The organism is Pseudomonas sp. 1176_21, assembly GCF_052850635.1.
This window is the reverse complement of the sequence record NZ_VXCV01000002.1, coordinates 508,636-565,748: the sequence shown is the minus strand read 5'-3', so window position 1 is coordinate 565,748 and position 57,113 is coordinate 508,636. Positions and strand designations below refer to the sequence as shown.

At 62.6% G+C, this 57,113-nt stretch carries 54 protein-coding genes (2 of these 54 only partly in view); 39 read left to right on the top strand and 15 right to left on the bottom strand.

Annotation, left to right across the window (positions count from 1 at the left end; all coding sequences use genetic code 11):
* Positions 1–363: the 5' portion of an L-threonylcarbamoyladenylate synthase gene (locus FW760_RS07640; protein ID WP_043862251.1), read on the bottom strand. Its footprint begins 195 nt before the window's first position; only the first 363 of its 558 coding nucleotides appear in the window; it begins with the start codon at positions 361–363; its stop codon lies off the left edge, out of view.
* Positions 364–402: 39 nt separating this feature from the next.
* Positions 403–1,500, bottom strand: a complete 1,098-nt coding sequence (dprA, locus tag FW760_RS07635; RefSeq protein ID WP_116052447.1) for a DNA-processing protein DprA — start codon at positions 1,498–1,500, stop codon at positions 403–405.
* Positions 1,501–1,709: 209 nt separating this feature from the next.
* On the opposite strand from dprA, the gene def reads away from it, so the two are divergent.
* From def to FW760_RS07610, 5 genes are read left to right on the top strand one after another with little or no spacing between them, the layout of a single operon-like run.
* Entirely contained in the window at positions 1,710–2,216 is a 507-nt protein-coding gene (def, locus tag FW760_RS07630; protein ID WP_043862249.1) for a peptide deformylase, read from the top strand.
* A 57-nt stretch (positions 2,217–2,273) separates the two neighbouring features.
* Positions 2,274–3,206, top strand: coding sequence for a methionyl-tRNA formyltransferase (gene fmt / locus FW760_RS07625; RefSeq protein WP_446443715.1), 933 nt, complete (start codon positions 2,274–2,276; stop codon positions 3,204–3,206).
* Positions 3,203–4,516 carry a 16S rRNA (cytosine(967)-C(5))-methyltransferase RsmB gene (gene rsmB / locus FW760_RS07620; RefSeq protein WP_116052445.1) on the top strand — a complete coding sequence of 438 codons (1,314 nt, stop codon included), beginning with the start codon at positions 3,203–3,205 and terminating at the stop codon, positions 4,514–4,516. The genes fmt and rsmB overlap by 4 nt, the downstream gene beginning before the upstream one ends.
* Positions 4,517–4,535: 19 nt before the next feature.
* Complete coding sequence (trkA, locus tag FW760_RS07615) at positions 4,536–5,909, top strand: Trk system potassium transporter TrkA (RefSeq protein WP_043862246.1); 1,374 nt, start codon at positions 4,536–4,538, stop codon at positions 5,907–5,909.
* 12 nt (positions 5,910–5,921) lie between these two features.
* Complete coding sequence (locus FW760_RS07610) at positions 5,922–6,233, top strand: tetratricopeptide repeat protein (protein WP_043862245.1); 312 nt, start codon at positions 5,922–5,924, stop codon at positions 6,231–6,233.
* Between the two features lie 107 nt (positions 6,234–6,340).
* Here FW760_RS07610 and FW760_RS07605 read toward each other — a convergent pair whose 3' ends face one another.
* Positions 6,341–7,228, bottom strand: a complete 888-nt coding sequence (locus FW760_RS07605; RefSeq protein WP_116052444.1) for a lysophospholipid acyltransferase — start codon at positions 7,226–7,228, stop codon at positions 6,341–6,343.
* Positions 7,229–7,267: 39 nt separating this feature from the next.
* On the bottom strand, positions 7,268–7,819 hold the full coding sequence (locus tag FW760_RS07600) for a DNA-3-methyladenine glycosylase I (RefSeq protein WP_043862243.1): 552 nt from the start codon (positions 7,817–7,819) through the stop codon (positions 7,268–7,270).
* 81 nt (positions 7,820–7,900) lie between these two features.
* Between FW760_RS07600 and glyQ the strand changes: the two genes are divergently transcribed.
* Genes glyQ through FW760_RS07580 form a run of 4 tightly spaced genes read left to right on the top strand, consistent with a single transcriptional unit; the run spans position 7,901 to position 12,243 of the window.
* The gene (glyQ, locus tag FW760_RS07595) at positions 7,901–8,854 is read left to right on the top strand and encodes a glycine--tRNA ligase subunit alpha (RefSeq protein WP_043862242.1); all 954 of its coding nucleotides are present in this window, start codon (positions 7,901–7,903) and stop codon (positions 8,852–8,854) included.
* On the top strand, positions 8,851–10,905 hold the full coding sequence (glyS, locus tag FW760_RS07590; RefSeq protein WP_043862241.1) for a glycine--tRNA ligase subunit beta: 2,055 nt from the start codon (positions 8,851–8,853) through the stop codon (positions 10,903–10,905). The genes glyQ and glyS overlap by 4 nt, the downstream gene beginning before the upstream one ends.
* A 3-nt stretch (positions 10,906–10,908) precedes the next feature.
* Positions 10,909–11,451 (top strand): D-glycero-beta-D-manno-heptose 1,7-bisphosphate 7-phosphatase, encoded by a 543-nt coding sequence (gene gmhB / locus FW760_RS07585; protein ID WP_116052443.1) that lies wholly within the window; start codon positions 10,909–10,911, stop codon positions 11,449–11,451.
* A gap of 21 nt (positions 11,452–11,472) precedes the next feature.
* A complete protein-coding gene (locus tag FW760_RS07580) occupies positions 11,473–12,243 on the top strand; it encodes a lysophospholipid acyltransferase family protein (protein ID WP_116052442.1) in 771 nt (256 codons plus the stop codon).
* 179 nt (positions 12,244–12,422) lie between these two features.
* Here FW760_RS07580 and FW760_RS07575 read toward each other — a convergent pair whose 3' ends face one another.
* Positions 12,423–14,045 (bottom strand): MFS transporter, encoded by a 1,623-nt coding sequence (locus tag FW760_RS07575; RefSeq protein WP_043862238.1) that lies wholly within the window; start codon positions 14,043–14,045, stop codon positions 12,423–12,425.
* A 94-nt stretch (positions 14,046–14,139) separates the two neighbouring features.
* A complete protein-coding gene (locus FW760_RS07570) occupies positions 14,140–15,789 on the bottom strand; it encodes a GMC family oxidoreductase N-terminal domain-containing protein (protein WP_116052441.1) in 1,650 nt (549 codons plus the stop codon).
* Between the two features lie 136 nt (positions 15,790–15,925).
* Here FW760_RS07570 and FW760_RS07565 point away from each other — a divergent pair, with 136 nt between their 5' ends.
* The gene (locus FW760_RS07565; protein WP_116052440.1) at positions 15,926–16,813 is read left to right on the top strand and encodes a LysR family transcriptional regulator; all 888 of its coding nucleotides are present in this window, start codon (positions 15,926–15,928) and stop codon (positions 16,811–16,813) included.
* A gap of 7 nt (positions 16,814–16,820) precedes the next feature.
* On the opposite strand, the gene FW760_RS07560 is transcribed toward FW760_RS07565, so the two are convergent.
* Genes FW760_RS07560 through FW760_RS07550 form a run of 3 tightly spaced genes read right to left on the bottom strand, consistent with a single transcriptional unit; the run spans position 16,821 to position 19,837 of the window.
* Positions 16,821–17,639 (bottom strand): sulfite exporter TauE/SafE family protein, encoded by an 819-nt coding sequence (locus FW760_RS07560; RefSeq protein ID WP_100634897.1) that lies wholly within the window; start codon positions 17,637–17,639, stop codon positions 16,821–16,823.
* Positions 17,636–18,913 carry an NAD(P)/FAD-dependent oxidoreductase gene (locus FW760_RS07555; RefSeq protein ID WP_116052439.1) on the bottom strand — a complete coding sequence of 426 codons (1,278 nt, stop codon included), beginning with the start codon at positions 18,911–18,913 and terminating at the stop codon, positions 17,636–17,638. The genes FW760_RS07560 and FW760_RS07555 overlap by 4 nt, the downstream gene beginning before the upstream one ends.
* Positions 18,914–18,952: 39 nt before the next feature.
* A complete protein-coding gene (locus FW760_RS07550) occupies positions 18,953–19,837 on the bottom strand; it encodes an MBL fold metallo-hydrolase (RefSeq protein WP_116052438.1) in 885 nt (294 codons plus the stop codon).
* 252 nt (positions 19,838–20,089) lie between these two features.
* Between FW760_RS07550 and FW760_RS07545 the strand changes: the two genes are divergently transcribed.
* On the top strand, positions 20,090–21,400 hold the full coding sequence (locus FW760_RS07545; protein WP_078481299.1) for a sigma-54 interaction domain-containing protein: 1,311 nt from the start codon (positions 20,090–20,092) through the stop codon (positions 21,398–21,400).
* Between the two features lie 124 nt (positions 21,401–21,524).
* On the opposite strand, the gene gyrB is transcribed toward FW760_RS07545, so the two are convergent.
* The 4 genes from gyrB to dnaA are packed head-to-tail and all read right to left on the bottom strand — an operon-like array spanning position 21,525 to position 27,733.
* Positions 21,525–23,942: a DNA topoisomerase (ATP-hydrolyzing) subunit B gene (gyrB, locus tag FW760_RS07540; protein WP_054916057.1), complete on the bottom strand. Its 2,418-nt coding sequence runs from the start codon at positions 23,940–23,942 to the stop codon at positions 21,525–21,527.
* Between the two features lie 4 nt (positions 23,943–23,946).
* On the bottom strand, positions 23,947–25,050 hold the full coding sequence (gene recF / locus FW760_RS07535; RefSeq protein ID WP_043860678.1) for a DNA replication/repair protein RecF: 1,104 nt from the start codon (positions 25,048–25,050) through the stop codon (positions 23,947–23,949).
* Positions 25,051–25,069: 19 nt separating this feature from the next.
* A complete protein-coding gene (gene dnaN / locus FW760_RS07530; protein WP_446443714.1) occupies positions 25,070–26,173 on the bottom strand; it encodes a DNA polymerase III subunit beta in 1,104 nt (367 codons plus the stop codon).
* 42 nt (positions 26,174–26,215) lie between these two features.
* Positions 26,216–27,733, bottom strand: coding sequence for a chromosomal replication initiator protein DnaA (gene dnaA, locus FW760_RS07525; RefSeq protein WP_116052437.1), 1,518 nt, complete (start codon positions 27,731–27,733; stop codon positions 26,216–26,218).
* 603 nt (positions 27,734–28,336) lie between these two features.
* On the opposite strand from dnaA, the gene rpmH reads away from it, so the two are divergent.
* From rpmH to glmS, 21 genes are all read left to right on the top strand, one after another.
* Entirely contained in the window at positions 28,337–28,471 is a 135-nt protein-coding gene (gene rpmH, locus FW760_RS07520) for a 50S ribosomal protein L34 (protein ID WP_002551315.1), read from the top strand.
* A 13-nt stretch (positions 28,472–28,484) separates the two neighbouring features.
* Positions 28,485–28,889 (top strand): ribonuclease P protein component, encoded by a 405-nt coding sequence (gene rnpA, locus FW760_RS07515; RefSeq protein WP_196933215.1) that lies wholly within the window; start codon positions 28,485–28,487, stop codon positions 28,887–28,889.
* Entirely contained in the window at positions 28,882–29,130 is a 249-nt protein-coding gene (gene yidD, locus FW760_RS07510; protein ID WP_078481305.1) for a membrane protein insertion efficiency factor YidD, read from the top strand. The genes rnpA and yidD overlap by 8 nt, the downstream gene beginning before the upstream one ends.
* Positions 29,131–29,132: 2 nt before the next feature.
* Positions 29,133–30,815: a membrane protein insertase YidC gene (yidC, locus tag FW760_RS07505; protein ID WP_043860674.1), complete on the top strand. Its 1,683-nt coding sequence runs from the start codon at positions 29,133–29,135 to the stop codon at positions 30,813–30,815.
* Between the two features lie 83 nt (positions 30,816–30,898).
* The gene (mnmE, locus tag FW760_RS07500; RefSeq protein WP_043860673.1) at positions 30,899–32,269 is read left to right on the top strand and encodes a tRNA uridine-5-carboxymethylaminomethyl(34) synthesis GTPase MnmE; all 1,371 of its coding nucleotides are present in this window, start codon (positions 30,899–30,901) and stop codon (positions 32,267–32,269) included.
* A 514-nt stretch (positions 32,270–32,783) separates the two neighbouring features.
* The gene (gene mnmG / locus FW760_RS07495; RefSeq protein ID WP_054916064.1) at positions 32,784–34,676 is read left to right on the top strand and encodes a tRNA uridine-5-carboxymethylaminomethyl(34) synthesis enzyme MnmG; all 1,893 of its coding nucleotides are present in this window, start codon (positions 32,784–32,786) and stop codon (positions 34,674–34,676) included.
* Positions 34,673–35,323, top strand: coding sequence for a 16S rRNA (guanine(527)-N(7))-methyltransferase RsmG (rsmG, locus tag FW760_RS07490; protein WP_058541972.1), 651 nt, complete (start codon positions 34,673–34,675; stop codon positions 35,321–35,323). The genes mnmG and rsmG overlap by 4 nt, the downstream gene beginning before the upstream one ends.
* A gap of 18 nt (positions 35,324–35,341) precedes the next feature.
* Complete coding sequence (locus tag FW760_RS07485; RefSeq protein ID WP_043860671.1) at positions 35,342–36,136, top strand: ParA family protein; 795 nt, start codon at positions 35,342–35,344, stop codon at positions 36,134–36,136.
* 9 nt (positions 36,137–36,145) lie between these two features.
* Positions 36,146–37,018 (top strand): ParB/RepB/Spo0J family partition protein, encoded by an 873-nt coding sequence (locus FW760_RS07480; RefSeq protein ID WP_043860670.1) that lies wholly within the window; start codon positions 36,146–36,148, stop codon positions 37,016–37,018.
* A gap of 149 nt (positions 37,019–37,167) precedes the next feature.
* The gene (locus FW760_RS07475) at positions 37,168–37,575 is read left to right on the top strand and encodes a F0F1 ATP synthase subunit I (protein WP_043860669.1); all 408 of its coding nucleotides are present in this window, start codon (positions 37,168–37,170) and stop codon (positions 37,573–37,575) included.
* A 16-nt stretch (positions 37,576–37,591) separates the two neighbouring features.
* Positions 37,592–38,461 carry a F0F1 ATP synthase subunit A gene (gene atpB / locus FW760_RS07470; RefSeq protein WP_043860668.1) on the top strand — a complete coding sequence of 290 codons (870 nt, stop codon included), beginning with the start codon at positions 37,592–37,594 and terminating at the stop codon, positions 38,459–38,461.
* Between the two features lie 142 nt (positions 38,462–38,603).
* The gene (gene atpE, locus FW760_RS07465; protein WP_003097235.1) at positions 38,604–38,861 is read left to right on the top strand and encodes a F0F1 ATP synthase subunit C; all 258 of its coding nucleotides are present in this window, start codon (positions 38,604–38,606) and stop codon (positions 38,859–38,861) included.
* A 57-nt stretch (positions 38,862–38,918) separates the two neighbouring features.
* A complete protein-coding gene (locus FW760_RS07460) occupies positions 38,919–39,389 on the top strand; it encodes a F0F1 ATP synthase subunit B (RefSeq protein WP_043860667.1) in 471 nt (156 codons plus the stop codon).
* A 12-nt stretch (positions 39,390–39,401) separates the two neighbouring features.
* Positions 39,402–39,938, top strand: a complete 537-nt coding sequence (locus tag FW760_RS07455; RefSeq protein ID WP_043860666.1) for a F0F1 ATP synthase subunit delta — start codon at positions 39,402–39,404, stop codon at positions 39,936–39,938.
* Between the two features lie 21 nt (positions 39,939–39,959).
* Positions 39,960–41,504, top strand: coding sequence for a F0F1 ATP synthase subunit alpha (gene atpA / locus FW760_RS07450; RefSeq protein ID WP_043860665.1), 1,545 nt, complete (start codon positions 39,960–39,962; stop codon positions 41,502–41,504).
* Between the two features lie 50 nt (positions 41,505–41,554).
* Entirely contained in the window at positions 41,555–42,415 is an 861-nt protein-coding gene (atpG, locus tag FW760_RS07445; RefSeq protein ID WP_054916061.1) for a F0F1 ATP synthase subunit gamma, read from the top strand.
* A gap of 27 nt (positions 42,416–42,442) precedes the next feature.
* Complete coding sequence (atpD, locus tag FW760_RS07440) at positions 42,443–43,819, top strand: F0F1 ATP synthase subunit beta (RefSeq protein ID WP_043860663.1); 1,377 nt, start codon at positions 42,443–42,445, stop codon at positions 43,817–43,819.
* Between the two features lie 44 nt (positions 43,820–43,863).
* The gene (locus FW760_RS07435; RefSeq protein ID WP_043860662.1) at positions 43,864–44,283 is read left to right on the top strand and encodes a F0F1 ATP synthase subunit epsilon; all 420 of its coding nucleotides are present in this window, start codon (positions 43,864–43,866) and stop codon (positions 44,281–44,283) included.
* Between the two features lie 127 nt (positions 44,284–44,410).
* Positions 44,411–45,778, top strand: a complete 1,368-nt coding sequence (gene glmU, locus FW760_RS07430) for a bifunctional UDP-N-acetylglucosamine diphosphorylase/glucosamine-1-phosphate N-acetyltransferase GlmU (protein WP_054916062.1) — start codon at positions 44,411–44,413, stop codon at positions 45,776–45,778.
* Between the two features lie 191 nt (positions 45,779–45,969).
* On the top strand, positions 45,970–46,737 hold the full coding sequence (locus FW760_RS07425) for a DeoR/GlpR family DNA-binding transcription regulator (RefSeq protein ID WP_043860660.1): 768 nt from the start codon (positions 45,970–45,972) through the stop codon (positions 46,735–46,737).
* Between the two features lie 11 nt (positions 46,738–46,748).
* Complete coding sequence (gene glmS, locus FW760_RS07420; protein WP_043860659.1) at positions 46,749–48,584, top strand: glutamine--fructose-6-phosphate transaminase (isomerizing); 1,836 nt, start codon at positions 46,749–46,751, stop codon at positions 48,582–48,584.
* A gap of 97 nt (positions 48,585–48,681) precedes the next feature.
* Here glmS and FW760_RS07415 read toward each other — a convergent pair whose 3' ends face one another.
* The gene (locus FW760_RS07415) at positions 48,682–49,584 is read right to left on the bottom strand and encodes a LysR substrate-binding domain-containing protein (RefSeq protein ID WP_058541968.1); all 903 of its coding nucleotides are present in this window, start codon (positions 49,582–49,584) and stop codon (positions 48,682–48,684) included.
* A 108-nt stretch (positions 49,585–49,692) separates the two neighbouring features.
* Between FW760_RS07415 and FW760_RS07410 the strand changes: the two genes are divergently transcribed.
* Genes FW760_RS07410 through FW760_RS07395 form a run of 4 tightly spaced genes read left to right on the top strand, consistent with a single transcriptional unit; the run spans position 49,693 to position 52,862 of the window.
* Positions 49,693–50,355 (top strand): RraA family protein, encoded by a 663-nt coding sequence (locus FW760_RS07410; protein ID WP_116052435.1) that lies wholly within the window; start codon positions 49,693–49,695, stop codon positions 50,353–50,355.
* A 1-nt stretch (position 50,356) separates the two neighbouring features.
* Positions 50,357–51,022, top strand: a complete 666-nt coding sequence (locus FW760_RS07405) for an RraA family protein (protein WP_100634884.1) — start codon at positions 50,357–50,359, stop codon at positions 51,020–51,022.
* Positions 51,019–51,648, top strand: a complete 630-nt coding sequence (locus FW760_RS07400; protein WP_116052434.1) for an RraA family protein — start codon at positions 51,019–51,021, stop codon at positions 51,646–51,648. Before FW760_RS07405 ends, FW760_RS07400 begins: the two co-directional genes overlap by 4 nt.
* The gene (locus FW760_RS07395) at positions 51,645–52,862 is read left to right on the top strand and encodes a pyridoxal phosphate-dependent aminotransferase (RefSeq protein ID WP_100634880.1); all 1,218 of its coding nucleotides are present in this window, start codon (positions 51,645–51,647) and stop codon (positions 52,860–52,862) included. The genes FW760_RS07400 and FW760_RS07395 overlap by 4 nt, the downstream gene beginning before the upstream one ends.
* Before the next feature lie 140 nt (positions 52,863–53,002).
* Here FW760_RS07395 and FW760_RS07390 read toward each other — a convergent pair whose 3' ends face one another.
* The gene (locus FW760_RS07390) at positions 53,003–55,216 is read right to left on the bottom strand and encodes an LTA synthase family protein (protein ID WP_229589187.1); all 2,214 of its coding nucleotides are present in this window, start codon (positions 55,214–55,216) and stop codon (positions 53,003–53,005) included.
* Positions 55,217–55,392: 176 nt separating this feature from the next.
* Between FW760_RS07390 and hcnA the strand changes: the two genes are divergently transcribed.
* The 3 genes in view from hcnA to hcnC are tightly spaced (each overlapping or abutting the next) and all read left to right on the top strand, a layout consistent with a single transcriptional unit that may run on beyond the window.
* Positions 55,393–55,707, top strand: coding sequence for a cyanide-forming glycine dehydrogenase subunit HcnA (hcnA, locus tag FW760_RS07385; protein ID WP_043861504.1), 315 nt, complete (start codon positions 55,393–55,395; stop codon positions 55,705–55,707).
* Positions 55,704–57,107 carry a cyanide-forming glycine dehydrogenase subunit HcnB gene (gene hcnB, locus FW760_RS07380; RefSeq protein WP_446443713.1) on the top strand — a complete coding sequence of 468 codons (1,404 nt, stop codon included), beginning with the start codon at positions 55,704–55,706 and terminating at the stop codon, positions 57,105–57,107. Before hcnA ends, hcnB begins: the two co-directional genes overlap by 4 nt.
* On the top strand, positions 57,104–57,113 hold the beginning of the coding sequence (gene hcnC, locus FW760_RS07375; RefSeq protein WP_043861506.1) for a cyanide-forming glycine dehydrogenase subunit HcnC. 1,235 nt of this gene lie beyond the right edge of the window; only the first 10 of its 1,245 coding nucleotides appear in the window; it begins with the start codon at positions 57,104–57,106; its stop codon lies off the right edge, out of view. Before hcnB ends, hcnC begins: the two co-directional genes overlap by 4 nt.

Sequence of the window (57,113 nt, the reverse complement as noted above, 5' to 3'; positions counted from 1 at the left end):
GTCGCGCACCACCGGGTGGTCGCTGACCCGCAGCGCCACGGTGTCATGCACGCCGGTGATCCATTCCGGCAACATGCCCTGGTGCGGCACCAGCCAGGTATTGGGCCCCGGCCAGGTGCTGGCCATGCGGTCCAGCCACAGCTCGGGGAAGTCCTCGAACAAGAAGTCGAACTGGCGGATGTTGTCCGCAATCAGGATCAGCCCCTTGTTCACCGAGCGGGACTTAAGCGCCAGCAGGCGGTCCACCGCCTCCTCGTTCCACGGGTCACAGCCCAGGCCCCAGACCGCCTCGGTCGGATAGGCCAGTACCGCACCCGCCCGAATTTCCCGCGCGGCTTGTTGCACACGCCAACTGTTCACCATCGTTGTCACTCCGCGTTCAAAGGCTGGTACGCAGTGTACTTAGCCCGGCCGGGCAAACCAACGCCCCGCGTCACTGCACACACGCCCGTCCAGCTCCAGTTGGGTGAGCGTGGCCAGCACCTGGGGCAGGGCCTGACCGCTGGCCAGCGCCAACGCCTCGGTGGTGTGCGGCGCCGCCAGCAGCAACCCCAGCAGCGGGTGCACCACCGGCTCGGGGGCGGCCGACGGAAGGTTCTGCCAACCACGCAAACTTTCCAGAATCTGCTCTATGCTCTCCACCAGCATCGCGCCATCACGTATCAATTGATGGCAACCCCTGGCCCCCGGATGGTAGATGGAGCCAGGAATCGCGTACACCTCGCGCCCCTGTTCGACCGCCAGGCGCGCGGTGATCAGCGAACCGCTGGCCAGGCTGGCCTCCACCACCAGCACGCCGAGCGACAGCCCGCTGATGATGCGATTGCGCCGCGGGAAGTTGGCCGCCACCGGTCCGGCATCCAGCGGGAACTCCGAGACCACTGCGCTACCGCGCTCGGCCATGGCCTGCGCGAGAGCATGATGTCGCTGTGGATAAAGTTTTTGCAGGCCGGTGCCGAGCACGCCGATAGTGCGTCCGCCAGCATCCAATGCAGCCTGGTGAGCGGCACCGTCGACCCCCAGCGCCAGGCCGCTGGTAATCACGAAACCAGCCCGGGCCAGTTGCCTGGAAAACGCGGCCGCGGTGTCCAGGGCCGGGCGTGAAGCGCGCCGGCTGCCGACGATGGCGAGCTGCGGCTGCTCCAGAATCGTCGGATCGCCGGCAATGAACAGAAGGGGCGGGGCATCGCAAAGCTCGGCCAGCAAGCCAGGGTAGGTGGGGGCGTCCCACATCAGCAAATGCTGCCCGGGCCGCTCTAGCCAGGCCATTGCAGCCGCTGCGCCGGCGTAAGCCTCGGCACTGTGGCGGGCCGTTATGCTGGCCGGGCTGCGGCCCAGCGCCCGCCATTGTGTGGCGGGCGCATCAAGCGCGGCGGCCGCGCTGCCAAAGGCTTCCAGCAGCAGGCCAAAGCCCTTTGGCCCGATATCGGGAAGGCGGTGCAGGCGCAGACGTGCCTCGAGTTCAACCGGCGAGCACGCCGCAACAGGCGGGAGGGGCATCGGATCATCCTTGATCGAAGGCGGGTCAGCCACGCGTGAAAACCTGTGGATAACTCTGTTGATAATAGTTTGACAACTCGCCGCCCGGTGCGGGCCGCCAGTCGCCTTCAAAACCCTAGCCGACCTTGAGAAGGGTGCCGAACGCGCCGAATACCTTTATTATGTGCATTCATGTTTGCAACCCATCGCACAGTGCAGCTCATACGCTTATGGCCATCTTGAACATCCTCGAATTCCCGGACCCGCGCCTGCGCACCATCGCCAAACCGGTGACGGAAGTGGACGACAGCATCCGTCAGTTGATCGATGACATGTTTGAAACCATGTACGAAGCCCCTGGCATCGGCCTGGCCGCCACCCAGATCAACGTGCACAAGCGCGTGGTGGTCATGGACCTGAGCGAAGACCGCAGCGAACCGCGGGTCTTCATCAACCCCGAGCTGGAAATGCTCACCGACGACATGGACCAGTATCAGGAAGGCTGCCTGTCGGTACCCGGCTTCTACGAGAACGTCGACCGCCCGGTGAAGGTCAGGGTCAAGGCCCTGGATCGCGACGGCAAGCCCTTCGAACTGATCGCCGAAGGCCTGCTGGCCGTGTGCATCCAGCACGAATGCGACCACCTCAACGGCAAGCTGTTCGTCGACTACCTGTCGAACCTCAAGCGCGACCGCATCAAGAAGAAACTGGAAAAGCAGCACCGCCAGAACGCTTGATCCCTCATTCCAGAAGGCTTGCTCCGGCAAGCCTTTTTCTTTTTAAGCGAGAACTGCATGCGCATCGTCTTCGCGGGCACCCCCGAGTTTGCCGCCGAACACCTCAAGGCCCTGCTGGCCAGCCCCCATGAAATCGTCGCGGTCTACACCCAGCCAGACCGCCCGGCCGGCCGTGGCCAGAAGCTGATGCCCAGCCCGGTCAAGCAGCTGGCTGTGGATAACGCCATCCCGGTGCTGCAACCGCCGACGCTGCGCAGCCCCGAGGCGCAGGCCGAGCTGGCCGCACTCAAGCCCGACCTGATGGTGGTGGTGGCCTACGGCCTGATCCTGCCCCAGGCGGTGCTGGATATTCCGCGCCTGGGCTGCATCAACAGCCACGCCTCGTTGCTGCCACGCTGGCGCGGCGCCGCGCCGATCCAGCGCGCGGTGCAGGCCGGCGACGCCGAAAGCGGCGTGACGGTCATGCGCATGGAGGCCGGCCTGGACACCGGGCCGATGCTGCTCAAGGTCAGCACCCCGATCAGCGCCAGTGACACCGGCGGCAGCCTGCACGATCGCCTGGCCGAACTGGGCCCGCCTGCGGTGCTGCAGGCCATCGACGGCCTGGGCGCGGGCACCCTGCACGGCGAAGTGCAGGACGACGCGCTGGCCACGTATGCCCACAAGCTGAACAAGGACGAGGCGCGTCTGGACTGGTCGCGCCCCGCCGAGGAACTGGAGCGCCTGATCCGCGCCTTCAACCCGTGGCCGATCTGCCACAGCACCCTGGGCGGCGAAGCCCTCAAGGTGCTGGGTGCGCGCCTGGCCGATGGCAAGGGCGCGCCGGGCGAGATCCTGTCTGCCAGCAAGGACGGCCTGATCGTGGCCTGCGGCGAGCAGGCGCTCTGCCTGACCCGCCTGCAACTGCCCGGCGGCAAGGCGCTGAACTTCAGCGACCTGTACAACAGCCGCCGCGAAAAATTCGCCAGCGACACGGTGCTGGGCCAATGAACCCGCGTCTGGCCGCCGCCCGCGCCCTGGCCGCCGTGCTCAGCGGCAAGGCCTCGCTCAACAGTTCGCTGCCCGCCCAGCTGGACAAGGTCGAGGCCCGCGATCGCGGCCTCACCCAGGACCTGGCCTTCGGTACCGCACGCTGGCAGCCACGCCTGTCGGCACTGGCCGAGCGCCTGCTGCAAAAGCCGTTCAAGGCCGCCGACGCGGATGTCGAGGCGTTGCTGCTGGTGGGCCTCTACCAGCTGCTGTACACCCGCGTGCCGGCCCACGCCGCCATCGGCGAAACGGTCGGGTGCGCCGACAAGCTGAAAAAGCCCTGGGCCAAGGCCCTGCTCAATGCCGTGCTGCGCCGCGCCCAGCGCGAGAGCAGCGAGATTCTTGCCGAACTCGAACGCGACCCGGTGGTGCGCACCGCGCACCCGCGCTGGCTGCAGAAGTCGCTCAAGGCGTTCTGGCCCGAGCAGTGGGAAGCCATCTGCGCCGCCAACAATGCCCACCCGCCGATGATCCTGCGGGTCAACCGCCGCCACCACAGCCGCGATGCCTACCTGGGCCTGCTGCGCGAAGCCGGCATCGATGCCGCGCCGTGCACGTACAGCCGTGACGGTATCCTGCTCGCCGAGGCCTGCGACGTGCGCGGTTTGCCGGGCTTCGAACAGGGCTGGATCAGCGTGCAGGACGAAGCCGCGCAACTGGCCGCCGACCTGCTCGACCTGGCGCCCGGCCAGCGCGTGCTCGACGCCTGCTGCGCCCCCGGCGGCAAGACCTGCCACCTGCTCGAGGCGCATGCCGGGCTGGAGGCGGTGGTGGCCATCGACCTGGAAGCCAAGCGCCTGACCCGCGTGCGTGAAAACCTCGACCGCCTGGGCCTGGATGCCCAGTTGATCGCCTGCGATGCCCGCGACACCGCCAGCTGGTGGGACGGCAAGACCTTCCAGCGCATCCTGCTGGACGCTCCCTGCTCGGCCACCGGTGTGATCCGTCGCCACCCGGACATCAAGCTGACCCGCCAGGCCGATGACATCGCTGCCCTGGCCAGCCTGCAGGGCGAGCTGCTCGACGCGCTGTGGCCAACCCTCGAAGTGGGCGGCATCCTGCTCTACGCCACCTGCTCGACCCTGCCGACCGAGAACACCGAAGTGATCGAGACGTTCCTGGCCCGCACGCCGGGCGCGCGCGAGCTGGACCTGGCCACCGAGGCCGGCATCCGCCAGCCCCATGGCCGGCAGTTGCTGGCGCAGGAAGGCGGCCACGATGGCTTCTACTATGCCAAGCTGATCAAGATCGCCGCCGTTCGCGGACACTAACCAGCACAAGGGAGAGCGGATGAAGATCATCATCCTGGGCGCGGGGCAGGTCGGCGGCACGCTGGCCGAGCACCTGGCCAGCGAAGCCAACGACATCACCGTGGTCGACACCGATGGCGACCGCCTGCGCGATCTGGGCGATCGCCTCGACATCCGCACCGTGCAGGGCCGCGCCTCGCTGCCGACGGTGCTGCGCCAGGCCGGTGCGGATGATGCCGACATGCTGGTGGCGGTGACCAACAGCGACGAGACCAACATGGTCGCCTGCCAGGTGGCCTACACCCTGTTCCACACCCCGACCAAGATTGCCCGGGTTCGTGAGTCGGCCTACCTGACCCGCAGCGGCCTGTTCAACAACGAGGCGATCCCGGTCGACGTGCTGATCAGCCCCGAACAGGTGGTCACCCACTACATCAAGCGCCTGATCGAGCACCCCGGCGCCCTGCAGGTGATCGACTTCGCCGAGGGCAAGGTCCAGCTGGTGGCGGTCAAGGCCTACTACGGCGGCCCGCTGGTGGGCCAGCAGCTGCGCCAGATCCGCGAGCACATGCCCAACGTGGACACCCGCGTGGCGGCGATCTTCCGTCGCGACCGGCCGATCAAGCCACAGGGCGACACGGTGATAGAGGCCGACGACGAGGTGTTCTTCATCGCCGCCAAGAACCACATCCGCGCAGTGATGGGCGAGCTGCGCCGCATCGACGAAACCAACAAGCGCGTGGTGATCGCCGGCGGCGGGCAGATCGGCGAACGCCTGGCCGAGGCCATCGAGAGCCGCTACCAGGTCAAGATCATCGAGATGAACGCGGCCCGTTGCCGCTATCTGTCCGACACCCTCGACAGCACGGTGGTGCTGCAGGGCAGCGCCTCGGACCGCGACCTGATGCTGGAAGAGAACATCGCCGACGCCGACATCTTCCTGGCCCTGACCAACGATGACGAAGCCAACATCATGTCCTCGCTGCTGGCCAAGCGCCTGGGCGCGAAGAAGGTGATGACCATCATCAACAACCCGGCCTATGTCGACCTGGTGCAGGGCGGCGAGATCGACATCGCCATCAGCCCGCAGCAGGCCACCATCGGCACCTTGCTGGCCCACGTGCGCCGCGGCGACATCGTCAGCGTGCACTCGCTGCGCCGTGGCGCGGCCGAAGCCATCGAGGCCATTGCCCACGGCGATTCGAAGTCGAGCAAGGTGATCGGCAAGGCCATCGAGGACATCGCGCTGCCGCCGGGCACCACCATCGGTGCGATCATCCGCGACGAGCAGGTGCTGATCGCCCACGACGACACGGTGATCGAGTCCGGCGACCACGTGATCCTGTTCGTTGTGGATAAAAAGTACATCCGCGACGTGGAGAAGCTGTTCCACGTGGGCCTGAGCTTCTTCTAGGGAGAAACCGGAATGCGCGAATCACTGGAAAAGATGCTGGCCAAGGGTGTGGATAACTCGCTGCTGCGCTTCGGCCTGGGCAAGGCCTGGCTGGATGAGGGCAACGGCGCAGAGGCCGCGCTGCACCTGCGCCGCTGCGTGGAGTTCGACCCCAAGTACTCGGCGGCGTGGAAGCTGCTGGGCAAGGCGTATCAGGTGCAGGGCGACGTGGCCGGCGCGCGCCAGGCCTGGACCGAAGGGCTGGCTGCAGCGCAGGCGCATGGGGACAAGCAGGCGGAGAAGGAGATGACGGTGTTTCTCAGGAAGCTCGACAAGGCTGTTTAGGGCGGCTGTGCAGCCCATCGCGGGTCAAGCCCGCTCCCACAGGTACAGAGCAGATCCTGAGATCACTGATATCCCTGTGGGAGCGGGCTTGACCCGCGAAGGGGCGCTCAGTACCAGCGCGTCTCGCCCGGCGGGCGCTTCTTGAAGCGCTTCATGCTCCACATGTACTGGCTTGGATACGCGCGCACATAACGCTCCACCACCTTGCTCATGGCCGCCGCCGAGGTCTCCACGTCGGTGCTGTACATCGCATCCGGCGCCGCTTCCAGGATCACCTTGAAGCCCGAACCGTCCGGCAGGCGCAACGCATGCAGGAACACCCCCACCGCCTTGCCACCGGCCAGCATGTTCGGCACGAACTTGCTGGTCAGTGCCCTGGTGGCAAAGAACGGCACGAACACCCCCGCCGATTCCGCCGGCTCCGGGTCGGCCGGAATGCCCACCTGGCCGCCCTTGCGCACTTCCTTGATGATGCTGAGGATGCCTTCCTTGGTCGACGCCGCCACGCGGTTGCCCAGTTGCACGCGCTGTTCGCGCAGCAGGTCATCCACCGCCTTGAGCTTGGGCGGACGGTAGAAGATGATCGGCTTGCACTGGCTGCAATAGAAGTGGTTGAGCACTTCCCAGTTGCCCAGGTGGCTGGTGATGCCCACCACGCCCTTGCCCGACGCCAGTGCCTCGTGCAGCACCTCCAGGCCCTCGACCTCGCGCACCAGGTCGATGGAGCGCTGCGCCGGCCAGATCCACGCACAGGCGCTTTCGGTGAACGACTTGCCGATGTCCATCAGCGTGCGGCCCACAAGGCGCTCGCGTTCGGCCGGGTCCATCTCGGGGAAACACTTGGCCAGGTTGATACGCACCACGTTGCGCGAGCTGTTGGGCACCTTCCACATGATCCAGCCGATGGCCGCGCCAACCCGCTGCACCGCGCCCCAGGGCAACTTGGCAAACAATCGCAACGCCCCGACCATCAAGGCGCCCTTGAACTTATCCACAGGCAGGTTCCTCCTTCTGCAAGCCGCGCATTGTAACCGTCAGCGGCGCAGGGCGGCGTAACGATCGCAATCGGTGGTGTGATCCATGACCATGCCAGTGGCCTGCATGAAGGCATAGCAGATGGTCGGCCCGACAAAGGTGAAGCCGGCCTTCTTCAGGGCCTTGCTCATGGCCGTGGCCTCGTCGGTCACCGCCGGCACCTCGTTGCGCTGGCTGAAATGATTGATTTTCGGCACCCCGCCGACGAACGACCAGAGCCACTGCGCCGGCTCGTCCAGCGCCAGCCATGCCCTGGCGTTGCGCCGCGCGGCGTTGAGCTTGAGGCGGTTGCGGATGATGCCGGGGTCGAGCATGCGCTCCTCGATCTCGGCATCGGTCATCTGCGCCAGGCGCTGCGGGTCGAAGCCGAACAGCACCTCACGGTAGCGCTCGCGCTTCTTCAGCACCGTGATCCACGACAACCCGGCCTGAAAGCCTTCGAGCAGCAGCATTTCGAACAGCGCGCCGGGCTCGCGCTGGGGCGTGCCCCACTCGCTGTCGTGGTAGGCCTGGTACAACGGATCATCGGTACACCAAAAGCAGCGTGGCATAAGGCTCCAAGGGTAGAGGCGGGGGCGAATCGGGTTATACTCCCGCTCTTTATATTCGCAGCCCTGGAAAAGGTGAATTTCGTGAGCCAGCCTACGCCAGCCGTGCGTACCTTCCAAGACCTGATCCTCGCCCTGCAGCAGTACTGGGCCGAGCAAGGTTGTGTGGTACTTCAGCCCTACGATATGGAAGTAGGCGCCGGCACTTTTCATACCGCCACCTTCCTGCGCGCCATCGGCCCGGAAACCTGGAACGCCGCTTATGTGCAGCCCAGTCGTCGCCCGACTGACGGCCGCTACGGCGAAAACCCCAACCGCCTGCAGCACTACTATCAGTTCCAGGTGGTCCTGAAGCCGAACCCGGACAACTTCCAGGAACTGTACCTGGGCTCGCTCAAGCACGTGGGCCTGGACCCGCTGGTGCACGACATCCGCTTCGTCGAAGACAACTGGGAGTCGCCGACCCTGGGCGCCTGGGGCCTGGGCTGGGAAGTCTGGCTCAACGGTATGGAAGTGACCCAGTTCACCTACTTCCAGCAGGCCGGCGGCATCGAGTGCTACCCGGTCACCGGCGAGATCACCTACGGTCTGGAGCGCCTGGCCATGTACCTGCAGGGCGTGGACTCGGTCTACGACCTGGTATGGGCCGACGGCCCGTTCGGCAAGGTGACCTACGGCGACGTGTTCCACCAGAACGAGGTGGAGCAGTCCACCTACAACTTCGAGCACGCCAATGTCGACAAGCTGTTCGAACTGTTCGACTTCTACGAGAGCGAAGCCAAGCGCCTGATCGAACTGGACCAGCCGCTGCCGCTGCCAAGCTATGAAATGGTGCTCAAGGCCTCGCACACCTTCAACCTGCTGGATGCACGCCGCGCCATCTCGGTGACCGCGCGTCAGCAGTACATCCTGCGCGTGCGCACCCTGGCGCGTGCCGTGGCCCAGGCCTACCTGCTGGCCCGTGCCAAGCTGGGCTTCCCGATGGCGACCCCGGACCTGCGTGACGAAGTATTGGCCAAGCTGGAGGCTGCACAATGAGTGCTCAAGATTTCCTGGTAGAACTGGGCACCGAAGAGCTGCCACCCAAGGCCCTGAACACCTTGGCCGAAGCCTTCCTGGCCGGCATCGACAAGGGCCTGCAAGCGGCCGGCCTGAGCTTCGAGAGCAAGACCGTGTACGCCGCGCCACGTCGCCTGGCGGTGCTGATCACCGCCCTGGCCACCCAGCAGCCGGACCGCAGCGTCAACCTCGACGGCCCGCCACGCCAGGCCGCGTTCGACGCCGACGGCAACCCGACCCAGGCCGCCCTGGGTTTTGCCAAGAAGTGCGGCGTGGACCTCAGTGAAATCGACCAGAGCGGGCCGAAGCTGCGCTACAGCCAGAACATCGTCGGCAAGCCGACCGCCAGCCTGCTGCCGACCATCGTCGAAGACTCGCTCAACGACCTGCCGATTCCCAAGCGCATGCGCTGGGGTGCACGCAAGGAAGAGTTCGTGCGTCCGACCCAGTGGCTGGTGATGCTGCTCGGTGACCAGGTCATCGATTGCACCATCCTCGCCCAGAAGGCCGGCCGCGACTCGCGTGGCCACCGCTTCCACCACCCTGAGGCCGTGCGCATCACCTCGCCTGCCAACTACCTGGCCGACCTGCGCGCCGCCTATGTGCTGGCAGACGCCAACGAGCGCCGCGAGCTGATCAGCAAACGCACCGCCGAACTGGCCACCCTGCAGGAAGGCACCGCGATCGTGCCGCCGGCCCTGCTCGACGAAGTGACCGCGCTGGTCGAATGGCCGGTGCCGCTGGTGTGCTCGTTCGAGGAGCGTTTCCTCGAGGTGCCGCAGGAAGCCCTGATCACCACCATGCAGGACAACCAGAAGTACTTCTGCCTGCTGGACGTGGACGGCAAGCTGCTGCCGCGCTTCATCACCGTGGCCAACATCGAGAGCCGCGATCCGAAGCAGATCATCGAAGGCAACGAGAAGGTCGTGCGCCCGCGCCTGACCGACGCCGAGTTCTTCTTCAAGCAGGACAAGAAGCAGAAGCTCGAAAGCTTCAACGAGCGCCTGCAGAACGTGGTGTTCCAGGCACAGCTGGGCAGCGTGTTCGACAAGGCCGAGCGCGTGGCCAAGCTGGCTGCGTTCATTGCCCAGCGCATCGGCGGCGACGCCCAGCGCGCGGCGCGTGCCGGCCTGCTGTCCAAGTGCGACCTGGCCACCGAGATGGTTGGCGAGTTCCCTGAAATGCAGGGCGTTGCCGGCTACTACTACGCCCTCAACGACGGCGAGCCCGAAGACGTCGCCCTGGCCCTGAACGAGCAGTACATGCCGCGCGGTGCCGGTGCCGAACTGCCCTCGACCCTGACCGGTGCGGCCGTGGCAATCGCCGACAAGCTCGACACCCTGGTCGGCATCTTCGGCATCGGCATGCTGCCAACCGGCAGCAAGGACCCCTATGCCCTGCGCCGCGCCGCCCTGGGCGTGCTGCGTATCCTGATCGAGAAGCAGCTGGACCTGGACCTGAACGAGGCGGTGAACGTCGCCGTCGCCCAGTTCGGTGCCAAGGTCAAGGCTGCCGGCCTGAGCGAGCAGGTGCTGGAATTCGTCTTCGACCGCCTGCGTGCGCGTTACGAAGATGAAGGCATCGACGTGGCCACCTACCTCTCGGTACGTGCGCTCAAGCCAGGCTCGGCACTGGACTTCGACCAGCGCGTGCAAGCCGTGCAGGCGTTCCGCAAGCTGCCGGAAGCCGCAGCCCTGGCTGCGGTGAACAAGCGTGTGTCCAACCTGCTGAGCAAGGCCGAAGGTTCGGTGGCGACCTCGGTAGAGCCCAAGTACTTCGACAACGCCAACGAGTTCTCGCTGTACTCGGCCATCCAACAGGCCGATCAGGCGGTACAACCGATGGCCGCTGCGCGTCAGTACAGCGAGTCGCTGGCGCGCCTGGCCGCGCTGCGCGAGCCGGTGGATGCGTTCTTCGAGGCGGTGATGGTCAACGCCGACGACGCCAACGTGCGAGCCAACCGTTATGCCCTGCTCAGCCGCCTGCGCGGTCTGTTCCTGGGCGTGGCCGACATCTCGCTGCTGGGGTAGGACGTGAAGCTGCTGATTCTCGATCGGGACGGGGTGATCAACCAGGACTCCGACGCCTACATCAAGTCGCTGGACGAATGGATTCCCATCCCGGGTTCGATCGAGGCCATTGCGCAGCTGAGCAAGACCGGCTGGACGGTGGCGGTGGCCACCAACCAGTCGGGCATCGCCCGTGGCTATTACAGCCTGGCCACCCTCGACGCCATGCACGCGCGCCTGCGCGAGCTGGTGGCGGCGCAGGGCGGCGAGGTGGGACTGATCGTCTATTGCCCGCATGGCCCGGACGACGGCTGCGATTGCCGCAAGCCCAGGCCGGGCATGCTGCGCACCATTGCCAACCATTACGCGGTCGACCTGGCCGGGGTGTGGTTCGTGGGTGACAGCAAGGGTGACCTGGAAGCCGCGCGCGCCGTCGATGCACAACCGGTTCTGGTAAGGACCGGCAAAGGCGAGCAGACCCTGAGCAAGGGCGTGCCCGAGGCAACGCTGATTTTCGATGACCTGGCGTCGATCGCCAGTGCACTTATCCACACACAGGCGGGTTAGCCCGCAACGGTACATTCCGCTATGTCGATCCTGCAGGCGATCAGAATTTTTCTTTTTTACCTGCTGCTGGGTACCAGCTCGTTGCTGTGGTGCACCCTGAGCTTCTTTATCGCGCCGTTCCTTTCGTTCCGCGCCCGTTACCGCTTCATCAATGTGTACTGGTGCCGTTTTGCGCTGGTGCTGGTGCGTGTTTTCCTGAACATTCGGGTGAACGTCACCGGGGCCGGGAACATTCCGGCGCAACCCTGCGTGATCCTCTCCAATCACCAGAGCACCTGGGAGACGTTTTTCCTCTCCGCCTATTTCCAGCCCTTGAGCCAGGTGCTCAAGCGCGAACTGCTATACGTGCCGTTCTTCGGGTGGGCCATGGCCATGCTGCGGCCCATCGCCATCGACCGCGACAACCCCAAGGCTGCGCTCAAGCAGGTGGCCACCGAAGGCGACAAGCTGCTCAAGGACGGTGTGTGGGTGCTGATCTTCCCGGAGGGTACCCGCGTGCCGTTCGGCAAGATCGGCAAGTTCTCCCGTGGCGGTACCGCGCTGGCGGTTAATGCCAACCTGCCGGTGCTGCCGATCGCGCACAACGCCGGCAAGTACTGGCCCAAGGAAGGCTGGGGCAAGCGCGCCGGCACCATCGAGGTGGTGATCGGCGAGCCTATGTATGCCGAAGGCACCGGGCCACGCGCCATCGCAGCGCTCAACGACCGTGCGGCGGCATGGAACGAGCAGACCCAGCGCGACCTCGGTTCGCTGCCGGCGCACGCCCCCGACGACGCCCAGCCGGTGACCTGACCGTTCTGTGGATAACGTGTGTACAGTATTTGGATTTCTTTCAGAAAAATTCGCTAACCTTATGATTTAAATGCTTATTTCTCTGTATTACTGTTTTGCGAAAATCGTGCATAAGTTTTTTCGCGCGATAAAAAAACCGGCTTTTAGGCCGGTTTTTTTGTGGATTACTTAAGGCCCTTTCACACCTTGTCCAGGTCCACCTTGTTGGTCTCCTTCAGGCAGAAGATCCCCACCACCAGGCTCACCCCGGTAATCAGCACCGGGTACCACAGCCCGTAGAAGATATCCCCGGTATACACCACCAGCGCGAACGATACCGTCGGCAGGAAGCCGCCGAACCAGCCATTGCCGATGTGATACGGAAGCGACATCGAGGTGTAGCGGATGCGCGTGGGGAACAGCTCCACCATCACCGCCGCCAGCGGACCATAGGTCATGGTCGCGATCAGGATCATCACCACGATCAGCAGCACCACCATCGGCTGGTTCACGTTGGCCGGGTCTGCCTTGGCCGGGTAGCCAGCCTTTTCGATGGCCGCACGCATGGCCGCTTCGTCGAAGCCGTCGATACGCTGCTCGCCGATGGTCACCACCACCTCGGTACCGGCAGGCACCGATTGCGAGCTGTACGGCAGGCCCTGCTTGACCAGGAAGGTCTTGACCTTGTCGCAGGTGCTGTCGAAACGTGCCTTGCCCACCGGGTCGAACTGGAAGGTGCAGCCCTGCGGGTCGGCCATCACCACGATCGGCGCCTGGCGGCTGGCCGCGTCGATCTGCGGGTTGGCGTAGTGGCTCAGGCCCTTGAACAGCGGGAAGTACAGCACGGTGGCCAGCAGCAGGCCGAGCATCAGGATCGGCTTGCGCCCGATCCGGTCCGACAGCCAGCCGAAGAACACGAAGAACGGCGCGCCGATCACCACGCTGATGATCAGCAGGGTATTGGCCTGGGCCGGGTCCATCTTGAGCATCTGGGTCATGAAGAACAGCACGTAGAACTGCGCGGTGTAGAAGGTCACCGCCTGGCCGGCGTTGATGCTGAACAGCGCGGTGAGCACAATCTTGAGGTTGGCCCACGAGCCGAACGACTCACGAATCGGCGACTTGCTGGTCTTGCCCTGGGCTTTCATTTTCACGAAGGCCGGCGACTCGTGCATGCTCATGCGGATCCAGGTGGAGATACCCAGCAGCACGATCGACAGCAAAAACGGCAGGCGCCAGCCCCATACCTCGAACTGGTCGCCCGTGAGGTAACGGCTGCCCAGCACCACCAGCAGCGAAAGCAGCAGGCCGAGGGTAGCGGTGGACTGGATGAACCCGGTGTGAAAGCCGCGCTTGCCGGGCGGCGCGTGCTCGGCCACATAGGTGGCCGCGCCGCCGTATTCGCCGCCCAGGGCCAGGCCCTGGAGCATGCGCAGCACCACCAGGATGATCGGCGCGGCGATGCCGATGCTGGCGTAGTTGGGCAGCAGGCCCACCGCGAAGGTCGACAGGCCCATCAGCACGATGGTGACCAGGAAGGTGTATTTGCGCCCGATCATGTCGCCCAGGCGCCCGAACACCAGAGCGCCGAAGGGCCGTACCAGGAACCCGGCAGAGAACGCCATCAGCGCGAAGATGAACGCCGTGGTGTCGTTGACCCCGGCAAAGAACTGCTTGCTGATGACGACCGCCAGCGCCCCATAGAGAAAAAAGTCATACCACTCGAAAACCGTCCCGAGGGATGACGCGAAAATGATCTTGCGTTCTTCGCGGCGGCTGTTGCCCGCTGCTGCAGCGCCCTGCTGTTGAAGAGTGTCCGACATCGTGCTGTCCTCGGCCCTTGCGGGCACAGTGATTCTTGTTGTTGTTCCACTGTCGTCGCCGGCCGACTGCTGCCGACGTCACTGCACGCCGCCCTCAGGGCGTCGCTAACGCGGTCTTGCCACTGCTGTTGCTGGCTGCGGGTGCGGCCTTAAGAATCAGTTGCGCGGCCTTCTCGCCGATCATCAGGGTGGGTGAACAGGTATTGCCAGAGGTGATCTGCGGCATGATCGAGGCATCGGCGATGCGCAACCCCGCCACGCCATGCACACGTAGTTGTGCGTCCACCACATCCAGCGGGCCGTTGCCCATGCGGCAGGTACCTACCGGATGGAAAATGGTGGTGCCGATCTGCCCGGCAGCCTGCTGCAACTGCTCCTCGGTATCGAGTGCTGCGCCTGGCAGGTATTCGACCGGTGCAAAAGCGGCGAGGGCAGGGGCCTGCACGATCTGTCGGGTAAGGCGGATGGCCTGGGCGGCGACGCGCAGGTCTTCAGGCTCGCTGAGGTAATTGGGGTCGATGACCGGTGCATCGCCGGGGTAGGCCGAGCGGATATCCACACGCCCGCGGCTGAGCGGGCGCAGATTGCACACCGAGGCGGTGAATGCGGCAAAGCGGTGCAGCGGCTCGCCGAAGCGGTCCAGCGACAGGGGCTGCACGTGGTACTGCAGGTTGGGCGTGGGCTGCTCGGGGTGCGAGCGCACGAACGCCCCCAGCTGGCTCGGCGCCATGGCCAACGGGCCGCTGCGGTCATACAGATAGCGCAGGCCCATGCCCAGCTTGCCCCAGTGGGTGTTGGCCACCTGGTTGAGGGTGCGCACGTTGCTGACCTTGTAGATCAGGCGCAGTTGCAGGTGATCCTGCAGGTTGCCGCCCACGCCGGGCAATTCGTGCAATACCGGGATGCCTAGGCGTTCCAGCAATGGCCGCGGGCCGATGCCGGAGCGTTGAAGAATGCCCGGCGAACCCACCGCCCCGGCACACAGGATGATTTCGCGGCGGGCCTGGTAACGCTGTTCGCTGCCCTGCCAGCGCGCCTGAACGGCCGACGCGCGACCATTGTCGAGCAGCACCTTGTCCACCTCGACGCCGGTCAGCACCGTCAGGTTGGGGCGGTGGCGCACGGGGCGCAGGAATGCCTTGGCCGCATTCCAGCGCACGCCGCTGCGCTGGTTGACCTGAAAGTATCCACAGCCCTGGTTATCCCCACCGTTGAAGTCGTCAATGCTGGCGATGCCGCTCTGGGCTGCCGCCTCGCGAAACGCATCGAGGATCGCCCACGAATAGCGCTGGCGTTCGACCCGCCATTCGCCAGCGTTGCCGTGCAGCTCGCTGGCGCCGCCAAAATGGTTTTCGCTGGCCTTGAACAGTGGCAGCACGTCATTCCAGGCCCACCCGGGATTGCCCTGTTCGGCCCAGTGATCGTAGTCGCGGGCCTGACCGCGCATGTAGATCATGCCGTTGATCGAGGAACACCCGCCCAGCACCTTGCCCCGTGGGTAGCCCAGGCTGCGACCGTCGAGCCCCGGTTGCGCTTCGGTCTTGAAGCACCAGTCGGTACGCGGGTTGCCAATGCAATAGAGGTAGCCCACCGGAATGTGGATCCAGGGGTAGTTGTCGCGACCGCCGGCTTCGAGCAGCAGCACGCGGCAGCCAGGGTCGGCAGACAGCCGATTGGCCAGTAGACAGCCGGCAGGGCCGGCACCGACTACCACGTAGTCGTAGGAATGATCGGCTGGTGCCATGAAGACCTCGCGCCTGATTTTTATTCTTGTCCAGGCCAGTGTTATTGATTATTTTCGAGTTGAACACGTTAGATTTCACGCAACAGCTGTGCGTTTTAGAACAACGCAAGTGAACCTCTGATTCACAAGGAAAAGCATGTTCGACTGGAATGACCTGCGGTTTTTTCTCGAGTTGCAGCGTAGCGGCCGCCTGCTCACCGCCGCCAAGCGCCTCAACACCACCCATAGCACCGTAGCCCGGCATATCGAGAGCATCGAGAGTAGCCTGGGCACGGCACTGTTCGTGCAGCACGCCCAGGGCTATGAACTGACCCCGGCCGGGCAGGCCCTGCTCAAGCACGCCGAAGCCATGGAGAACGTCGCCTTGCTGGCGCAGGAGGAGATCACCCAGGCCATCACGCCGCTGGGCAAGATTCGCCTGGGGGTGACCGAGGGCATCGGCATCATGTTCTTCACCCCGCGCATGGGCAGCCTGTTCGAACGCTACCCCGGGCTGGAGGTGGAGCTGGTCGCAGTGCCGCGCTTTGTCAGCATCATCAACCGCGAGGCAGAGATCAGCATTCACCTGGAACGCCCGCATGCCGACCTGTTGATCACGCGAAAACTCACCGATTACCGCCTGGCGCTGTATGCCAGCCCCGAGTACCTGGCCAGGGCTGCGCCGCTCAACAGCCGCGAAGACCTGTCCCGGCACAGCTGGATCGGCTACGTGGACGACCTGCTGTTCAGCCAGCAGTTGCTGTTTCTCAACAGCTTCTGCCGCGCACCGAACGTGGTGTTTCGCAGCACCAGCGTGATCGCCCAGCAGCATGCGGCGCGTGCCGGGCTGGGCATCGCGGTACTGCCCAACTACATGGCCCGCCACGACCCGCACCTGGTGCGCGTGCTGCCCAGCGAAACCATCCAGCGCAGCTACTGGATCAGCACCCGGCGCGAACTGCACAAGTCGGTGCGCCTGCGGGTAGTGTGGGACTACCTGCTGGCGCTGTGCGCCGACGAGCAAGGCGAACTGCTCGCCGAGTGAGCGGCGTTCAGCGCGCCAGGGTGTTGACCGCCAGCAACAGGGCAGCCGCTATCCCCACCAGCGCAAAGCCCTGTTGCAGACGCGGCCCGGCCAGGCGGTGGGCGAACTGGCGCGCAACCACCAGGCCCGCCACCGCACCGCCGGCAAACGGCACGCCGACACCCCAGTGCATCACCCCGCTGAGGCTGGCGCTCAACACGCTGCCCAGCGACACCAGGGCGATCACCGCCAGCGACGTGGCGACGATGCTTTTCATCTCAAGGTTGGTGTAGCGCCCCAGGGCAGGCACGATCACAAACCCGCCACCGACCCCGAGCAGGCCGGACAGCAGGCCGCTGAGCAATCCGGTGAAGGCCAACGCGCGGGCGCAGGGCAGGGTCCAGCGCAAGCGCCCCTGCAACGGGTTGAGCACACAGGGCTGCAGGGCACGATCCGCACAGGGCGGCTCGCCCCGCAGCTCGCGCCGGGCCTTGCGCAGCATGCGTGCGCAGGCATACACCAGCACCACGCTGAACCCCAGCGCCAGCGGTGCATTGTGCAGGCGATGCGCCAGCAGCAGGCCGAAGGGGGTGGCGCACATGCCGATCAGCGCGACGAACAGCGCGGCCCGGTAGCGCACCAGCCCCTGACGCAGCCCCAGCACCGCACCCACACCTGCCGCCAGGCCCACCGCGAGCAGGCCGACCGGGGCCGCCTCGACCATGCTCAGGCCCAGGCCGAACACCAGCAGCGGCACCGCAAGAATGCCGCCACCGGCGCCCGTCAGGGCCAGGATGATGCCAATGAGGGCGCCCAGACCGGCGCCGACCAGTTCATGCTCTGTCACTGGCGCGCCTCACGCAGTCGCGCAACCGGCTTGGCCAGCCATTCGCGCCCCTTGAGCATGCAGCGCCAGTACAGCGGCGGCAGTATCCGCGCCTTGAGCAGCCAGGCCAGGCGCGTGGGCCTGCGCCCGTCTAGCAACCAGCGCGGAAAGCTTGGTGCCAGCTTGCCGCCGTAGGTGAACTCGGCCAGCACGATCCTGCCGCGCTCCACCGTCAGCGGGCACGACCCGTAGCCGTCGTATTCGGCCAGACGCGACAGGCGCCCCAGTGCCACCAGCACGTTGTTGGCCACCACCGGCGCCTGCTTGCGGGCAGCGGCGGCCGTCTTGGCATTGCTGGTGTTGATCACATCGCCCAGGCCATGGATGTTGCCGTAGCACGCATGGCGCAGGGTGGCCGGGTCGACCTCGAGCCAACCGGCCGCATCGGCCAGCGGGCTGTTGCGGATGAAATCCGGCGAAACCTGCGGCGGTACCACATGCAGCATGTCGAATGCCTGCACCACGGTTTCGCTGCTGCCGTCGGGCAGGGTGCGCAGAAAGGTCGCGCGCTTGCCCGGCCCGTCCACCGCCACCAGCCGGTGTGAATAGTTGAGGTCCACACCGTAACGGTCGATGTATTCCATCAGCGCCGGCACATAGTCGGCGACACCGAACAGCACGTTGCCGGCGTTGAAGAACTGCGCCTGGATCGCCCCCAGGCGCCCGCTGCGCAGCCAGTGGTCGCACGACAGGTACAGGGCTTTTTGTGGGGCACCGGCGCACTTGATCGGCATCGGTGGCTGGGTGAACACGGCGCGGCCTTCCTTCAGGCCCTGCACCAGCTGCCAGGTGTAGGGTGCCAGGTCGTAGCGGTAATTGGAGGTCACGCCGTTCTGGCCGAGGGTCTCGACCAGGCCGTCGATGGCGTCCCAGGCCAACCGCAGCCCGGGGCATACCACCAGCTGTTCGTAGCTCACCAGGCGCCCGTCATCCAGGCTGACGGTCTGCGCCTGCGGGTCGAACTGTTGCACGGCGGCCTTGATCCACCTGACCGCCGCCGGCACGGTCGAGGCCAGGGTGCGGGCGGTGGACGCTGCACGGAACACGCCCGCGCCGACCATGGTCCAGCCAGGTTGATAGTAGTGAACGTCGGCGGGGTCGATGATCGCGATATCCAGGGAGGCATCACGCGCCAGCAGGCTGGAGGCGGTGGCGATTCCGGCGGCACCGGCGCCGACGATCAGCACCTTGTGGTGGCTGACCTCGCGGGCAGCGGCAGAGGAGGCGGCAGGCATGGCAGTACGTCCTTTAATAATAATTCTGGTGCAGCAGGTTCAGAGCTTGTTGAGCGGGATCTTCAGGTAGCGCACACCGTTGTCTTCCGGCTCGGGCAACTGGCCGCTGCGCATGTTCACCTGCACCGAGGGCAGGATCAGTTGCGGCATGTCGAGGGTGGCATCACGGGCTTCGCGCATGGCCACGAAGCAGTCCTCGCTGATGCCGTCGCGAATGTGAATGTTGCTGGCGCGCTGTTCGCCCACCGTGGTCATGTAGCGCAATGCACGGCCTCCGGGCAGGTAGTCGTGGCACATGAACAGGCGGGTGGCATCCGGCAGGGCCAGGATGCGCTGGATCGAGCGGTACAGGGTACGCGCATCGGCCCCGGGGAAGTCGCAGCGGGCCGTGCCGTAATCCGGCATGAACAAGGTGTCGCCGACGAACGCGACGCACTCGTCACCGGCCTGTACCAGGTAAGTCATGCAGGCCGGGGTATGCCCCGGTGTGTGCAAGGCGCGCAGCTTGAGCGTGCCAAGGTCGAGCTCGCCGTTGTCGTCCAGCAGCACATCGAACTGGCTGCCATCACGGGCAAAGCCGGGTTCGGCATTGAACAGCGTGCCGAACACCTTCTGCACCTGGGTGATGCGGCTGCCGATGGCCACCTGGCCACCCAGCGCCTGCTTGAGATAGGCGGCAGCTGAGAGGTGGTCGGCGTGCACATGGGTCTCGAGTATCCACTGCACCTGGCCACCCAGCTCGCGTACCCGTGCGATCAGCTTGTCGGCCGAGGCGGTGTCGGTACGCCCGGCCTTGGGGTCATAGTCCAGCACGCTGTCGATCAGGGCGCAGTGCGCGCTGGCCTGGTCCATGACCAGGTAGCTGATGGTCGAGGTCGCGCTGTCGAACAGCGCTTCTACATACAGGTTACCGCCGATGATCATTACCGCTCTCCAGAGAAATCCGCTGATGCCTGCCGGCCAGCCGTGCAGGCATTCGACCAACAGTCATCAAGATATGTGCCAGCGCAGATTCACGCCTGCCCCCGGCCAGCACGCCCGGTTTACCTGAGTCTGGACCCTCTGGCCGAAACTGCCTGCCACGGTTCTGGCAGCTGGTTGGCAGAGGCTGGCAGTTTTTGGCAGTGAGCGAGGCGTTCGGTTAAGCTGCGGGCCTGCCTTGCCCCTGGTGCCGTCATGCCCATGAACCCCGACACACCCGCCAGCCCCGCCCTGCAGGCGCTGGTGTCCTACCTCGAACACGAACCTCAGCCGAGCATCGTGCTCGACCTGCAGTACAACATTCTTGCCGCCAACACTGCGTACCTGCATCAATTCGGGGTGGTGGGCGCCGCGCCGATCGGCCAGAAGTGCCACCACGTCTCGCACCACTACGCGGTGCCGTGCGACCAGGCGGGCGAGCACTGCCCGATGCGCAAGGCCAGGCATAGCCGCACCCCCGAGCGGGTGCTGCATGTGCATCACACCCCGCGAGGGCCGGAACATGTGGACGTGGAGTTGCGCCCGATCCTGGACGAGCAGGGTGAAGTGATCGCCTTTGTCGAACGCCTGACCAGCATCGCCGTGGCGTCGGCACAGCCGCAGCAGTTCGGCCTGGTAGGGCGTTCGGCGGCCTTCCAGGAGGCCCTTGCCGGTGTCCAGCGGGCCGCGCCGGCGCAGATACCGGTGCTGCTGCAAGGGGAGTCCGGCACCGGCAAGGAGCTGTTCGCCCGCGCCCTGCATGCCAGCAGCCCGCGTGCCAGCGGTCCGTTGGTGGTGGTGGACTGCACGGGGCTGACCGAGACGTTGCTGGAGAGCGAGCTGTTCGGCTACGAGAAGGGCGCATTCACCGGTGCCAACCAGCGCAAGATCGGCCTGGCCGAAGCCGCCCATGGCGGCACCCTGTTTCTCGACGAGATCGGTGAGGTGCCGCTGGCGATGCAGGTCAAGCTGCTGCGTCTGATCGAGTCGGGCAGCTTTCGCCCGGTGGGCAGCCTGCGCACGGTGCATTCGGATTTCCGCCTGATCTCGGCCACCCACAAGCCCCTCAAGGAAATGGCCACCGCCGGCAGCTTTCGCGAAGACCTCTACTACCGTATCAGCGGCTTCCCGATCCGCCTGCCTTCACTGCGCGAGCGCTTCGAAGACCTGCCCCTGCTGATCGAGACCCTGCTGCAGCGCCTGGCCGGGTCCGCTGCGCCGCGGGTCGACGAGGAGGCCATGACCTTGCTGGGGCTGTACCGCTACCCCGGCAACATCCGCGAGCTGCGCAACATTCTGGAGCGGGCGAGGTTGTTCAGCGACGACGGCATCATCCGCGCCGAGCACCTGCCCACGGAGCTGAGAGCCGACTCGCCCGCCAGTGCCCCACACCGCTCGAATACCCGATTGCGCGACATCGCCCAGGCGCTGGACAGCTTCGAAGGATCGCGCAGCGAGCTTGCCCGCCACCTGGGGCTGAGCGAGCGCACCCTGTATCGGCGCCTGCGCGAGCTGGGTGTTTCTTGAGTGCTCACGCCTAGGGCGCAGCAGCACCTAGGCAGGAAAACAAAAAGGCCAACCCCTGAGGGTTGGCCTTTCGAGGGCGTTGTCACTGTGGATAACTGCCCGCTTTCAGAGGTACTGCAACCGGTCAGAAGTCCAGATTGGATACCGCCAGGGCGTTGCTTTCGATGAACTCGCGGCGCGGTTCCACGGCGTCGCCCATCAGGGTGTTGAAGATCTGATCGGCAGCGATCGCGTCTTCGATGGTCACCTTGAGCATGCGGCGCACAGTCGGGTCCATGGTGGTTTCCCACAGCTGGTCCGGGTTCATCTCGCCCAGCCCTTTGTAGCGCTGGATGGTGTGACGCTTGGTGCTTTCGGCCATCAGCCAGTCCAGGGCTTCCTTGAACTCGGTGATGGCTTTCTTGCGTTCCCCACGCTGCACGTAGGCACCTTCACCCAGCAGGGTGGCAAGCTGGGCGCCCAGCGCGGTCACGGTGCGGTAGTCGTTGCTGCCGAAGAAGTCGCGGTTGAAGGTCACGTAGCTGGCAAGGCCGTGGGAAGTGATTTCCACTTCTGGCAGCCACACGTTGCGCTCGCGGTCTTCACGCAGGCTGGCCTTGTACAGCAAGCCCGACTTCTCGGTATTGCGCAGGCGCTCATCGAACCTGGCGAGCCAGTTCTGCATGTGCGCGTGGTCGGACAGCTGCTCCACCGAGATGGCCGGCAGGTACACGAAGTGCTCGGTGAGCTCTTGCGGGTACAGGCGCGACAGACGCTTGAGGGTCTTCATCACGGTACGGAATTCGTTGACCAGACGCTCCAGCTCGACACCGGAAACCGGTGGCGCGGACTCGTCCAGGTGCAGGCTGGCATCTTCGAGGGCCGACTGGGTCATGTACTCTTCCATGGCCTCGTCGTCCTTGATGTACTGCTCCTGCTTGCCCTTCTTGACCTTGTACAGCGGCGGCTGCGCGATGTAGATGTAGCCGCGCTCGACCAGCTCCGGCAACTGACGGAAGAAGAAGGTCAGCAGCAGGGTACGGATGTGCGAACCGTCGACGTCAGCATCGGTCATGATGATGATGTTGTGATAGCGCAGCTTCTCGATGTTGTACTCTTCGCGGCCGATGCCACAGCCCAGTGCGGTGATCAGCGTGCCCACTTCCTGGGACGAGATCATCTTGTCGAAACGTGCTTTCTCGACGTTGAGGATCTTACCCTTGAGCGGCAGGATAGCCTGGGTCTTGCGGTTGCGACCTTGCTTGGCCGAGCCGCCTGCGGAGTCACCCTCCACCAGGTACAGTTCGGAGAGGGCAGGGTCTTTCTCCTGGCAGTCGGCAAGCTTGCCCGGAAGCCCGGCAATGTCCAGCGCGCCCTTGCGACGGGTCATTTCACGCGCTTTACGGGCCGCTTCACGGGCGCGCGCAGCGTCGATCATCTTGCCGACCACAGCCTTGGCTTCGTTCGGGTTTTCCAGCAGGAAGTCGGAGAAGTACTTGCCCATCTCCTGTTCCACCGCAGTTTTGACTTCGGACGAAACCAGCTTGTCCTTGGTCTGCGAGCTGAACTTGGGATCAGGCACCTTCACCGAGATGATTGCGGTCAGGCCTTCACGGGCATCATCACCGGTGGTCGCGACCTTGTTCTTCTTGGCCAGACCTTCCTGCTCGATGTAGTTGTTCAGGTTACGCGTCAGCGCCGAACGGAAACCCACCAGGTGAGTACCGCCGTCGCGCTGCGGAATGTTGTTGGTGAAGCACAACAGGTTCTCGTTGAAGCTGTCGTTCCACTGCAGGGCGATTTCCACACCCACACCATCCTCGCGCTGAACGCTGAAGTGGAACACTTCGTTCACCGGAGTCTTGTTGGTGTTCAGGTATTCGACGAATGCGCGCAGGCCACCTTCGTACTTGAATTCCTCTTCCTTACCCGAGCGTTCGTCCTTCAACAGGATGCCTACGCCAGAGTTGAGGAACGACAGTTCACGAATCCGCTTGGCCAGGATGTCCCAGCTGAAGTGGATGTTCTTGAAGGTTTCGGACGATGGCTTGAAGTGGATCTGGGTGCCGGTGGTTTCGCTGTCGCCGACAATCTTCATCGGAGCCTGCGGTACACCGTGAACGTAGGTCTGCTCCCAGATCTTGCCGCTGCGGCGAACGGTGAGGATCAACTCTTCGGAAAGCGCGTTCACCACCGAGACGCCCACACCGTGCAGGCCGCCGGATACCTTGTAGGAGTTGTCGTCGAACTTACCGCCGGCGTGCAGTACGGTCATGATGACCTCTGCGGCGGAAACCCCTTCTTCCTTGTGTACATCGACCGGGATGCCGCGGCCGTTGTCGCGAACGGTGATGGACTCATCCGGGTGGATGATTACGGTAATGTCGTCACAGTGGCCGGCGAGGGCTTCGTCGATCGAGTTATCGACCACCTCGAACACCATGTGGTGCAGGCCGCTACCATCATCGGTGTCGCCAATGTACATACCGGGACGCTTGCGTACGGCATCCAACCCTTTGAGCACTTTAATGCTGGAGGAGTCGTACGTTTGATTTTCGCTCATGCCTTCACTCCCGATGGTCGTGGGTCTGGGTGATACGGCCTTGTTCCACGTGGAACAAGGCAACTGGCGTATCCGTCTGCCAGCCTTCCCTCAATAATTCGTGGTCTACACAGGTGATAAACACCTGGCAGCGTAAGTCTTCCAGCAAGCGGCAAAGTGCACGACGGTGCTGCTCGTCCAATTCGGACGGCAGGTCATCCACCAGATAAATACATTGGCCGCGGCGTGCCTGGCTGACCAGATGCCCCTGGGCGATACGCAGTGCGCACACCACCAGTTTCTGCTGGCCGCGAGACAGGATATCGGCCGCGTTGTTGGCGCCTAACCTGAGCCGCAGATCCGCACGTTGCGGACCTGCCTGTGTGTGGCCCATCTGCTGATCCCGATGGAGCGAGCCAGCCAGGACCTCGCTGAGGTCTCTGTCCTTGTCCCACCCTCGGTAGTAACTCAGGGTCAGCCCCTCGAGCTCCAGCAATTCGCTCAAGGTTTGTTCGAAGACGGGTTTCAGCGCTTTGATGTAATTACGGCGGTACTCGTCGATTTCCGCACTGGCCAGGCATAACTCCCGGTCCCAGGCTGCTTGCGAAACAGCGTCAAGTGTACCATGCCGCAACCATGAGTTCCGCTGCCGCAGGGCCTTCTGCAGGCGCTGCCAGGTGGACATGAAGCGAGGTTCCACGTGGAACACACCCCAATCCAGGAATTGCCGGCGAATCTTGGGCGCACCTTCGAGCAGGCGAAAACTGTCCGGGTTGATCAGTTGCAGCGGCAGTATCTCTGCCAGTTGGGCGGCACTGCGGGCGTTCTGCCCGTCGATGCGAATGGTGAAATCCCCTTGCCGTTCCCGCGATATGCCCAGGTTGCTGGAACCACCTTCATTCAGTTCGACCTGGCCGAATACCGTACACGCCAGTTCTTCATACTGGATGACCGGTGTAAGGCGAGTGCTGCGAAATGAACGGGCCAGGCCGAGCAAATGGATGGCTTCCAGCACGCTGGTTTTGCCGCTGCCGTTGGCGCCATACAGGATGTTGATGCGGGGGGAGGGGGAGAAGGTCACCGGGTGCAGGTTGCGCACCGCGGTGACTGAAACGCGACTGAGGGACATCTAGCGAGTGCTGGACAAATTACAGGCGCATCGGCATGACGACGTATGCAGAATAGTCATTGTCCGCCTCTTGCAGCAGGGCGCTGCTGTTGGAATCGGACAGGATCAGACGAACCTGTTCGGTGGTCATCACGCCCAGCACGTCGAGCAGGTAGCTCACGTTGAAACCGATTTCCAGCGAACCGCCGTTGTAGTCGACGCCGATCTCTTCTTCGGCTTCTTCCTGCTCAGGGTTGTTGGCCTGAATCTTCAGTTGGCCAGCCGCCAGTTGCAGACGAATGCCGCGGTACTTTTCGTTGGACAGAATCGCGGTACGGCTGAACGCTTCGCGAAGTGCCTGGCGATCACCCAGTACCAGTTTGTCGCCGCCCTTTGGCAATACGCGCTCGTAGTCCGGGAACTTGCCATCCACCAGCTTGGAGGTGAAGGTGAATTCGCCAGTAGTGGCGCGAATGTGTTGCTGACCCAGCACGATGGCAACGGTGCCTTCCGGATCAGTGAGCAGGCGCGCCAGCTCAAGGATACCCTTGCGAGGCACGATCACCTGGTGGCGATCAGCCTGACCGATATCGGCCTGCATCGAGCACATGGCCAGACGGTGACCATCGGTGGCGACCGCGCGCAGAGTGCCGGTGGAGACTTCCAGCAGCATGCCGTTCAGGTAGTAGCGCACGTCCTGCACGGCCATTGCGAAGCTGGTGCGCTCGATCAGGCGGCGCAGACGGCTCTGCTCCAGGGTGCAGGTCAGCGAACCCGGGCCTTCCTCGACGGTGGGGAAATCGTTGGCTGGCAGGGTCGACAAGGTGAAACGGCTGCGGCCGGCCTTGATGATGACCTTCTGCTCGTCGACCTTGATGCTGATCTCCGCTTCGCTCGGCAGGCTCTTGCAGATATCCATCAGCTTGCGTGCAGGTACGGTGATCTCGCCAGGCTCGGCAGGGTGTTCCAGTTGCACACGGCCAACCAGCTCCACTTCCAGGTCAGTACCTGTAAGCGACAGTTGCTGGCCCTGGACCACCAGCAGCACGTTGGACAATACCGGCAAGGTCTGGCGGCGCTCGACGACGCCTGCGACCAGTTGCAGGGGTTTCAACAGGGCTTCGCGTTGAATGGTGAAATGCATGGTCTAGTCCCTTGCCTTAAAAAAAAGCCGCGCTGACGTTCATCACGTCGTCAGGGTCCGCAGCAGGTTCTTGTAGTCCTCGCGGATATCCGCGTCGGATTCCTTGAGTTCGTTGATCTTGCGGCACGCGTGCAACACCGTGGTGTGATCGCGGCCGCCGAAGACGTCGCCGATTTCCGGCAGGCTGTGGTTGGTCAGTTCCTTGGACAGGGCCATGGCCACCTGACGCGGCCTGGCCACCGAACGCGAACGCCGCTTGGACAGCAGATCGGAAATCTTGATCTTGTAGTACTCGGCCACTGTGCGCTGAATGTTATCCACACTCACCAGCTTGTCCTGCAGTGCCAGCAGATCCTTGAGCGACTCGCGAATCAACTCGATGGTGATATCGCGGCCCATGAAGTGCGAGTGGGCAATGACCCGCTTCAGCGCGCCTTCCAGTTCCCGCACGTTGGAGCGGATGCGCTGGGCAATGAAGAACGCAGCGTCATGTGGCAGGTCGACCTTGGCCTGGTCGGCCTTCTTCATCAGGATCGCGACGCGGGTCTCGAGCTCCGGCGGCTCTACGGCAACGGTCAGGCCCCAGCCAAAGCGGGACTTGAGGCGCTCCTCGAGGCCTTCGATTTCCTTGGGGTAGCGGTCGCTGGTGAGAATCACCTGCTGGCCACCTTCGAGCAAGGCGTTGAAGGTGTGGAAAAACTCCTCCTGCGAACGCTCCTTGCGGGCAAAGAATTGAATGTCGTCGATCAGAAGCGCATCGACCGAGCGGTAGAAGCGCTTGAACTCGTTGATGGCATTGAGCTGCAACGCCTTGACCATGTCGGCGACGAAGCGCTCCGAGTGCAGGTACACCACCTTGGCATTCGGATTCTTCTTGAGCAGGTGGTTACCCACAGCGTGCATCAAGTGCGTCTTACCCAGGCCCACCCCGCCATAGAGGAATAACGGGTTGTAGCCATGCTTGGGGTTGTCGGCGACCTGCCAGGCTGCCGCGCGGGCCAGCTGGTTGGACTTGCCCTCGACGAAATTCTCGAAGGTGAAGGTGCGGTTCAGGTAGCTGGTGTGTTTGAGCGCACCCTCTACCTGCACAGTACGTTGTTCGGTACGGCTGCTGGGTGGAGCCACCACGGCAGTGTTCTCGCCCATCGAGTCGAAGCTGTCGCGCGAAGGTGCATCTTCGACCTGTGGCGCTGCCGGCGCAGGTGCTGGCGCTGCCGGGGCTGCCACGGCAGCGACCTGGGCAGCCTGATGGGCCTGGGAAGCGGCGACCGAGGCGGCGAGCGGTGCGTTTGGCGCAGCACGGGGTGCCGAACTGCGTCGGCTGCCTATTAATAAGGAAAGCGCAGGGGCGATGCCATTGCCGTGTTCGCCCAGCAGTTCGAGCAAGCGACCCAGGTACTTTTCATTGACCCAATCGAGTACGAACCGGTTAGGCGCATAGACGCGCAACTCGTCGCCTTCGGCTTCGACCTGTAGCGGACGGATCCAGGTGTTGAATTGCTGGGCAGGCAGTTCGTCGCGCAGAAGGTCCACGCACTGCTGCCAAAGTTCCACTGACACGGATATCCCCTGAGTTGAACGCCGGTGAGGCAAAAACAAGCGGCCATTGTACCGACCGCCAGCGCAGTTATCCACATGCAGGTGTGTCGAGGGTGGCGATAAATCAGCAGGTTAGTGGCAAAAACGTCACTTTACCGCTGTGAATAAGCCCTGTGGATAACCATGCCTGAGCACTTTGCACAAGTGGGGGTCGAAATCGGTGGATAACTGCGCTGTGGATAACAGACCTTTTAATCCACAGCTTTTGCGCCTGCACAGCACAGCCAGAGCACCGCTTCCCGACAGGGTTTCTTTTCTCTGTACAGTACGTAGAACAAGGCCTGTAGCGTTCTATCCACAGAAAACAGCTGCCTAAGTTCTATAAGATTTACAAAAAAGCTTTAAATACCTTCTCTTCTTTTTTCTATGTTTAAGCGTCCGGCAAGGCTGTGTCCCTGTCATCCGGGGCACAGGCCTGTGGACGAGCATGCGAAGGCGCCCGGTTTTTTATCCATAAGGAAAAGCTGGTTGGAAATTGACCTATGGCGCTGCTTTCTCTAGAATCGCCGGTCTCTTAAAACGGGGGCCATTCCGGCCCGTTGTCGACGAACCAGGTAACACGCCATGAAACGTACTTTCCAACCAAGCACCATCAAGCGCGCCCGCACTCACGGTTTCCGTGCCCGTATGGCTACCAAGAACGGCCGTGCCGTACTGTCCCGCCGTCGTGCCAAAGGCCGTAAGCGTCTGGCAGTTTGATTTTTCGGCACAGGTGGTGAGTCAGGACTTCAGTCGGGAAAAGCGTCTTCTGACACCCCGACACTTCAAAGCGGTCTTTGACTCTCCATCCGGCAAGGTGCCAGGCAAGAGTCTCTTGCTCCTTGCCCGCGAGAACGGCCTGGATCATCCCCGCCTGGGGCTCGTGATCGGGAAAAAGAGCGTCAAGCTCTCCGTTCAACGCAACCGCTTGAAGCGTTTGATGCGCGATTCGTTTCGTCTCCACCAGCATTTGCTGGCCGGTTGGGACATCGTGATCGTCGCGCGCAAAGGCCTGGGCGACGTAGAAAACCCAGAATTGCACCAACATTTTGGCAAGCTCTGGAAGCGCCTTGCACGCAGTCGGCCCGCTCCAGTGGTTAACAGCGAATCTGCAGGGGTAGACCGTCCAGATGCGTAAACTGGTACTCGTTCCGATCCAGTTTTACCGTTACGCCATTAGCCCTCTGATGGCCAGCCACTGTCGTTTCTATCCGACCTGTTCCACCTATGCGATTGAAGCCATCGAAACACATGGCGCATTGCGCGGTGGATGGTTGACCGCTCGTCGTCTCGGGCGTTGTCATCCGTGGAATGCCGGCGGTTATGACCCGGTTCCGCCTGCTCCCACTTCCCGTACTTCTTCTTCGATAGCCGAGTAATCATGGATATTAAACGCACGATCCTGATCGCCGCCCTGGCAATCGTGTCCTATGTCATGGTCCTCAAGTGGAACCAGGACTACGGCCAGGCTGCCCTGCCGACTCAGAATACTGCTGCCAGCACCGTCGCGCCGGGCTTGCCCGATACCCCGACCGTTGGCACATCCGGCGCCAGCGCCGATGTTCCGAGCGCCACTGCTGAAACCACCCCTGCAGAAATTGCACCGGTTGCCGTCAGCACAGACCTGATTAGGGTCAAGACCGATGTCCTCGACCTGGCTATCAACCCCAACGGCGGTGATATTGCGCAGCTGACCCTGCCGAAATATCCACGTCGCCAGGACCATCCGGAAATTCCGTTCCAGCTGTTCGATAACGGCGGCGAGCGCGTTTACCTGGCTCAGAGCGGCCTGACCGGTGCCAACGGCCCCGATGCACGTGCCGCTGGTCGCCCGCTGTATTCCGCCGAGCAGAAAAGTTATCAACTGGCCGATGGCCAGAACCAACTGGTCGTCGACCTCAAGTTCAGCGACGCGGGTGTGAACTACATCAAGCGTTTCACCCTGAACCGTGGTGAATATGACCTGAAAGTCACTCACCTGATCGACAACCAGAGCGGCAAGCCGTGGACAGGCAACCTGTTTGCACAGCTCAAGCGCGATGCCAGCTCCGATCCGTCGTCGAGCACCGCCACCGGTACCGCCACCTATCTGGGCGCCGCCCTGTGGACAAGTGCCGAGCCGTACAAGAAAGTGTCGATGAAGGACATCGACAAAGGTAGTTTGAAAGAAAATGTTACCGGCGGCTGGGTTGCCTGGTTGCAGCACTACTTCGTGACCGCCTGGATTCCCAACAAGTCGGACAACAACGTTGTTCAGACACGCAAGGACAGCCAGGGCAACTACATCATCGGGTTCACCGGTCCGGAGCTGAACGTGGCTGCCGGCGCCCAGGGCGAAACCAGCACGCTGCTGTACGCCGGTCCCAAGAGCCAGGAAAAACTCAAGGCGCTGTCCCCAGGCCTGGAGCTGACCGTCGACTACGGCATCCTGTGGTTCATTGCCCAGCCGATCTTCTGGCTGCTGCAACATATCCATGAGCTGCTCGGCAACTGGGGCTGGTCGATCATCGTCCTGACCATGCTGATCAAGCTGCTGTTCTTCCCGCTGTCCGCTGCCAGCTACAAGTCGATGGCGCGCATGCGTGCCGTGGCACCTAAACTGGCCGCGCTGAAAGAGCAACATGGCGATGACCGGCAGAAGATGTCGCAGGCCATGATGGAGCTGTACAAGAAAGAGAAGATCAACCCGCTGGGCGGCTGCCTGCCGATCCTGGTGCAAATGCCAGTCTTCCTTTCGCTCTACTGGGTATTGCTGGAAAGCGTTGAAATGCGCCAGGCCCCGTGGATGTTCTGGATTACCGACCTGTCGATCAAGGATCCGTTCTTCATCCTGCCGATCATCATGGGCGCGACCATGTTCATCCAGCAGCGCCTGAACCCGACGCCGCCGGATCCGATGCAGGCCAAGGTGATGAAGCTGATGCCGATCATCTTCACCTTCTTCTTCCTGTGGTTCCCGGCAGGTCTGGTGCTGTACTGGGTTGTGAACAACTGCCTGTCGATCGCACAGCAGTGGTACATCACCCGCAAGATCGAAGCGGCGAGCAACAAAGCAACCGCTTGACGGGTTAGCCAGCTAACCTGTGGATAAAACGCCCCCTCGTGGGGCGTTTTGCTATCTGTCGTTTTTGTCTGAGGCCTTCGCTGATGAATGCTCGTCGTGAAACCATCACTGCAATTGCCACTGCCCAGGGTCGTGGCGGTGTAGGAATCGTGCGTATTTCCGGACCGCTGGCCAGCAAGGCCGGGTTGGCCATCACCGGCCGTGAGCTCACCCCGCGGTATGCCCATTACGGCCCGTTCAAGGGCGACGATGGCCTGGTACTGGATGAAGGCATTGCCCTGTATTTTCCCGGGCCCAACTCCTTTACCGGTGAAGATGTACTGGAGCTGCAGGGCCACGGCGGCCCGGTTGTGCTCGACATGCTGCTGCAGCGCTGCGTGGAACTGGGTTGCCGCCTGGCGCGCCCGGGCGAATTCAGCGAGCGCGCCTTTCTCAACGACAAGCTCGACCTCGCGCAGGCCGAAGCCATCGCCGACCTGATCGAGGCCAGTTCTGCACAGGCGGCGCGTAATGCGCTGCGCTCGTTGCAGGGCGAATTCTCCCGCCGTGTGGATAACCTCACCGAAAAACTGATCAGCCTGCGTATCTACGTCGAGGCGGCAATCGACTTTCCCGAAGAGGAAATCGATTTTCTTGCCGATGGCCACGTCCTGCGCATGCTCGAGGAGGTGCGCGAGAGTTTATCCACAGTGCAGCGCGAGGCGGGGCAGGGTGCGCTGTTGCGCGACGGCATGACGGTGGTGATCGCCGGGCGGCCGAATGCCGGCAAGTCCAGCCTGCTCAACGCACTGGCCGGGCGCGAGGCGGCCATCGTGACGGACATCGCCGGTACTACCCGGGATGTGCTGCGCGAACATATCCACATCGACGGCATGCCGTTGCACGTGGTGGACACCGCCGGCCTGCGCGATACCGAAGACCATGTGGAAAAGATTGGGGTGGAACGCGCCCTCAAAGCCATTGGCGAGGCCGATCGGGTGCTATTGGTGGTGGATGCCACGGCACCTGAAGCCGATGATCCGTTCGCATTGTGGCCTGAATTCCTTGAACAGCGCCCCGACCCGGCCAAGGTCACGCTGATTCGCAACAAGGCCGACCTCAGTGGCGACCCCGTGGGCCTGCAGTTGTCCGACGATGGTCACGTCACCATCACCCTCAGTGCCAAGGGCGCCGACCAGGGCCTGGAACTGCTGCGCGATCACCTCAAGGCCTGCATGGGTTACGAACAGACTGCCGAAAGCGGCTTCAGTGCCCGCCGGCGCCACCTGGACGCCCTGCGCCAGGCCAGTTCGCACCTGGACCACGGTCATGCGCAATTGACCCTGGCGGGCGCTGGAGAGCTGCTGGCCGAAGACCTGCGCCAGGCCCAGCAGTCCCTGGGCGAAATTACCGGCGCCTTCAGCTCCGATGACCTGCTGGGGCGCATCTTCTCCAGCTTCTGCATCGGCAAGTAGTCCGTTTATCCACAACGGGGCCGATCCAGGGCCTCGTTGTCGGCTGTCATCCCCCTCAATTTTTTATCCCCTGTCGAGAATTCCGGAACGCTCCGGGGCTTTCGCGTGCCTGTCTTACTCACAAACCGCAGAATAAGCCCTGTGGAAAACCCCGCCTCAGCTCGGTTGATAACCCGGCCTCAAGGCTGGAGATAACTCCCCCTGTTGATAAGTGGGTGTTTCATCCACAGGCTTAAGGCGCTTATCCAGACCCCTCATGGCCACTAGACCACAGCCTTTTGAACCTCTGTACATAAGGTGGAATAAGGGCTGTAGAGGTTTATCCACAGAAAGGTGCCTCACTAAGAATAAACATAAAAACAAAGCTTTAATAAATTTCTCTCTCTTTATTTCTATTGTCAGCCACTCATCCACAGGCTGGTTAAATTTTGTTCAAGCGGTTCCTAGAAGGGGGGTAAGTCCCTATACTTGTGCGTTATTCCTATCTATTCCCGAAACAGGCACGAGGTGCGTGGTGGATTTCCCTTCCCGTTTTGAAGTGATCGTCATCGGCGGCGGCCATGCCGGAACCGAGGCTGCGCTTGCGTCTGCACGCATGGGTGTGAAAACCCTGCTGCTGACCCACAACGTGGAAACCCTCGGGCACATGAGCTGCAACCCGGCCATTGGCGGTATTGGCAAGAGCCATCTGGTCAAGGAGATCGATGCGCTGGGCGGTGTCATGGCCCTGGCTACCGACAAGAGCGGTATCCAATTCCGCGTTTTGAACAACCGCAAAGGCCCGGCGGTGCGTGCAACCCGCGCCCAGGCCGACCGCGCCATCTACAAGGCCGTGGTACGCGAGATTCTCGAAAACCAGCCCAACTTGTGGATATTCCAGCAGGCCTGTGACGACCTGATCGTCGAGCAGGACCAGGTACGCGGCGTCGTCACGCAGATGGGTCTGCGTTTCCATGCCGATTCTGTGGTGCTGACCACGGGTACCTTCCTCAGCGGACTTATCCACATCGGTCTGCAGAATTATTCCGGTGGGCGTGCCGGCGATCCGCCGGCCATCGCTCTGGCGCACCGCATGCGTGAGCTGTCGCTGCGCATGGGTCGCCTGAAAACCGGCACGCCGCCGCGTATCGACGGGCGTTCGGTGGATTTCTCGGTGATGACCGAACAGGCCGGTGACACCCCGATACCGGTGATGTCGTTCATGGGCGACAAGGCCATGCACCCGCGTCAGGTCAGTTGCTGGATTACCCACACCAACGAACGCACTCACGAGATCATTGCTTCCAACCTCGATCGTTCGCCGATGTACTCCGGCGTGATCGAGGGCATCGGCCCGCGTTACTGCCCGTCGATCGAAGACAAGATCCACCGGTTTGCCGACAAGCAGAGCCACCAGGTATTCATCGAGCCAGAAGGGCTCAATACCCACGAGCTGTACCCGAACGGGATATCCACATCCCTGCCGTTCGACGTGCAGCTGCAGTTGGTGCGTTCGATCCGCGGCATGGAAAACGCGCACATCGTGCGCCCGGGCTATGCCATCGAATACGACTACTTCGACCCGCGTGACCTGAAGTACAGCCTGGAAACCAAGGCCATCGGCGGGTTGTTCTTTGCCGGCCAGATCAACGGCACCACCGGTTACGAAGAGGCCGGCGCGCAGGGGCTGCTGGCTGGTGCCAACGCCGCGCTGCGTGCACAGGGCCGCGAAAGCTGGTGCCCGCGCCGCGACGAGGCGTACATCGGGGTGCTGGTCGACGACCTGATCACCCTGGGTACCCAGGAGCCGTACCGCATGTTCACCTCGCGGGCCGAGTACCGCCTGATTCTGCGTGAAGACAACGCCGACCTGCGTCTGACCGAAAAAGGCCGTGAACTGGGCCTGGTCGACGATGCACGCTGGGCCGCGTTCAGCGCCAAGCGCGAAAGCATCGAGCGCGAGGAGCAACGCCTGAAGTCCACCTGGGTTCAGCCCAATACCGCGATGGGCCAGGCGATTGTGGATAAGTTCGGCACGCCGCTCAGCCATGAATACAACCTGCTCAACCTGCTGACCCGCCCGGAAATCGACTATGCCGGGTTGGTGGAAGTGACCGGCGGTGGAGAAATCGACCCTCAGGTGGCCGAGCAGGTCGAGATCAAGACCAAATACGCTGGTTACATCGACCGGCAACAGGAAGAAATCGCTCGCCTGCGGGCAAGCGAAGACACCCGCCTGCCCGAGGATATCGACTACGCTGGTATTTCCGGGTTGTCCAAGGAGATTCAGGGTAAGCTCAGCCAGGCCCGCCCAGAGACACTCGGCCAGGCCTCGCGCGTTCCCGGCGTGACCCCGGCGGCTATTTCCCTGTTGCTGATTCACCTGAAAAAACGCGGCGCAGGCCGCGAGTTGGAGCAAAGCGCTTGAGTTCTATGGTCACCCCTCAACACGCCCAGGAGTTGTCCACAGGTGCCCGCCAGCTTGGTGTCGAGCTGAGCGAGGCCCAGCACGCGCAACTGCTGGCTTATCTGGCGCTGCTGATCAAGTGGAACAAGGCTTACAACCTGACTGCAGTGCGCAATCCCGACGAAATGGTGTCCCGCCACCTGCTGGACAGCCTGAGCGTCATGCCGTTTATCCACAGCGACACCGAGCGCTGGCTCGACGTCGGTAGCGGCGGCGGCATGCCGGGCATTCCCCTGGCTATCCTGCATCCGCACAAGCAGGTCACGGTGCTGGACAGCAACGGCAAGAAAACCCGCTTCCTCACCCAGGTGAAACTGGAGCTGAAGCTGGATAACCTGCAAGTTATCCACAGCCGGGTCGAGGCGTTCCAGCCGGAACAGCCTTTCTCCGGAATTGTTTCTCGTGCTTTCAGCAGCATGGAGAACTTCACCAATTGGACGCGCCACCTTGGCGACGCCCAGACGCAGTGGCTGGCAATGAAAGGGCTGCATCCGGCTGATGAGCTGGTAGCATTGCCGGCAGATTTCAAAGTGGATAGCGAGCAGGCCTTGACCGTTCCGGGTTGCCAAGGCCAGCGCCATCTGCTGATACTGCGCCGCACGGCATGACTGGGAACACAAGCAAGAATGGCTAAGGTATTCGCGATCGCGAACCAGAAAGGTGGTGTGGGCAAGACCACCACCTGCATCAATCTCGCTGCATCGCTGGTGGCTACCAAGCGCCGCGTGCTGCTGATTGACCTCGATCCACAGGGCAACGCCACCATGGGTAGCGGTGTGGATAAACACGTCCTTGAACATTCGGTCTATGACCTGCTGATCGGCGAGTGCGACCTGGCTCAGGCCATGCACGTGTCCGAACACGGCGGTTATCAACTGCTGCCGGCCAACCGCGACCTCACTGCGGCCGAAGTGGTTCTGCTCGAAATGCAGATGAAGGAGAGCCGGCTGCGCACAGCGCTGGCGCCGATCCGCGAGAGTTACGACTACATCCTGATCGACTGCCCGCCGTCACTGTCGATGCTGACGCTCAATGCCCTGGTGGCCGCCGATGGCGTGATCATTCCGATGCAATGTGAATACTTTGCCCTGGAAGGCTTGAGCGACCTTGTGGATAACATCAAGCGCATCGCTGCCAAGCTCAATCCGCAGCTCAAGATCGAAGGCCTGTTGCGCACCATGTACGACCCGCGCCTGAGCCTGATCAACGACGTGTCCGCGCAGCTCAAGGAACACTTCGGCGAGCAGCTCTACGATACGGTGATCCCGCGCAACATCCGCCTGGCCGAGGCCCCGAGCTTCGGCATGCCGGCCCTGGCCTACGACAAGCAGTCCCGTGGCGCCCTGGCCTATCTGGCCCTGGCCGGTGAACTGGTACGTCGTCAACGCCGTCAAACCCGCACTGCCGCACAGGCAACTTAAGGAATCCGCATGGCCGTTAAGAAACGAGGTCTCGGACGTGGGTTGGATGCACTGCTCAGTGGTCCTACCGTCAGCGCGCTCGAAGAGCAGGCTGTCAAGGTCGACCAGAAAGAACTGCAACACCTGCCGCTGGACCTGATCCAGCGCGGCAAATACCAGCCCCGTCGGGACATGGACCCGCAGGCCCTTGAAGAACTGGCGCATTCGATCAAGAGCCAGGGCGTGATGCAGCCGATCGTGGTCCGCCCGATCGGCGACGACCGCTTCGAGATCATCGCCGGCGAACGCCGCTGGCGCGCCAGCCAACAGGCCGGCATGGAGACCATCCCGGCGATGGTGCGCGATGTGCCGGATGAAACCGCCATCGCCATGGCGCTGATCGAGAACATCCAGCGCGAAGACCTCAACCCGGTGGAAGAGGCCATCGCGCTGCAGCGCCTGCAGCAGGAGTTCCAGCTGACCCAGCAACAGGTCGCGGATGCTGTGGGCAAGTCGCGGGTGACCGTGGCCAACCTGCTGCGCCTGATCTCGCTGCCGGAAGTCATCAAGACCATGCTGTCCCACGGCGACCTGGAGATGGGTCATGCCCGTGCGCTGCTCGGTTTGCCTGAAGAACAGCAGGTCGACGGGGCGCGACACGTTGTCGCACGAGGCCTGACCGTACGCCAGACCGAAGCCCTGGTTCGCCAGTGGCTCAGCGGCAAGCCCGAGCCGGTGGAGCCGGCCAAGCCCGATCCGGACATCACCCGCCTTGAACAGCGTCTGGCAGAGCGGCTGGGCTCGGCGGTACAGATCCGTCACGGCAACAAGGGCAAAGGCCAGTTGGTGATCCGTTACAACTCCCTGGACGAGTTGCAGGGCGTGCTTGCTCACATCCGCTGAAACAATTCGCTTTGTAGCGCGCAGTCGGAAATCACTACCCAGCAGTTGAATAGGGGTCCAAGCGCCCCTATACTCTGCGCGCATTTTGTCGGCACAAATTATGCCAAGTCATTACTGACTGGTTGGTCGACTTTCGAGGAGCAGTTGTGATGGAGACCCGCACGCCAAACCGCTTGCCTTTCCATCGCTGGGCGGTTTTTCCGGTACTGTTCGCTCAATTTGTCGTGTTGCTGCTGGCATCGTTGGGGGTGTGGCAGTGGCATGGGGTGGTCAGCGGCTATTCGGCACTCTGCGGAGGACTGATCGCCTGGCTGCCGAATCTGTACTTTGCCTACAAGGCGTTCCGTTACACCGGCGCCAGGGCAGCGCAGGCCATCGTCAAGTCGTTCTACGCTGGCGAGGCAGGCAAATTGATTTTGACGGCAGTGCTGTTCGCATTGACGTTCGCAGGAGTGAAGCCATTGGCGCCATTAGCAGTATTCGGCGTCTTCTTGCTGACCCAGTTGGTCAGCTGGTTCGCGCCCCTGCTGATAAAAACGAGACTTTCGAGACCTTAGGGCGTTTGAGGCAAACATGGCAGCAGAAACCGCTTCGGGCTATATCCAGCACCACTTGCAGAACTTGACCTTCGGGCAATTACCAGACGGCGGTTGGGGCTTTGCCCATTCCGCAGCAGAAGCCAAGGCAATGGGCTTCTGGGCGTTCCACGTGGACACCCTGGGTTGGTCCGTTGCGCTGGGTCTGATCTTCATCCTCCTGTTCCGCATGGCGGCGAAAAAAGCGACTTCCGGTCAACCCGGCGGCCTGCAGAACTTCGTCGAGGTGATGGTCGAATTCGTCAACGGCAGCGTCAAGGATTCGTTCCACGGCCGCAGCCCGGTCATCGCACCGCTGGCCCTGACCATCTTCGTGTGGGTGTTCCTGATGAACGCCGTCGACCTGATCCCGGTCGACTGGATCCCGCAACTGGCGATGCTGATCTCCGGTGATCCGCACATCCCGTTCCGTGCCGTATCCACCACCGACCCGAACGCCACCATCGCGATGGCCTTCTGCGTGTTCGCGCTGATCATCTTCTACAGCATCAAGGTCAAGGGCATCGGCGGCTTCATCGGCGAGCTGACCCTGCACCCGTTCGGCAGCAAGAACATCTTCGTCCAGATCCTGCTGATCCCGGTCAACTTCCTGCTGGAATTCGTGACCCTGATCGCCAAGCCGATCTCGCTGGCCCTGCGTCTGTTCGGCAACATGTATGCCGGCGAGCTGGTGTTCATCCTGATCGCCGTGATGTTCGGTGCCGGTCTGCTGTGGCTGAGCGGCCTGGGCGTGGTGCTGCAATGGGCGTGGGCTGTGTTCCACATCCTGATCATCACCCTGCAAGCGTTCATCTTCATGATGCTTACCATCGTCTACCTGTCGATGGCTCACGAAGATAACCATTAAGACCGCCTGGCGTGTCTGAGGCCTCTCCGCCGGGGTGGGGGGAGGCCGAAAAAGTCCGCAAGGGCAGCTGTACCAAACGATTTTGTTTTACCGCTTCAAACTAAAAAACCTAACCAATACGACGTAAAAGTCGGGAGGAAAGATGGAAACTGTAGTTGGTCTTACCGCTATCGCTGTTGCTCTGCTGATCGGCCTGGGTGCCCTGGGTACCGCCATTGGTTTCGGCCTGCTGGGCGGCAAGTTCCTGGAAGGCGCTGCTCGCCAGCCAGAAATGGTTCCGATGCTGCAAGTCAAAATGTTCATCGTCGCCGGTCTGCTCGACGCCGTGACCATGATCGGTGTTGGTATCGCTCTGTTCTTCACCTTCGCTAATCCCTTCGTTGGTCAAATCGCTGGCTAATCACTCGAATTCTCGAGTGGATTGGTGTGATGGACTTAGAACGAGCGAGGTGTTGGCGTGAACATTAATGCAACCCTGATTGGCCAGTCCGTTGCGTTCTTCATTTTTGTACTGTTTTGCATGAAGTTCGTGTGGCCTCCGGTCATCGCGGCTTTGCAAGAACGTCAGAAGAAGATCGCGGAAGGACTGGACGCTGCCAACCGAGCAGCTCGCGACCTGGAGCTGGCCCAAGATAAAGCGGGTCAGCAACTGCGCGAAGCTAAAGCTCAGGCAGCCGAAATCATTGAGCAAGCCAAGAAACGCGGTAACCAGATCGTCGAGGAAGCCCGTGACCAGGCTCGCGTCGAAGCTGACCGTGTGAAGGCCCAGGCTCAAGCCGAGATCGAACAGGAACTGAACGGTGTCAAAGACGCGCTGCGCGCCCAAGTGGGTAGCCTGGCCGTCAACGGTGCTGAAAAGATCCTTGGCGCCACAATCGATCAAAACGCGCATGCGGAGCTGGTTAATAAACTGGCCGCTGAAATTTAAGCGAGGGCGATCATGGCAGAACTGACCACGTTGGCCCGACCTTACGCTAAGGCGGCCTTTGAGCACGCCCAGGCCCATCAGCAACTGGCCAATTGGTCAGCCATGCTCGGCCTGGCTGCTGCAGTGTCTCAAGACGACACAATGCAGCGCCTGCTCAAGGCCCCGCGACTGACGAGCGCAGAAAAGGCCGCCGCGTTTATTGACGTGTGCGGTGACAAGTTCGATGCACAGGCACAGAATTTCATTCATGTTGCCGCGGAAAACGAACGTCTCCTGCTGTTGCCGGAGATTTCGGCTCTGTTCGATCTGTACAAGGCCGAACAAGAGAAATCCGTGGACGTGGAAGTCACCAGTGCTTTTGCGTTGAACCAAGAACAGCAAGACAAACTCGCCAAGGTTCTCAGTGCACGACTCAGCCGGGAAGTGCGCCTGCACGCGACGGAGGATGCCAGCCTGATCGGTGGTGTCGTAATCCGCGCCGGCGACCTGGTTATCGATGGTTCAGTACGCGGCAAAATCGCGAAACTGGCCGAAGCATTGAAATCTTGAGTTTGAAGGGGCAGCAGAGCAATGCAGCAACTCAATCCTTCCGAAATTAGTGAAATCATCAAGGGCCGCATCGAGAAACTCGATGTAGCCTCCCAAGCCCGCAACGAAGGTACTGTCGTCAGCGTTTCTGACGGTATCGTGCGGATTCACGGTCTGGCCGACGCTATGTACGGCGAAATGATCGAGTTTCCGGGCGGCGTGTTCGGTATGGCCCTCAACCTGGAGCAAGACTCCGTTGGTGCGGTAGTACTGGGCGCGTACGACACCCTCGCTGAAGGCATGAGCGCCAAGTGCACCGGCCGCATCCTCGAAGTTCCGGTTGGTAAGGAACTGCTGGGTCGCGTCGTCGACGCACTGGGTAACCCAATTGATGGCAAAGGTCCGCTGAACAACACTGAGACCGACGCTGTTGAAAAGGTTGCACCGGGCGTTATCTGGCGTAAATCGGTAGACCAGCCTGTACAGACTGGCTACAAATCGGTTGACGCCATGATCCCTGTCGGCCGTGGCCAGCGTGAGCTGATCATCGGTGACCGTCAGATCGGCAAGACCGCCATGGCCATCGACGCCATCATCAACCAGAAAGACTCCGGTATTTTCTGTGTGTATGTTGCTGTCGGCCAGAAGCGTTCGACCGTTGCCAACATCGTTCGCAAGCTGGAAGAAAACGGCGCCCTGGCCAACACCATCGTGGTGGTTGCCAGTGCTTCGGAATCCGCCGCACTGCAATTCCTGGCGCCATACGCCGGTTGCACCATGGGCGAGTTCTTCCGTGACCGCGGCGAAGACGCACTGATCGTCTACGATGACCTGTCCAAGCAGGCTGTTGCCTACCGTCAGATCTCCCTGCTGCTGCGCCGTCCACCAGGACGCGAAGCATACCCAGGTGACGTGTTCTATCTCCACTCCCGCCTCCTGGAGCGTGCATCGCGCGTTTCCGAAGAGTACGTAGAGAAGTTCACCAACGGTGCCGTAACTGGCAAGACCGGCTCGCTGACCGCACTGCCGATCATCGAAACCCAGGCTGGCGACGTTTCCGCGTTCGTTCCGACCAACGTGATCTCGATCACCGACGGTCAGATCTTCCTGGAATCGGCCATGTTCAACTCGGGCATCCGCCCTGCAGTGAACGCCGGTGTTTCGGTATCCCGTGTAGGTGGTGCCGCTCAGACCAAGATCATCAAGAAGCTCTCCGGTGGTATCCGTACCGCTCTGGCTCAGTACCGTGAACTGGCGGCATTCGCCCAGTTCGCTTCTGACCTGGACGAAGCCACCCGCAAGCAACTCGAGCACGGTCAACGTGTTACCGAGCTGATGAAGCAGAAGCAATACGCTCCAATGTCCATCGCGGACATGGCGCTGTCGCTGTATGCCGCTGAGCGTGGGTTCCTGACCGACGTCGAAATCACCAAGATCGGCAGCTTCGAACAAGCGCTGATCGCTTTCTTCAACCGTGATCACGCCGAACTGATGGCGAAGATCAACGTGAAGGGTGACTTCAACGACGAAATCGACGCTGGCATCAAAGCCGGTATCGAGAAGTTCAAGGCCACCCAAACCTGGTAAGCCGCAGCGGGGGCTTTGCAGCCCCCGCTTGCTAACCTGATAGGTGTTACATGGCAGGCGCAAAAGAGATTCGCAGTAAGATTGCGAGCATCAAAAGCACGCAAAAAATTACCAGCGCCATGGAAAAAGTGGCGGTCAGCAAGATGCGCAAGGCTCAAATGCGCATGGCTGCTAGCCGTCCCTATGCGGAGCGTATCCGCCAGGTGATTGGTCATCTGGCCAACGCCAACCCGGAATACCGCCACCCCTTCATGATCGAACGCCCTGTCAAGCGCGCCGGTTATGTGGTTGTGAGCAGTGACCGTGGTCTGTGCGGCGGCTTGAACACCAACCTGTTCAAGGCCCTGGTCAAGGACATGGCAGCCAACCGCGAGCAAGGGGTCGAAATCGACCTGTGCGTGGTGGGCAGCAAAGGTGCGGCGTTTTTCCGCAGCTACGGCGGTAACGTCGTTGCAGCGATCAGCCACCTGGGCGAAGAGCCGTCGATCAATGATCTGATCGGCAGCGTCAAGGTCATGCTGGACGCTTACCTGGATGGTCGTATCGATCGTCTGTCCGTGGTATCGAACAAGTTCATCAATACCATGACGCAAGCCCCAACGGTCGAGCAGTTGATTCCGTTGGTTGCAACCCCGGATCAAGAACTCAAGCACCACTGGGACTACCTCTACGAACCTGACGCCAAGGAGCTGCTGGACGGCCTGATGGTGCGTTACGTGGAGTCGCAGGTCTACCAGGCGGTGGTCGAGAACAACGCGGCCGAACAAGCTGCGCGGATGATCGCAATGAAGAACGCCACCGACAACGCCGGCGACCTGATCAGCGAATTGCAGCTGATCTACAACAAGGCGCGTCAGGCTGCGATCACCCAAGAGATCTCGGAAATCGTCGGCGGCGCTGCCGCGGTTTAACGGTTCAAATATTCAGAGGATCCAGCTATGAGTAGCGGACGTATCGTTCAAATCATCGGCGCCGTCATCGACGTGGAATTCCCACGTGACAGCGTGCCGAGCGTGTACAACGCACTGAAAGTACAAGGCGCGGAAACCACCCTGGAAGTTCAGCAGCAGCTGGGCGACGGCGTGGTCCGTACCATTGCGATGGGCTCGACCGAAGGCTTGAAGCGCGGTCTGGACGTCGTCGACAGCGGCGCAGCCATCTCCGTACCGGTCGGTAAAGCGACCCTGGGCCGGATCATGGACGTGCTGGGCAACCCGATCGACGAAGCTGGTCCGATCGGTGAAGAAGAGCGCTGGGGCATTCACCGCGAAGCGCCTTCGTTCGCTGACCAGGCAGGCGGCAACGACCTGCTGGAAACCGGCATCAAGGTTATCGACCTGGTCTGCCCGTTTGCCAAAGGCGGTAAAGTTGGTCTGTTCGGTGGTGCCGGTGTAGGCAAGACCGTAAACATGATGGAGCTGATCCGTAACATCGCCATCGAGCACAGCGGTTATTCCGTGTTCGCCGGTGTGGGTGAGCGTACTCGTGAGGGTAACGACTTCTACCACGAGATGAAGGACTCCAACGTTCTCGACAAGGTAGCGCTGGTCTACGGTCAGATGAACGAGCCACCAGGAAACCGTCTGCGCGTAGCGCTGACCGGCCTGACCATGGCCGAGAAGTTCCGTGACGAAGGTAACGACGTTCTGCTGTTCGTCGACAACATCTATCGTTACACCCTGGCCGGTACCGAAGTATCCGCACTGCTGGGCCGTATGCCTTCGGCGGTAGGTTACCAGCCGACCCTGGCTGAAGAGATGGGCGTTCTGCAAGAACGTATCACTTCGACCAAGGAAGGTTCGATCACCTCGATCCAGGCCGTATACGTACCTGCGGACGACCTGACCGACCCGTCGCCAGCCACCACCTTCGCCCACTTGGACGCCACCGTCGTACTGTCCCGTGACATCGCCTCCCTGGGTATCTACCCAGCGGTCGATCCACTGGACTCGACTTCGCGCCAGCTGGACCCGAACGTGATCGGCAACGAGCACTACGAAACCGCTCGCGGCGTTCAGTACGTGCTGCAGCGCTACAAAGAGCTGAAGGACATCATTGCTATCCTGGGCATGGACGAACTGTCCGAGACCGACAAGCAACTGGTTTCCCGTGCTCGTAAGATCCAGCGCTTCCTGTCCCAGCCGTTCTTCGTGGCTGAAGTCTTCACCGGTTCTCCAGGCAAATACGTTTCCCTGAAAGACACCATTGCTGGCTTCAAAGGCATCCTCAACGGTGACTACGACCACCTGCCAGAACAAGCGTTCTACATGGTCGGCGGCATCGAAGAAGCAGTCGAGAAAGCCAAGAAACTGTAATCCCGGCGCCCCGCGAGGGGCGCTAATCAGGTTGAGGCAAGCAGATGGCTATGACAGTCCATTGCGATATCGTCAGCGCGGAAGGAGAGATCTTCTCCGGCCTGGTCGAGATGGTGATTGCGCACGGCAACCTGGGTGATCTTGGTATCGCTCCAGGCCACGCCCCGCTGATCACTAATCTGAAGCCTGGTCCGATCACGCTGACCAAGCAGGGTGGCGCCCAAGAGGTGTTCTACATCTCTGGTGGTTTCCTCGAGGTCCAGCCGAACATGGTCAAGGTGCTTGCCGATACCGTGCAACGTGCTGCCGACCTGGACGAAGCTCAGGCCCAGGAAGCCCTCAAGGCTGCCGAGAACGCCCTGAACGCCAAAGGCGCGGAGTTCGACTACGGCGCCGCTGCCGCACGTCTGGCCGAAGCCGCAGCTCAGCTGCGCACCGTCCAGCAGTTGCGCAAGGGAAGGTAATTCGGCCTACAGGCCGATTGCTTTCGCCGCAATTGAGTTAAAGGGTAGCCTCGGCTACCCTTTTTCTTTTTCTGCATATCTCATTTCGGTCATTCATCGACCTCTCCCCGGATTTGGTAGCCAGTCAATGTCTCTCGATATCGTTATTCTCGCGGCAGGCCAGGGCACACGCATGCGCTCGGCCGTGCCCAAGGTACTGCACCCGGTCGCCGGCAACTCGATGCTTGGCCATGTTATCCACAGCGCCCGCCAGCTCGAGCCCCAGGGTATTCACGTGGTGATCGGACATGGTGCCGAGTTGGTTCGCGAGCGACTGGCTGCCGATGACCTGAATTTCGTGTTGCAGGACAAACAGCTGGGCACAGGCCACGCCGTGGCCCAGGCCTTGCCGGCGCTCAGTGCCGACACCGTGCTGATCCTCTACGGCGATGTACCGCTGATCGAGGTGGACACCCTGCAGCGTTTGCTGGCCAGGGTAAACCCGCAGCAACTGGGCCTGCTCACTGTGACCCTGGCCGACCCGACCGGCTACGGCCGTATCGTGCGCGACGACCAGGGCCAGGTGGCTGCCATTGTCGAGCACAAGGATGCCAGCGACGCACAGAAGGCGATCAATGAAGGCAACACCGGCATCCTTGCCGTACCGGGGGCTCGGTTGGCCGAGTGGCTGGGCCGCCTGTCGAACCACAACGCACAGGGTGAGTACTACCTGACCGACGTGATCGCCATGGCAGTGGCCGACGGCCTGGTGGTGGCCACCGAGCAGCCGCTGGACCCGATGGAAGTGCAGGGCGCCAACGACCGTCGTCAGTTGGCCGAACTGGAGCGTCATTATCAATTGCGCGAAGGTCGTCGCCTGATGGCCCAGGGCGTGACCCTGCGTGACCCGGCGCGTTTCGACGTGCGCGGCGAAGTCATCGTGGGGCGTGACGTGCTCATCGACGTCAACGTTATCCTCGAAGGCCGCGTGGTGATCGAGGATGACGTGGTCATCGGCCCGAACTGCGTGATCAAGAACAGTACCCTGCGCAAGGGCGCAGTGGTCAAGGCCAACAGCCACCTCGAAGGTGCCGTGCTGGGCGAGGGCAGCGATGCCGGTCCGTTCGCGCGGCTGCGCCCGGGCAGCGTGCTGGATGCCCGTGCGCATGTGGGTAACTTTGTCGAACTGAAGAATGCCCACCTGGGTGAAGGTGCCAAAGCAGGCCACCTGACCTACCTGGGTGATGCCGAGGTGGGGGCGCGCACCAATATCGGCGCCGGCACCATCACCTGCAACTACGACGGGGCCAACAAATTCCGTACCGTACTGGGCGAGGATGTCTTTATCGGTTCCAACAACTCGCTGGTGGCGCCTGTGGATATCCTCGATGGAGCCACCACCGCTGCGGGGTCCACCATCACCCAGACGGTCGAGGCTGGCCAGTTGGGCGTGGCCCGCGGTCGTCAGCGCAATATCGATGGCTGGAAACGGCCAGAGAAGATCAAGAAGAGCTGAGTTGTCCACAGCTCTGAAAAAGCCGACCGCATTGTGCATAAGTCGGCTTTTTTTTGCCTGGCACTCAGGTGTGGATAACCTGACCCCAGCAACGCCTTATCCACAGAAAAAATTTCATTGCCTGCTTGACCAAATGAAAGCTTTAGGTTTTGATTGGCGTTATTATCTTTCGAATCGAAACTTAACTTCCCATGTCGAAACGAAACACACCTCAACGCCGCCATAACATCCTGGCCTTGCTGCATGAGCAGGGCGAGGTGAGTGTGGATGCACTGGCCAAGCGTTTCGAAACCTCCGAAGTCACCATTCGCAAGGACCTCGCCGCGTTGGAGGCCAACGGCCTGCTGCTGCGCCGCTACGGTGGCGCGGTGACCCTGCCTCAGGAACTGTTCGCCGACCAAGGCCAGCGCGTCTCTCTCTACAAACAGGCCATCGCTCGTGCCGCCGTGGCGCGGATTCGCGAGCATGCGCGCATCATCATCGACAGCGGCAGCACCACGGCTTCGATGATCCCCGAACTGGGTCAGCAACCGGGGCTGGTGGTGATGACCAACTCGCTGAACGTGGCCCGTGCCTTGAGCGAACTGGAACACGAACCGGTACTGCTGATGACCGGCGGCACCTGGGACCCGCATTCCGAATCGTTCCAGGGCCAGGTTGCCGAGCAGGTACTACGCTCCTACGATTTCGACCAACTTTTCATTGGTGCCGATGGTATCGACCTGGTGCGCGGCACCACCACCTTTAACGAATTGCTGGGCTTGAGCCGGGTGATGGCCGAGGTGGCCCGCGAAGTGATCGTGATGGTCGAGTCGGACAAGGTCGGGCGCAAGATTCCCAACCTGGAGCTGCCCTGGGCCAGCGTGAATACCCTGATTACCGACGAACGCCTGCCCCAGGAGGCACGCGATCAAATTCAAGCCCGCGGCATCAACCTCATCTGTGCCGCTATCAGCTAGGAGCAACATCTATGTGTGGAATCGTGGGCGCCGTCGCCGAACGCAACATCACCACCATCCTGATCGAAGGCCTCAAGCGCCTGGAATACCGCGGTTATGACAGTGCTGGCCTGGCTGTCTTCACCCAGCAGGGCCACCTTGAACGCCGTCGTCGCATCGGCAAGGTCAGCGAGCTGGAAGCGGCCGTTGCCGCCGAGCCGCTGGTCGGCAACCTGGGTATCGCCCACACCCGCTGGGCGACCCATGGCGCGCCAACCGAAGGCAATGCACACCCGCATTTCTCCGGCCACGACCTGGCGGTGGTGCACAACGGCATCATCGAGAACCACGATGTGCTGCGTGAACAGCTCAAGGGCCTGGGCTACGTATTCACCTCGCAGACCGACACCGAAGTGATCGTGCACCTGCTGCACCACACCCTTAAAAGCCTGCCGGACCTGGCCGACGCCCTCAAGGCGACCGTCAAGCAACTGCATGGCGCGTATGGCCTGGCGGTTATCAGCGCCAGCCAGCCAGACCGCCTGCTGGCCGCCCGCAGCGGCAGCCCGCTGGTGATCGGCCTGGGCCACGGCGAGAACTTCCTGGCCTCCGACCAGTTGGCCCTGCGCCAGGTCACCGACCGCTTCATGTACCTGGAGGAGGGCGACATCGCCGAGATTCGCCGCGACCAGATCACCATCTGGGCCGTCGATGGCCAGCCGGTGCAACGCGAGGCCGTGCAGTATCACGAAGGCGCGGAAGCGGCCGACAAGGGCCATTATCGCCATTTCATGCTCAAGGAAATCCACGAGCAGCCCACCGTGGTGCAGCGCACCCTGGAAGACCGCCTGGGTTCGGATCACGTATTGGTGCAGGCTTTCGGCCCCAAGGCGGCCGAGCTGTTCCCCAAGGTGCGCAATGTACAGATCGTGGCCTGTGGCACCAGCTACCACGCGGGCATGGTTGCGCGTTACTGGCTCGAAGAGCTGGCCGGCATTCCGTGCCAGGTCGAAGTGGCCAGTGAATTCCGCTACCGCAAGGTGGTGGTGCAGCCCGACACCCTGTTCGTGTCGATTTCCCAGTCGGGCGAAACTGCCGACACCCTGGCGGCGCTGCGCAATGCCAAGGAGCTGGGCTTCCTTGCCAGCCTGGCCATCTGCAACGTCGGCATCAGCTCGCTGGTGCGTGAATCGGACCTGACCCTGCTGACCCGTGCCGGCCCGGAAATCGGCGTGGCCTCGACCAAGGCGTTCACCACCCAGCTGGTGTCGCTGATGTTGCTGACCCTGTCGCTGGGGCGCGTGCGTGGCACCTTGCCGGCTGGCGTCGAAGCCGAACTGGTCGAGCAACTGCGTCGTCTGCCGGTACGCCTGGGCGAAGCGCTGGCGATGGACGCCACCATCGAGAAGACGTCCGAGCTGTTCGCCGACAAGCATCACACCCTGTTCCTGGGCCGTGGCGCGCAGTTCCCGGTGGCGATGGAAGGGGCGCTCAAGCTCAAGGAAATCTCCTACATCCACGCCGAAGCCTACCCGGCTGGCGAGCTCAAGCACGGCCCGCTGGCGCTGGTGGATGCCGACATGCCGGTCGTTACCGTGGCACCGAACAACGAGCTGCTGGAGAAGCTCAAGTCCAACCTGCAGGAAGTGCGCGCCCGTGGCGGCGAGCTGATCGTGTTCGCCGACGAGAAGGCAGGCATGAGCAATGGCGAGGGCACCCATGTGATTGCCATGCCGCACATCATCGATGCGCTGGCACCGATCCTGTACACCATCCCGCTGCAATTGCTGTCGTACTACGTGGCCGTGCTCAAGGGCACCGACGTCGACCAGCCCCGCAACCTGGCCAAGTCGGTGACGGTGGAGTAAGGGGCCGGTCAGGCCCAGGCACTCCACACCGCCAAAAGATCCGGGAAGGTTCGCCTTCCCGGATCCTGCTTGCCCCGCGCACCCGTGCGGCGGCTGCTCAATCCATCAACAAGCCTTGCCTGGCCTGATCGATCATCGCCTCGACCAGCGGGTTGTTGTGCCCGTCGTGCCAGGCCACGGCGGTGGTGACCACCTTCACTTCTGGCTGCAACGGCCGGACCAGTACGTTTTCAGGGGCCAGCTTGTCCATCGAGGCGGGCACCAATGCGATGCCCTGGCCGCAGCTGACGAACGCCACCTGGGAAGATACCGAGCGCACCTGGTGCACGATGCGTGGCGCGAAACCGCTGGCTTTGCATAACCCCACCAGGCAGTCGAAGTACACCGGGCTCACATCCCGTGAAGCCATCACTAGGGTTTCATCGGCAAGCGCCCCTAGGCTGATCGCCGCACACTTCGCCAGATGATGGTCGTTGGGTAGCGCCACCGCCAGACGATCCTCGGACAGCGGCATGGATTGCAGGTGGCGGCCCAGGTTCCCCTCCAGACGCGCAAAGGCAATGTCGATATCCCCAGCCTCCAGCGCAGGGATGGCTTCTGCACTGTCGATTTCCCGCACCGATACCGTAATCAGTGGGTGGTCCTGCTTGAACCGCTCGATCAATGGCGGCAGCACATCGATCATGGCCGAGGTGATCGCCCCGATCGTCAGCACGCCAGCATGACCGGCCACGGCTTCATGCACCGCCAGCTCGAGCCGCTCGAGCTGGTCGGCAAACTTGCGCACCGCCGGCAGAATCGCCGCCCCAACTGCGGTGAGCTGCGCGCCGCGGCGCGAGCGGGTGAACAGTTGCACGCGCAAGGACTGTTCAAGGGCCTGGATCTGTTCGGTCAACGGCGGCTGCGACATGCCCAGGCGCCTGGCGGCGCGGCTGAAGTTCTGGTCCTCGGCAACGGCCAGGAACAACCAGAGATGACGTATCAGGCGGAAATTGATCACAGTGTGCTTCCATATGTCAGGACTATGACAAGCTTAGTTTCTTAGGAATATACGTATCAAAACACCTTGTCGATACTCAGGCCTCATCTCCCAAGAGGTCTGCAACCGATGAGCCTGAAAGCCACGCTTGAACGCCTGGCAGCGCTCGACACCAACACCGTGTCGGACGCGCTGGACTTCCTCGAACTTCCTGGCGCCACCAACGGGCTGATGCCGCTCTGGAACTGCCCGCAAATCGTCGGCCGTGCCAGCACCGTGCAGCTCGGCCCCAAGCAGGGAACGGCGCCAGACGTTCACCTGATTACACCGGTGGTGGAGCGAATCACCACCGATGATCGCGTTCTGGTCATTGCCGGTGGCCTCCAGGGCGTTTCCAGCTGGGGCGACATCCTCGCCAATGCGGCGCGATGCAAGGGCATCCGTGGCACGGTCACCGATGGCTTCAGCCGCGATATCCGCGCCAATGCAGACATCGGCTACCCGGTGTTTGGCCGCGGCATAACCATGATCAGCGCACGCAATCGGCTCATTCAAGTCGACGCTGGGGTCAAGGTGCACATGGCCGGCGTGGAGGTCGAAGAAGATGACTACGTGATCGCCGACGAATGCGGCACCGTTTTCATTCAAGCCGCTGTCATTGAGCAGGTTCTGGCCCTGGCCGAGCGGATAGACCGGCGCCAGGCCGGCATGCTCGATGCCGTGCGGGCGGGCCGCTCGGTCGAACACGTGATGCATGACGCCCAATTCGAAGCCATCAAGGCGGAGCACTGAAATGAGCCTGTCCGATAAAGACCTCGTCGCGTTGTTCGATGGCCTGGATACCCCTGGAGTCTCCGATGCCCTGGACAGATTGGGCCTTGCTGGCCAGGCCTTCGGCATTGCGCCGCTGGCCAACTACGACCAGGTGCTGGTAGGTCCGGCCTTCACCGTGCAGTACGTCAGCGCAGGCACTCCGCCAGGCACGGTTGGCGACTTCATGGATGACGTGGCCCCGGGTGATGTCGTGGTGATCGCCAATCAAGGACGCACCGATTGCACGGTGTGGGGCGACATCATGACCCAGTACGCACTGGCCCGTGGTGTCGCCGCAACGGTCATCGACGGCGTTTGCCGTGATGTGAACAAGGCACTGGGTGACGGTTACCCGATGTTCAGCAAAGGCCGCTTCATGCGCACCGGCAAGGACCGCGTGGAAGTGGCTACCGTCAACCAGCCGGTGTCGGTTGGCACTGCCCGGGCCTGTGCCCGCGATATCGTCGTGGCCGACGCCAACGGTGTGGTCATCGTACCGCGCAGCCGCGCCCGGGAAGTCGCCGACACAGCACACCGTATCGAGCAGGTCGAGGCGCAGATTCGTCAGCAACTGGCCGGTGGCAAAGGCCTCAGGCAAGCCCGGGCCGCCCTCGGTTATCACACCCTGCAGAGCAAGCAGCCATGAGCCTTCCACACGATTATCAACCCATCGCCAAGGCCCTTGGCAGTTCCACCCTTTACGAGGCCTCGGGCCTGCCGTGCGCGGTTGACCGGCAGATCCGGGCCGTCTGGCCCGGTGCATTCATTGCCGCGCCGGCCTACCCGCTGCAGTGCGCGCCGGGGGACAACCTTGGCCTGCACCTGGCCGTGGCCAAGGCGCCACGCGGCAGCGTGCTGGTGTGTGATACCGCCGATTTCGTCGCCGGCTACTGGGGTGAGGTACTGACCGTGGCTGCAGAAACCGCCGGCATCGTCGGCCTGGTGATCAACGGCGGCGTGCGGGATGTTGCAGCGCTCCAGGCGCGAGGTTTCGCGGTGTTTGCGCGAGGTATCTCGGTCAAGGGGACGGTGAAGGCCACCGCGCCTTCGGTGGGCAAGCCGTTCGTCTTCAGCGGCGCCCCGGTCTGCGCCGGCGACCTGGTGGTTGCCGACGAGGATGGCGTGATCATCATTCCGGTCGCCGCTGTGGAGCGCACCCTGCGCGAAGGCCGGCAACGTGCGGACAAGGAGGCGCTGTTGATGGCCAGGCTGCGCGAAGGTCACACCACGCTCGATCTGCTTGGGCTGACCCGGCCGCAGGAGCAGCCATGAGCCTTGAAGCCCTGAATCATCGCCTGGAGGCCGCCAGGCCTTCGGCGACTTACGCCATCATCGACCGTGTAGCCGTGCTGCGCGCCGAGGGGCGCAGCATCATCTCGCTGTGTGCCGGCGAACCTGATTTCGACACCCCGGAACATATCCGCGCCGCAGCCATACAGGCCATCAATAGTGGCCACACCCGCTACACCCAGGTGGCGGGCCTTCGCGCTCTGCGCGAAGCGATCGCGCGCAAGTTCCAGCGCGAAAATGGTCTGGATGTCGGTTGGCAGGACACCCTGGTAGGCAGTGGCGGCAAGCAGGTGATCTTCAATGCCCTGGCTGCGACGCTGAACGAGGGCGACGAGGTGGTGGTCCCCGCGCCGTACTGGGTGAGCTATCCCGAAATGGTTCAGCTGTGTGGTGGCGAGCCGCGCATTGTCGCTTGTGGTGCGGGGTCAGGCTTCAAGCTGACGCCGCAGGCATTGTCAGGTGCTATCGGCCCCAAGACCCGCTGGCTCATTCTCAACTCGCCCGCCAACCCGACCGGTGCGGTATACAGCCGTGCAGAGCTCGAAGCGCTGGCAAAGGTCCTGCTGGCCCACCCTCAGGTGTTGATCCTGGCGGACGATATCTATGAGCATCTGATCTTCGATGGCCGCGACTTTCTTACCCTGGCCCAGGTAGAACCGCAGCTGGCGCCGCGCACGCTGACCATGAACGGCGTATCCAAGGCCTACGCCATGACCGGCTGGCGCATCGGCTTCGCCACGGGGCCGCGCTGGTTGCTCGACGCGATGCAGAAGCTGCAAGGTCAGCAGACGTCGGGGGCATGTTCGATCTCCCAGCATGCGGCGATAGCCGCGCTGGACGGCCCCAGGGCATTCATCGCCCACAGCCGCGAAGTGTTCCAGCGTCGTCGTGATTTCATGGTAGCGCTGCTGAATCAGGCGCCAGGCATCCGTTGCGAACTTCCGGCGGGTGCGTTCTATGCCTTTGCCGACTGTACGGGGTTGATTGGCAAGTGCTCCCCGGGCGGGCGCACGCTGGTCGACGATGAGGCGGTAGCGCTGGCGCTGCTGGATGAGGCCGATGTTGCCGTCGTACAGGGCAGCGCATTTGGCCTGCCGGGCTATCTGCGCATTGCCTACGCGCTGGATGACCTGTCGCTGCGAGCGGCCTGCGAGGCCATCGGTCGTTTTTGCCACAGCGTACGTCAGCTCCCTTGAGGCGCGTGCCTCAAGCTATCACAGTGTCGACCAGCTCCAGCGCCACGCTTCCACCGGAAAAAGCGGGCAGCCGCTTCTGCTGGTTGAACAGCCGCGTTGTGCGCTGAATGCCGGTGAACTGTCCACCGACAATCAGGGAATCAACTGGGTTTGCCGTTCAACCGCGCCAGCGTTTCATCCAGCTCATCAATCTGCCCCGGCGCTTCGGTCACCACACTGAAGTCGCTCACTTCGACCGCCCCCAACCCATGCCCCAGCAGGTGGAACGAGAACGCCTTGCGCGACTCGTTGTTGTCGAACGTGAACTCCATTTCCAGGGGCTGATCCGGCGTGACCAGCATCTCCTCGGTAGGTAGCCCCACCAGCACCTCCTGCTCGAACTCCTTGGTCTTGAGCACGATATAGGCGTTCTGCTGCGGGTCGGCCGAGCGTACCGTCAGGCGTACCCGGGTGTGCGAGCCCTTGGGCATCTCCAGGTACTGCGCGCCGATCAGGTTGTCGGCCCAGTCATCCTTGATCTGCGGCTGCAGCGGGATCACCGTCGCACTGCCGAACTGGTAGTGCTGGTTCAGCGGTGAGCCCATCACTGATTGATCCAGTGCGCTGGCGCGCGCCTGCACCTGGCGTGCCCGCTGGCCACGGAAGCGATCTGTCAGGTTGGCGCGTTCGGCAATGAAGCCGGTACTGGCATACGACCGGCAGCGCTGCTGGAAATCGCATTCGGTGAAGGTGGCATTGCCATCGTGATAGCGCAGCTTGCCGTTGGTGAACGACATGATTTCACGCCCGTTGTCATAGTCGCGCAGCAGCGAACGCCCGCTGAGGGCGTTGGGCACCGGGAAGCCGAAGTAGTCGAGCACCGATGCGGTCAGGTCGACGTGACCGTACACGCCGGATTTCACCTGTGGCAGTTGTGCCTGCTCGGGCGCCAGCATCAGGTTGAAGCCCCACGAAGACGCCAGGCGTACACCGTCGATGCCATGGGATTCGTCCGAGGTGATCACCACCAGGGTGTCCTTGAGTACCCCCTGACGTTCCAGCCCGGCAAGAAAGTTATCCACAGCGTCGTCGAGGTAGGCCACTGCCGCCTGCTTGGGCGTGGCGTAGCGTTCGAGGTACTCCGCCGGCGCGGAATAGGGCTGGTGGGTGCCCACGGTCAGCAGGGTGAGCATCCACGGTTCAGGCTGCTTCTGCAGTTGGCCGACATAGTCCAGCGCGCCTTCGAAAAACGCCTTGTCGTCCTTGCCCCACGGGAAGTCCAGGTAGTTGGGGTTCTTGAACCAGTCCAGGCCCAGGGTGGTATCGAAGCCGATGTGCGGCATGATCTTGTCCTTGGCCATGAAGCGCAGCCCGGCACCCTGCAGGTAGTGCGTGCTGAAGCCATGTTCGCGCAATTGCGCCGGCAGGCATTCCTGGTTGCGCTGGTTCTGCGTCAGCATCTCGACCCCCTTGGGGGTACCGTTGTCGAGCTTGTCGTAGTCACCACACAGCATGGCGTAGAGGCCACGGATGGTCTGGTGGGTATGCAGCACGTAGTCGGGGGTGTTCATGCCGCGTTCGGCCCAGGCGCTCAGCTTGGGCATCAGGTGTTCCTGGTAGGCGGGGTTGAGGGTGCGTCGGTTGATGTCCAGGTAAGCCCCCGGGATGCCTTCCAGCGCGACCACCAGAACGTTGCGCGCGCTGCCGGGCGCGTCGAGCAGCGGCTTGCCGCTCAGGTCCAGGCGGGTCAGGCCGGCCATGGCCACGGGTGGGTCGACCACATCGGCCTCCAGCCAGTCTTCGATACGCGCCTGGCTTTCACCCACGCCTACCGCCAGCAATTGATGTGGCAGGTTGAACACCTGCCACTCGTCCGCTTCGGCAGGTTCCCAGGCCTGGGTACCGGCATGCACCAGCAGGCAGGTCACGGGCACCGCCCACAGGTGCCGCGGCAATGGCGCGACGGGTCTGGCCCGGGCCGCCCAGCGGGTCGCAAGCCACAACAGCAGGCCAAGCCCCAGGGCAATGGCGAAGCCAGGGTTGGCCAGGCTGCCACCGGCGGAGTTTTCCATGAACTGCACATCGGTGAGGTAGTGCAGGTCGGCCGGGGTCGGCAATCGGCCTACTGCGGCCACCAGCTCGGCACTGGCCAGGCTCAGCACTCCCCACGCCAGCACCACGGGCACTGCCAGCCATACCGGACGACGGTACAGCAGAACGACCAGTGCTCCACCGAGGCCCACGTCGGACAGGTACCCCAGCGGATCGGCCCAGCCGTTCGCCACGCGCAGGCATACAGGAACCACCACCAGCAGCCCGAACAGGGCGGCGAGCGAAGCGCGAGGGTGCTGCAACCAGCGATAGATACGTTTCACGGGGGCGTTCGTCATCATGTCGTCATGTAAATGTGGTGATGGTACCAAGTGCAGTACATCTCCACAGCATTCCGGCAACAAGTCGAAACCCAGTTTTCTGGCCTGGATCAATGTCGAATGCGCCTTCATGGCTTACCGTGGTGGGTTCCTGCCACTCTTTTCAAGGATGAAACGCAATGCAGTCAATGGACCGCAATCATGATATTCAGCCCCTGTCGCGGGCAGACATGACCATCGAGCTCAACGGGCGGCCGGTACCGGCCGCGGCAGGCGAAAGCGTGCTCAACGTGCTGCACGCGGTGGGCCTGCGCCAGGTGGCGCGCAACGACCATGGCCAGGTCACGGGTGCCTTCTGCGGCATGGGCGTGTGCCACTGCTGCCTGGTGTCGATCAACGGTCGCCCCAAGCGCCGCGCCTGCCAGACCATCGTCAAGCCGGGCATGCAGGTCGAAACCGGGGTCAACCGCTTCGACGTGGAGGGTGTCGAATGAGCCTGCGTCCGGTAATAGTCGGCGGCGGTTCGGCAGGCATGGCGGCTGCCATCGAACTGACCCGGCATGGCGTCTCCAGCGTGCTGTTCGACGAAGCTTCGCGTCTGGGCGGGGTGGTCTATCGCGGCCCTTTGCGCAGCGGCGTCGACCTGGGCTACCTGGGCAAGCGTTATGCCAGCGCGCTGAACACCCTGCACGAAGAGTTCGCCGATTGTGCCGAGCGCATCGACGTGCGCCTGGAAACCCGTGTGGTCGGGGGCGAAGGCGGCAACCGCCTGATGGTGCTGGACAGCGACGAGCAGCTGCACGAAGTGGAATACAGCCACCTGGTACTGTCCGCCGGCTGCCATGAGCGCAACGTGCCGTTCCCCGGCTGGACCCTGCCCGGCGTGATGCTGCTGGGCGGTCTGCAGTTGCAGATCAAGAGCGGCGTGGTCAAGCCGCTGGGCACCACCGTCATCGCCGGCACCGGCCCGCTGCTGCCCCTGGTGGCATGCCAACTGCACGCGGCCGGGGTCAAGGTGGAAGGGGTGTACGAGGCATGTGCCTTCGGCAAGATCGCCAAGGAAAGCCTGGCGCTGCTGAACAAGCCGCAGCTGTTTCTCGACGGCCTGAGCATGCTCGGTTATCTGAAGCTCAACGGTATCCCCATGAACTACGGCTGGGGCGTGGTAGGTGCCAACGGCGAGGGCGAACTCACCGAAGTGCGCCTGGCCCCCTACAGTGACAACTGGCAGCCGGACATCAGCCGTGTGCAGCGCGTCTCGGCGCAGACCCTGGCCGTGGGCTACGGCTTCATTCCGCGCACCCAGCTCAGTCAGCAGATGGGCCTGGCCCACGGCTTCAACGAAGACGGCTACCTGCGCGCCGAAAGTAACGTGTGGCAACAGAGCAGCGAGCCGCACATTCACCTGGCCGGTGACATGGGCGGGATTCGCGGTGGCGAAGCCGCGATGCTCACCGGGCGCATCGCCGCCGTGTCGATCCTGCACCAGGCTCAGGTCATCACCCCCGAACAGGCGCTGGACCTGCGCGAGCGCTACCTGGGCAAGCTGGCCGCGATCAAGCGCTTTCGTGCCGGGGTAGACCGCTACACACTGCGCGGCACTGAGCAGATCACGCTGCCCGCACCCGACACCGTCATCTGCCGCTGCGAGCACGTCACCCGCAGCGACATCGACCGCGCCCTGGAGCAGGGTGTACAGGACATGGCCGGGCTGAAGATGCGCACCCGCGTGAGCATGGGCGATTGCCAGGGCCGCATGTGCGTGGGCTACTGCAACGATCGCCTGCGCCAGGCCACCGGGCGTGCCGATGTGGGCTGGCTGCGCCCGCGGTTCCCCATCGACCCGATCCCTTTCTCCGCATTCAAGAACCTCGGCACGGAAGCTGAAGCATGAACAGAA

Bases quoted from the DNA above. Each gene is read 5' to 3' on its own strand.
- hcnB (WP_446443713.1), top strand. From the start codon at position 55,704: ATGAGCCTGCGTCCGGTAATAGTCGGCGGCGGTTCGGCAGGCATGGCG.
- FW760_RS07555 (WP_116052439.1), bottom strand. From the start codon at position 18,913: ATGCCTGCCGCCTCCTCTGCCGCTGCCCGCGAGGTCAGCCACCACAAG.
- atpB (WP_043860668.1), top strand. From the start codon at position 37,592: ATGGCAGCAGAAACCGCTTCGGGCTATATCCAGCACCACTTGCAGAAC.
- atpG (WP_054916061.1), top strand. From the start codon at position 41,555: ATGGCAGGCGCAAAAGAGATTCGCAGTAAGATTGCGAGCATCAAAAGC.
- atpA (WP_043860665.1), top strand. From the start codon at position 39,960: ATGCAGCAACTCAATCCTTCCGAAATTAGTGAAATCATCAAGGGCCGC.
- rsmB (WP_116052445.1), top strand. From the start codon at position 3,203: ATGAACCCGCGTCTGGCCGCCGCCCGCGCCCTGGCCGCCGTGCTCAGC.
- gyrB (WP_054916057.1), bottom strand. From the start codon at position 23,942: ATGAGCGAAAATCAAACGTACGACTCCTCCAGCATTAAAGTGCTCAAA.
- dnaN (WP_446443714.1), bottom strand. From the start codon at position 26,173: ATGCATTTCACCATTCAACGCGAAGCCCTGTTGAAACCCCTGCAACTG.
- glmS (WP_043860659.1), top strand. From the start codon at position 46,749: ATGTGTGGAATCGTGGGCGCCGTCGCCGAACGCAACATCACCACCATC.
- atpE (WP_003097235.1), top strand. From the start codon at position 38,604: ATGGAAACTGTAGTTGGTCTTACCGCTATCGCTGTTGCTCTGCTGATC.
- yidD (WP_078481305.1), top strand. From the start codon at position 28,882: ATGCGTAAACTGGTACTCGTTCCGATCCAGTTTTACCGTTACGCCATT.
- rpmH (WP_002551315.1), top strand. From the start codon at position 28,337: ATGAAACGTACTTTCCAACCAAGCACCATCAAGCGCGCCCGCACTCAC.
- FW760_RS07565 (WP_116052440.1), top strand. From the start codon at position 15,926: ATGTTCGACTGGAATGACCTGCGGTTTTTTCTCGAGTTGCAGCGTAGC.
- FW760_RS07485 (WP_043860671.1), top strand. From the start codon at position 35,342: ATGGCTAAGGTATTCGCGATCGCGAACCAGAAAGGTGGTGTGGGCAAG.
- mnmE (WP_043860673.1), top strand. From the start codon at position 30,899: ATGAATGCTCGTCGTGAAACCATCACTGCAATTGCCACTGCCCAGGGT.
- atpD (WP_043860663.1), top strand. From the start codon at position 42,443: ATGAGTAGCGGACGTATCGTTCAAATCATCGGCGCCGTCATCGACGTG.
- FW760_RS07425 (WP_043860660.1), top strand. From the start codon at position 45,970: ATGTCGAAACGAAACACACCTCAACGCCGCCATAACATCCTGGCCTTG.
- yidC (WP_043860674.1), top strand. From the start codon at position 29,133: ATGGATATTAAACGCACGATCCTGATCGCCGCCCTGGCAATCGTGTCC.
- FW760_RS07435 (WP_043860662.1), top strand. From the start codon at position 43,864: ATGGCTATGACAGTCCATTGCGATATCGTCAGCGCGGAAGGAGAGATC.
- FW760_RS07410 (WP_116052435.1), top strand. From the start codon at position 49,693: ATGAGCCTGAAAGCCACGCTTGAACGCCTGGCAGCGCTCGACACCAAC.
- FW760_RS07395 (WP_100634880.1), top strand. From the start codon at position 51,645: ATGAGCCTTGAAGCCCTGAATCATCGCCTGGAGGCCGCCAGGCCTTCG.
- FW760_RS07545 (WP_078481299.1), top strand. From the start codon at position 20,090: ATGCCCATGAACCCCGACACACCCGCCAGCCCCGCCCTGCAGGCGCTG.
- FW760_RS07405 (WP_100634884.1), top strand. From the start codon at position 50,357: ATGAGCCTGTCCGATAAAGACCTCGTCGCGTTGTTCGATGGCCTGGAT.
- fmt (WP_446443715.1), top strand. From the start codon at position 2,274: ATGCGCATCGTCTTCGCGGGCACCCCCGAGTTTGCCGCCGAACACCTC.
- glmU (WP_054916062.1), top strand. From the start codon at position 44,411: ATGTCTCTCGATATCGTTATTCTCGCGGCAGGCCAGGGCACACGCATG.
- def (WP_043862249.1), top strand. From the start codon at position 1,710: ATGGCCATCTTGAACATCCTCGAATTCCCGGACCCGCGCCTGCGCACC.
- recF (WP_043860678.1), bottom strand. From the start codon at position 25,050: ATGTCCCTCAGTCGCGTTTCAGTCACCGCGGTGCGCAACCTGCACCCG.
- FW760_RS07480 (WP_043860670.1), top strand. From the start codon at position 36,146: ATGGCCGTTAAGAAACGAGGTCTCGGACGTGGGTTGGATGCACTGCTC.
- FW760_RS07580 (WP_116052442.1), top strand. From the start codon at position 11,473: ATGTCGATCCTGCAGGCGATCAGAATTTTTCTTTTTTACCTGCTGCTG.
- trkA (WP_043862246.1), top strand. From the start codon at position 4,536: ATGAAGATCATCATCCTGGGCGCGGGGCAGGTCGGCGGCACGCTGGCC.
- FW760_RS07400 (WP_116052434.1), top strand. From the start codon at position 51,019: ATGAGCCTTCCACACGATTATCAACCCATCGCCAAGGCCCTTGGCAGT.
- FW760_RS07610 (WP_043862245.1), top strand. From the start codon at position 5,922: ATGCGCGAATCACTGGAAAAGATGCTGGCCAAGGGTGTGGATAACTCG.
- FW760_RS07550 (WP_116052438.1), bottom strand. From the start codon at position 19,837: ATGATCATCGGCGGTAACCTGTATGTAGAAGCGCTGTTCGACAGCGCG.
- FW760_RS07455 (WP_043860666.1), top strand. From the start codon at position 39,402: ATGGCAGAACTGACCACGTTGGCCCGACCTTACGCTAAGGCGGCCTTT.
- dprA (WP_116052447.1), bottom strand. From the start codon at position 1,500: ATGCCCCTCCCGCCTGTTGCGGCGTGCTCGCCGGTTGAACTCGAGGCA.
- FW760_RS07475 (WP_043860669.1), top strand. From the start codon at position 37,168: ATGGAGACCCGCACGCCAAACCGCTTGCCTTTCCATCGCTGGGCGGTT.
- FW760_RS07575 (WP_043862238.1), bottom strand. From the start codon at position 14,045: ATGTCGGACACTCTTCAACAGCAGGGCGCTGCAGCAGCGGGCAACAGC.
- hcnA (WP_043861504.1), top strand. From the start codon at position 55,393: ATGCAGTCAATGGACCGCAATCATGATATTCAGCCCCTGTCGCGGGCA.
- FW760_RS07600 (WP_043862243.1), bottom strand. From the start codon at position 7,819: ATGCCACGCTGCTTTTGGTGTACCGATGATCCGTTGTACCAGGCCTAC.
- glyS (WP_043862241.1), top strand. From the start codon at position 8,851: ATGAGTGCTCAAGATTTCCTGGTAGAACTGGGCACCGAAGAGCTGCCA.
- FW760_RS07570 (WP_116052441.1), bottom strand. From the start codon at position 15,789: ATGGCACCAGCCGATCATTCCTACGACTACGTGGTAGTCGGTGCCGGC.